The sequence below is a fragment of the Mycolicibacterium austroafricanum genome, from assembly GCF_902705885.1.
GTDB lineage: Bacteria > Actinomycetota > Actinomycetes > Mycobacteriales > Mycobacteriaceae > Mycobacterium > Mycobacterium vanbaalenii_A.
Genome location: NZ_CACSIP010000003.1, coordinates 1 through 56,478, shown reverse-complemented (window position 1 = coordinate 56,478; position 56,478 = coordinate 1). Strand labels below are relative to the sequence as shown.

The following is a 56,478-nucleotide window of genomic DNA, read 5'->3' as shown; positions in this document are numbered from 1 at the left end:
GGTGAGCGGGCACCTAGATCCATCACGGTGACGTAGTGTGCGCCGTCATCCCCGGCCGACCAGGTGTGCTCCAGTTGGAAGACCGGAATCCCCGCGACACGGAGCACAAGCCGAATGCCGGTCTCGTCGAGTTTCTCGACCCGGGCGATCTCGTCGGAAGTGAATTCAGGCTTGGCGCCGAACGCTTCGACTATGTGGAACCGCGCGCCCTCCGCGGCGCCACCGGTGGGCGCCGGGCGGGCCAACTCCCAGCGGATGTGGTCGATCGGGTGCCATGCGAGGTAGCGATCGACGGTCTGCCCGCCGTAGGTCATCGTGCCGCCGAGGTGGGTGAACCAATCGAGCAGCATCCCCGGCGTCACCCCCTGTAGCGGACGGTGATCGATGGTGATTCGTCGACGGCGGTGCGGGAGTTCGTAGTATGCGACCCGCGCGGTGTCGACCGTTCGCAGCGGATGCAGCACGGGCAACGGCATATCAACCTCCAAGATACGATTTAGTTTCTTATATGGTTGACCGTACGTTCCCAACGTAAGATACGCAAGCGTTTCTATTCCGGAGGTGGCTGGTGACTCGACGACGCGGTGCGCAACTCGAGGACGCGATCCGCTCTGCGGTGTTGGAGCTGCTGAGCGACCGTGGCCCCGAGGCGGTGACGATGGAGGCCGTGGCAGCGGCCGCCCGCACCAGCAAGCCCGTGCTGTACCGGCGCTGGCCCGATCGGCGCGCGTTGATTCGGGACACCCTGCTCGGCGTCGCGGTGGCGGCGATTCCGAGCCCGGACACCGGCAGCTTCCGTGGCGACATGCTCGCAGTGCTGCGTGCATGGGCGGCGTTGTTCACCGGCGAACGGGCGACCCTGATGCGGTCGGTCGTCATGGCGGTGACGGCGGACCCGGATCTGGAATCGGCATTCCGTACCGATGTGATGGGCTGGCGCAAGAACCAGATGGACACACTGCTGGCCCGGGCCATCGAGCGTGGCGAGGTCCGGCCCGACTGTCCGGTCGAGGTGGTCCGCGAACTCGGCCAGAGCGTGCTATGGCATCGCCTGTTGATCACTGGAGACCCGATCACCGACGAGTTGGTGGTGCAGCTCGTCGACGAGGTGCTGACCCCGGTGGTGCGCCCCTACTACGGAATGTAGTTCCCGAGGCTCTACCATCGGAGCGTGCCCGTCGGACGTCTGCTGCCCAAGCTGTTCCTCGGGCTCGTCGATGTGCTTCCCGAGCCCAGCCTGCGCGTCCAACGCATCGTCGCGGCGGCAGTGATCCTGACCCAGGGCGGTATCGCCGTGACCGGGGCCATCGTGCGGGTCACCGCCTCTGGTCTCGGCTGCCCGACGTGGCCGCAGTGCTTCCCCGGCAGCTTCACCCCGGTGCCACACGCCGAGGTCCCCGGCCTGCACCAGGCCGTCGAGTTCGGCAACCGGCTGCTGACCTTCCTCGTCGTGCTCACCGCCGCCGCGGCGGTCATCGTGCTCACCCGTGCCCGGCGCCGCCGCGAGGTGCTGGTCTACGCCTGGCTGATGCCGGTGTCGACGGTGGTGCAGGCGGTGATCGGCGGGATCACGGTGTTGACCGGGCTGCTGTGGTGGACGGTGGCCATCCACCTGTTGGCGTCGATGACGATGGTCTGGGTGGCGACTCTGCTGTACGTCAAGGTCGGTCAGCCCGATCGCGGCGTACCGGTGGCCCGGGTGGTGAAACCGCTGCGTCAGTTGACGGTTCTGTCCGCGCTGGCGCTGGCTGCGGTCCTGGTGACGGGCACCATGGTCACCGGGGCGGGTCCGCACGCCGGGGACAAGAGCCTCGACAGGCCCGTGCCCCGGCTGCAGGTGGAGATCACCACCCTGGTGCACATGCACTCGTCCCTGTTGGTGGCGTACCTGTCGCTGCTGGCGGGTCTCGGCTTCGCACTGCTCGCCGTGCGCGCGCCCCGGCCGGTGCTTACCCGGCTGAGCGTGCTGATCGTCCTGGTGGTGGCCCAGGGCACCCTCGGCGCGGTGCAGTTCTTCACCGGCGTCCCCGCCGCGTTGGTGGCGTTGCACGTTGCCGGGGCGGCTGTCTGTACGGCCGCCACCGCCGCGTTATGGGCGTCGATGCGAGAACGGACCGAGTCCGAACTCCGCGAGAGCTGACTCGACCCCGAGGGCGAACTGCCGCTCGCGGCGCCGCCGTTCGGTCTCGTCGAGTTGGCGCCAACCCAGTGACGGTTCGACCAGTTCCAGTTCGAGCACGGTGGGCGCATCCGCACCACCGAGGACGTCGACGCGGGCGTAGAGCAGTTCGGAGGTGTCGATACCCAGATGCGCCGACGCGGCCGCCAGCGCCGCATGACCGAGATCCCAGAGCTCGAAGTCCGGGTCGGCCCGCCCGAGTCGCTCCTCGGCGAAGGTTCCCGACGCATCGAAGTGCGGCACGCTCCCCGGCGGCGGCAGGATCGGCCCCTTGGTGAATGCGTGGGACTGCGCACCGCGAAGGAACACCAGCGCGGTCTCACCGTGGCGGACCCGCGGATCGTAGGGCTGCACCAGGACATCCCGACCGGCGGCATGCAGCGCTGCGGCATGTTCGGCTGCTCGACCCGGATCGGAGAAGCGCAGAGCGCCAACCGAACCCGCACCCACGGCGGGTTTGACGACCACCTCGCCGTCCGGGATGCGCACCTGCTCCCCCAGCGCGAAGAATTCGCCGGGAACCGTGGACACCCCTGCGGCGGCGAGGTCGGCCAGGTAGCGCTTGTCGGTGTTCCACGCGACGACCGCGGGCCCGTTCAGCAGTCGGGGCACCCGCCTGGTCCAGGCCATGAACTCGTCGAGCCGGTCGGTGTAGTCCCACGTGGCGCGCAGGATCACCAGATCGGCTTCCACGGTGGCCGGATCGTCCCAGGACAACCACCGGGCATGCAGGCCGCGATCTCGAAGCGCCCGCACCAGGCCGGCGTCGTCACCGTCCCCCTCGGGCAGTGCCGGACAGCCGGCGAGCACGATCCTGGGGTGGAAGACGTCGGGGCGGGCGGGCTTCATGACCGGACCGACTTTACCGAGCAGGCAAGATGGTGAGCATGTACGCCATTGAAGTCGCCCAGACCGGTGGGCCGGAGGTCTTGTCCTACGTCGAGCGGTCGCGGCCCACACCCGAACCCGGCCAGGTGCTGATCAAGGCCGAGGCGGTCGGTGTCAACTTCATCGACACCTACTTCCGCTCGGGCCTCTACCCGAGGGACGTGCCGTTCATCGTGGGCACCGAGGTGTGCGGGACCATCGAAGCCGTCGGTGACGACGTGGCGGCGCTGACCGTCGGCGACCGGGTGGTGACCGCCCAGGGACTCGGGGCTTACGCCGAATACTGCTTGGCGCCTGCAGATTTTGTTGCCTATGTGCCCGACGGTGTGGCGTCCGACGTGGCGGCGTCGGCGCTGCTCAAGGGCATGACCGCGCACTATCTGATCAAGTCGACGTACCCGGTGCAACAGGGTGACACGGTGCTGATGCATGCCGGCGCCGGCGGCGTCGGGCTCATCCTCACCCAGTGGGCGACCAGTCTCGCCGCCTCGGTGATCACCACGGTGTCGACGCCCGACAAGGCCGAGCTGTCCCGGCAGGCGGGCGCGGTTGAGGTGCTGGACTACCCGGAAGACCCGCGGGAGTTCGGTGACCGGATCCGCGAGCTCACCGACGGCAACGGCGTCGCAGCGGTCTATGACGGGGTGGGCGCCTCGACGTTCGAGGCGAGCCTGGCCAGCCTCGCCGTGCGCGGCACGCTGGCCCTGTTCGGCGCCGCCAGTGGCCCGGTGCCGCCGTTCGACCCGCAGCGGCTCAACGCCGCCGGGTCGGTGTTCCTGACCCGCCCGAACCTGGCACACCACACCCGGACTCCCGACGAGTTCTCCTGGCGGGCCGGCGAACTCCTCACCGCGATCTCCGACGGCACCCTCGCCGTCACCGTCAGCAACCGCTACGACCTGCGCGACGCGGAGCAGGCCCATCGTGATCTGCAGGGCCGCCAGACCGTCGGATCCGTGGTGCTGGTCCCCTGAATCCGCCGGGCCCGAGCGGCTGCGGGGTTCTACCCTTGTCAGGGTGGCCGAGGATCTGATCGTGACGCGCACCCTGGTGGTGCCCGCGTCCGATCTGAGCGAACGCTTCTCCAGGTCCTCGGGCCCCGGCGGACAAGGTGTGAACACCGCCGACAGCCGGGTAGAGCTGTCATTCGACCTCGCCCGCTCGTCCTCGGTGCCGGAGTGGTTACGCGACCGGATGCTCGCGAGGCTGGGTAACCGCCTCATCGACGGCGTGCTGGTCGTGACGGCCAGCGAGCGTCGCGCCCAACTCCAGAACCGCGTCGCCGCCCGCGAGCGCATGGCCCGTGTCCTGCGCGCCGCAACGGCCGCGCCCCCGCCGGTGCGCCGGCCCACCAAACCCACGCGGGGTTCGAAGGAACGACGGATCGCGGAAAAGAAGCGTCGCGGCCGAACCAAAATGGGCCGTCGGGGCGCCTGGGACCGGGACTAGACCGTGAACAGGGTGGGCAACGCCAGCGCGGAATCGACTGCCAGCGCCAGGAACACCACTGCGAGGTAGTTGTTGGACTGCAGGAACAATCTCAACGGCTTGACGGCCTCACCGCGCCGCACGCCGGAGTACAGCTGGTGGGCCATCACCAGGAACCAGGTGCCCGCCACGATCGCCACCGCCGCGTACAACCAGCCGGTGGCAAGGGCGAGCGCCAGCGTCGCGATGACGGTCAGCCAGGTGTAGATGAGGATCTGCTTGGTGACCTGCTGCTCGGTGGCCACCGCGGGCAGCATCGGCACACCGGCCGCCCGGTAGTCCTCCTTGTAGCGCATGGCCAGGGCCCAGGTGTGTGGCGGCGTCCAGAAGAAGATGATGAGGAACATCACCAGGGCGGGCCACTGGATCGTGCCGGTCACCGCGGACCACCCGATCATCACCGGCATGCAGCCGGCCGCTCCACCCCACACCACGTTCTGCGAGGTGCGTCGCTTCAGCAGCAGCGTGTAGACGAGCACGTAGAACGCGATCGTGGCACCGGCGAGGTGAGCCGAGAGCAGGTTCGTCGTCCACCACAACCAGAAGAACGAGGCGACCGACAGCGCGATGCCGAACACGAAAGCGTGGCTGCGCGGCACCGTGGCACGAGCCAACGGCCTGCGCTCGGTGCGCTTCATCATCTTGTCGATGTCGGCGTCGGCAACACAGTTGAGGGTGTTGGCTCCCGCTGCCGCGAGCAGTCCGCCGAACAGCGTGTTCAGGATCAGCAGCGGGTCGACCGTGCCCCGACCGGCCAGCAGCATCGCCGGGATGGTGGTGACGAGGAGCAACTCGATCACCCGCGGCTTCGTCAGCGCGAGGTAGCCGAGCAGCGTGGTGCGGAACCGGTGCGAGGATCCCGCTGCCCCCTCGGTGGAGTCGCTGACGAGGTGGCCTTCGCGAATCCTCACGCAACCAACTCCTCAACAAGACAGCGTGCCACGCCACGGGCGTCTACTACACACGATGGTAGACCGCGGGTGCCGATCCCCGTAATTGCAGGGTCGGTTCACCGAGACCGGGCCGACCCATGCGTCGGCGCGGCGTTCCCCATTAGGGTGGTTGTTGCGGATCGACACGCCCCCGCCTATCCAAGGAGTGCGCCTCGTGACCACCACGGAAGAGATCACTTCCCTCACCCGACCGAACCATCCGGAGGACTGGACCGACCTGGACACCCAGTCGGTCGACACCGTCCGAGTGCTCGCCGCGGACGCCGTCCAGAAGGTCGGCAGTGGCCACCCGGGCACCGCGATGAGCCTGGCCCCGCTGGCCTACACCCTCTTCCAACGCCAGATGCGCCACGACCCGAGCGACGTCCACTGGCTCGGCCGCGACCGGTTCGTCCTGTCGTGCGGCCACTCCAGCCTCACGCTGTACATCCAGCTGTATCTGGGGGGCTTCGGTCTGGAACTGTCCGACATCGAGGCGCTGCGGACGTTCAAGTCGAAGACCCCGGGCCACCCCGAGTTCCGGCACACCAGGGGTGTGGAGATCACCACCGGGCCGCTCGGCCAGGGCCTGGCCTCGGCGGTGGGGATGGCCATGGCGGCGCGCTACGAACGCGGATTGTTCGACCCGGACGCCGCGCCGGGCACCAGCCCGTTCGACCACCACATCTATGTCATCGCCTCTGACGGCGACATCGAAGAAGGCATCACCAGCGAGGCGTCGTCACTGGCGGGCACCCAGCAGCTCGGCAACCTGATCGTCTTCTACGACAAGAACCAGATCTCCATCGAGCACGACACCAACATCGCGCTCTCCGAGGACGTCGCGGCGCGCTACCGGGCCTACGGCTGGCACGTCCAGGAGGTCGAGGGCGGCGAGAACGTCGCTGGAATCGAAGAAGCCATCGAGGCCGCCCGTGCCGTCACCGACAAGCCGTCGTTCATCGCCCTGCGCACGATCATCGGATATCCCGCGCCGACGAAGATGAACACCGGCGGCGTGCACGGCTCTGCGCTCGGCGACGACGAGGTCGCCGCCACCAAGAAGGTTCTCGGGTTCGACCCCGACAAGACGTTCGAGGTGCGCGACGAAGTCATCGAGCACACCCGCAAGCTGGTGGATCGTGGCCGCGAGGCGCACGAGAAGTGGCAGCCCGAGTTCGATGCCTGGGCCGAACGCGAACCGGAGCGCAAGAAGCTGCTCGACCGCCTGCTGGCCCAGGAGCTGCCCGACAGCTGGGACGCCGACCTCACGTACTGGGAGCCGGGCTCGAAGGCCGTCGCGACGCGCGCAGCATTCGGTCAGGTGCTCAATGACGTGGCGCCGAAGCTGCCCGAGTTGTGGGGTGGCTCGGCCGACCTCGCCGGCAGTAACAACACCACCATCAAGGGGGTGAAGTCCTTTGGGCCGCCGTCGATCTCCACCGACGACTTCACCGCGGACTGGTACGGACGGGTGTTGCATTTCGGTATCCGCGAGCACGCCATGGGCGCCATCCTGTCCGGCATCGTGCTGCACGGGCCGACCCGGGCGTTCGGCGGCACCTTCCTGCAGTTCTCCGACTACATGCGACCCGCGGTGCGGTTGGCGTCGCTGATGGACATCGACACCATCTACATCTGGACCCATGACTCGATCGGTCTCGGCGAGGACGGTCCCACCCACCAACCGATCGAGCACCTCGCCGCGCTTCGGGCGATCCCGAATCTGTCGGTGGTGCGCCCGGGCGATCCCAACGAGACGGCCTACGCGTGGCGCAGCATCATCGCCCGCGGCAACGGCAGCGGACCGGTCGGGTTCATTCTCACCAGGCAGGGGGTACCCGTACTCGAGGGCACCAGCGCCGAGGGTGTGGCCCGGGGCGGCTACGTACTCGGCGGTGGCACACCCGCCGAGGACGCCGACGTGATCCTGATCGCAACCGGTTCAGAGGTACAGGTGGCGGTCGAGGCCCGAAAGATACTGGAGGGCAAGAACATCTCGACATACGTCGTCTCGATGCCGTGCATCGAGTGGTTCGAATCGCAGCCCCAGGAGTACCGGGACAGCGTGCTGCCGCCCACCGTGTCCGCGCGGGTGGCCATCGAAGCCGGCGTCGCGCAGAGCTGGTACAAGCTCGTCGGCGACACCGGCGAGATCATCTCCATCGAGCACTACGGCGAGTCCGCCGACGACAAGACTCTGTTCCGCGAGTTCGGTTTCACCCCAGAGGCAGTGGTGGCCGCCGCGGAGCGCACCATCGCCAACTAACTAAGGAAACGACATGACTCAGAACCCGAACCTGGCCGCTCTGGCCGCCGCAGGCGTATCGGTGTGGCTGGACGACCTGTCCCGTGACCGACTCCAGACCGGCAACCTGCAGGAACTGATCGACACCAAGTCGGTCGTCGGCGTGACGACCAACCCGTCGATCTTCCAGGCGGCGCTGTCCAAGGGCAACGCCTACGACGCGCAGGTCAAGCAGCTCGCCGATCGCGGCGCCGACGTCGACGCCACCATCCGGACGGTGACCACCGATGACGTCCGCAACGCCTGCGACGTGCTCGCCAAGCAGTACGAACTGTCCGACGGGGTGGACGGCCGGGTGTCCATCGAGGTCGACCCGCGGCTCGCCCACGACACCGACAAGACGATCCTGCAGGCCGTCGAGCTGTGGAAGATCGTGGACCGGCCCAACCTGCTGATCAAGATCCCCGCTACCGAGGCCGGCCTGCCGGCCATCACCGCGGTGATCGCCGAGGGCATCTCGGTGAACGTGACGCTGATCTTCTCCGTCGAGCGCCACCGTGCCGTGATGGATGCCTACCTGGCCGGGCTTGAGGCCGCCGCAGCCGCCGGTCACGACCTGTCGCGGATCCACTCGGTGGCGTCCTTCTTCGTCTCCCGGGTGGATACCGAGATCGACAAGCGACTCGAGGACATCGGCGGCGAGGAGGCGTTGGCGCTGCGCGGCAAGGCAGGAGTCGCGAACGCGAGACTCGCCTACGCCGCCTACGAGGAGGTCTTCCTCGGCGGTGACCGATTCGAGGCGCTGAAATCGAAGGGAGCCCGGGTCCAGCGGCCGCTGTGGGCATCAACCGGCGTGAAGAATCCGGACTACTCGGACACGCTCTACGTAACCGAGTTGGTCGCCCCCAACACCGTGAACACCATGCCGGAGAAGACCATGGACGCCGTCGCCGACCACGGGGTCGTCACCGGGGACACGATCACCGGGCGCGGGGCCGAATCCCAGAAGGTGTTCGACGAGCTCGCCGCGGTCGGGATCGACCTCACCGACGTGTTCCTCGCCCTCGAGAACGAGGGCGTGGAGAAGTTCGAGAAGTCGTGGCAGGAACTGCTCGACGCCACGCAGGGTCAACTCGACGACAAGAAGTGACTGCGGGCTATGAGCCAGCCGTGGCATAACCCGTTGCGGGACAAGCGCGATAAGCGCATGCCGCGGATCGCCGGCCCGTGCGGGGTGGTGATCTTCGGTGTCACCGGTGATCTCGCGCGCAAGAAGCTGATGCCGGCCATCTACGATCTGGCGAACCGTGGTCTGCTGTCCCCGAGCTTTTCGCTCATCGGCTTCGCGCGCCGCGACTGGGCCGACGAGGACTTCGCAAAAATCGTCTACGACGCGGTCAAACAGCATGCACGCACGCCGTTCCGGCAGGAAGTCTGGGACCGGCTGGCTGAGGGTTTCCGATTCGTCCAGGGCACTTTCGACGACGACAGCGCGTTCGATCAACTCAGCGACACTCTGCACAAGCTGGACGCAGAGCGCGGCACCGGCGGCAATCACGCGTTCTATCTGTCCATCCCGCCGAAGGCGTTCCCCCAGGTGCTCGAACAGCTCTCCCGGTCAGGGCTCGCGGAGAAGCCGGACGGCTGCTGGAGCCGGGTGATCATCGAAAAGCCCTTCGGCCACGACCTGTCCAGCGCCGAAGACCTGAACAGCCTGGTGAACAGCGTCTTTCCCGAGTCGTCGGTGTTCCGCATCGACCACTACCTGGGCAAGGAAACCGTCCAGAACATCCTGGCGCTGCGCTTCGCGAACCAGATGTTCGAGCCGATTTGGAATGCCCACTACGTCGACCACGTGCAGATCACGATGGCCGAGGACATCGGGCTGGGCGGCCGCGGCGGCTATTACGACGGTGTCGGCGCGGCGCGGGACGTGATCCAGAACCACCTCCTGCAGCTGCTGGCGCTCACCGCCATGGAGGAGCCGGTCAGCTTCCATCCGTCGGAGTTGCAGGCGGAGAAGATCAAGGTGCTTTCGGCGACCCAACTGGCCGAGCCGCTGGATCTCAACACCTCGCGGGGCCAGTACGCCGCAGGCTGGCAGGGTGGTGCGAAGGTGGTCGGCCTGCTCGACGAAGAGGGGTTCTCCAAAACCTCGACGACGGAGACGTTCGCGGCGATCACCGTCGACGTGGACACTCGACGCTGGGCGGGAGTCCCTTTCTACCTGCGCACCGGTAAACGGCTGGGCCGCAGGGTGACTGAGATCGCGTTGATCTTCAAGCGCGCACCGCATCTGCCCTTCGACGCCACCATGACCGAAGAACTCGGCAAGAACGCCCTGGTGATCCGGGTGCAGCCCGACGAGGGCATCACCTTGCGATTCGGCTCCAAGATCCCGGGAAACAAGATGGAGGTCCGCGACGTCAGCATGGACTTCTCCTACGGTTCGGCCTTCGCCGAGGACTCCCCCGAGGCATACGAACGCCTGATCCTCGATGTGCTGCTCGGTGAACCATCGTTGTTCCCGGTCAACGCGGAGGTCGAGTTGGCCTGGAAGATCTTGGATCCGGCGCTGGAACATTGGGCATCCCACGGCAAGCCCGACACCTACGAGTCCGGCACCTGGGGTCCTGAATCGGCGTTCGAGATGCTGCAACGGTCTGGCCGGGAATGGAGACGCCCGTAATGATCGTCGACCTACCGGACAGCACCACCGATGTCATCAACAAGAAGATCGTCGCGCTCCGCGAAGAGGGTGGCGCCATCACGCTCGGGCGCGTGTTGACGTTGGTCATCGCACCGGATACCGAAGCGCTGCTGGAGGAGTCGATCGAGGCGGCCAACGCGGCCAGCCGCGAGCATCCTTGTCGCGTCATCGTGGTGACTCCCGGTGACCGACTCGCCGGCGACGCCCGGCTCGATGCACAGTTGCGTGTCGGGCGGGACGCCGGGGCCAACGAGGTCGTCGTGCTGCGGCTGTCCGGCCCACTGGCCCGGCACGCCAGCAGCGTGGTCACACCGTTCCTTCTTCCCGACACCCCCGTGGTGACGTGGTGGCCAGATGTCGCTCCCCCGGTTCCCGCCGAAGATCCGTTGGGCAAGTTGGCGATCCGCCGTATCACGGATGCGACGAACGGTCCCGACCCGTTGGAGGCGATCAAGAGTCGTCTCGACGGTTACACATCGGGAGACACCGACCTGGCGTGGAGTCGGATCACCTACTGGCGGGCGCTGCTCACCGCGGCGCTGGATCAGGCACCGCATGAACCCGTCACCTCGGCGCTGGTGTCGGGGCTGAAGACCGAACCTGCCCTCGACATCCTGGCCGGCTGGCTGGCGAGTCGCATCGACGGGCAGGTGCGTCGTGCCGTGGGCGACCTCAAAGTCGAGTTGGTTCGATCCAGTGAGACCATCACCCTCAGTCGCCCGCAGGATGGAATCACCGCGACAATCACCCGCACGGCCAAGCCGGACACACTGGTTCCGTTGGCCCGCAGAGAGACCCGGGAGTGTCTGGCTGAGGACATGCGCCGACTCGACCCGGACGAGATCTACCACGAAGCGCTGGGAGGAATCGACAAAGTGATCTACGTATGAGTCCGATCATCGAGACCTACTCCGACAGTACGGAGTTGGCAACCGCGGCCGGCGACCGCCTGGTCGACACTATTCTTGTGGCGATCGCGGAGCGCGATCAGGCTGCCGTCGTACTGACCGGGGGCGGCACCGGTATCGCGTTGCTCAAGCGGGTCGGTGAACGCACCGACGAGATCGACTGGGCCAAGGTGCACGTCTACTGGGGTGACGAGCGTTTTGTCCCGGCTGACGACGACGAGCGCAACGATAAGCAGGCTCGGGAGGCACTGCTGGATCACGTCGGTATCCCCGCCACGAACGTGCACGCGATGGCCGCAACGGACGGTGAGTTCGGCGACGACCTCGACGCGGCCGCGCAGGGATACGCGCAATTGCTGGAGGAGAACTTCCAATCGGGCCCCGAGTTCGATGTCCACCTGTTGGGCATGGGAGGGGAGGGCCACATCAACTCGCTGTTCCCCGACACCGCGGCGGTACGGGAGACCGAGCGGCTGGTAGTCGGCGTGCCGGACTCCCCCAAGCCGCCTCCACGCCGAATCACATTGACGTTGCCGGCGGTTCAGCGGTCCAGGGAGGTCTGGTTGGTGGTCTCCGGGGCCGCCAAGGCCGAAGCAGTGGCCGCGGCTGTCGGCGGCGCGGATCCCGTGGACGTGCCTTCGGCGGGCGCGGTAGGCACGGATGCCACGGTGTGGTTGCTCGACGAGGAAGCCGCGTCGAAGCTCTGACTGCGACCCCGGGTAACCGGACGGGTTGAGCCGATTCGCCGATCCATATGCCGGACAATCCAAGGCCCGGCGCTGGTATTCAGTCGCGATGGTAGTGCTCGGTATCCAACAGTCCGAGCAATTCCAGATCGGACAAGTACTTTTCGATGATGCCGAAGTCGATGTGCGGTATGTCGCCTGCCGCGCCCAATCCGAACTGCGCCACGGCGGCCCGGAACCTGTCGGTGGGCGCGAATGCCCCGGCGAGCGCAGGCTGCGGATACCGGAAGCTGGTCAGCAACGGCAGCAATGACGCCTGGCGCTGACGTTCCGGAAGGTTCCGGAGCGCTGTCTCGAAGCGAGAGTGCCATTCCTTGTAGTCGCGAATGCGCTCCACCTGGCGACCTGCTCGAATCATCCAATCGACGTATTGGTCGAGTCCGATACCGTCGTCGTGCGGGTTCACCACGTGGAACGTCCGGAAGCCGACCCGATGGTGTGCCGCGGTCAGTGTCGAGATCGCGTCGGCGACGAAGTCGACCGGCAGCCCGTCGAAGTGAGCGCGAGGGCGGTTACCGTGCTCGTCGAGTTGGTAGAACGAGTACGGCGCGAGCCCGGTCGCCGTGACGCTGAGGATCAACCGCGTCACCATGTCCGGCACGTTGAGCTGTCCGCGATAGTTACCGCCGGCCATGATCATGTCGCAACGAAACACGGTCACCGGCAGACCGCACAGGTCGTGCGCCTCGTGCAGCAAAACTTCACCGGCCCATTTGCTACTGGCATATCCGCTGGCATAGTCATCCCCGAGCGAGCGCCTGGCGCCGACTCGTCGCACGTCGGCGTCCTCGGTGAACTCTCCGAACGGAATGACGGCTCCCACACCGATACTGGAGACGAAGGCAAGCGGCTTCTGGCGGACCGTCAAGGCAAGCCGGATCAGTTCGGCGGTGCCGACCACATTGGGCGCGAACAGTTGCTGATAAGGAAGCATGTGGTTGACCATCGCCGCAGGGTCGACGATCAAGTCGACCTCGCCGGCAAGGCGCTGCCACGTGGTGTGATCCAGCCCGAGGTCCGCCGCGCCCTTGTCCCCTGCGATGACCTCGAGGTGAGGGGCGGCCATCCCTGAGTAGCGCGACAGCAAGTCGGCATCACCGCTGTCGAATACCGAGTCGAGTCTTCTACGGGCCGCCTCGTCGTCCTTGGCGCGGACCAGGCACACGACCTTTCCGTTCACGGCGCTGACCCTGTCGAGCCAGTCGATGAGCAGGAAGCGACCGAGATAGCCCGTTGCGCCGGTCAGCAGGACGGTCGTGACGTCACGCGCGGGGGGTGCCAGCGAGCGTACGCCGTCAAGTATGGATGTCTCGACGAACTTGTCCAGCGTGAGGTCGCTCGCCGCGATTTCGGTGGCGTCGGTCCCGTGCACCGACCCGAAGGTGGGGCGGCTGCTCTGCGATGTCCTCTCGTCCCTGATCAGGTCGGCAATGGCGTGCAGATCGCTTGCCGGGCTGACTATCACGCCGACGGGTACCGCGACATCGAAGATGTCCTCGAGGGCGTTGGCGAAGGTGAGCGCCGACAGCGAGTCTCCGCCGAGGTCATTGAAGCGCGCGGAGGCCGGCGGATCATCGGTGGCAGTGCCGAGCAGGCTGCCCGCAACCCCGCGGACGATATCGATGATCGGGCTGTCCGCGCTACGCTCGCTCAGGGTCCGCAACCGCTGATCGTGGGCATCGGAGAGTTCGACGTACAGCTGTTCGAGCCGAGGTGCGTACTTCGCCTTCAACGCCGGGCGCGAGGGTTTTCTGATGCCGCTCAGGAGCCCGTTGTCGAGGGTGAACGGGTCGGGCTCGACGACGATGTCGCGAGGGATCTCATACGTCTCAAGTTCGGCGTCACGGGCGGCGTTTCGCAAGGAGTCGAGGATCTGTCGCTTGACATCAGGGTCCTGGTGGTGGTTGCGCAGCTCCTCGGTGGGCACCACGACCGCCAGCAAGAAGGATCGCTCGGAGTTCCCGTAGACGTAGATCTGCTCTACCGGAGGGCAATTGACGTACAGAGACTCCAACTTCGACACGGCGACGAATTCACCCTGGGAGAGCTTGAGGACGTTGTTCCGTCGATCGACGTAGTGCACGTCATCTGGGCCCAGCTCGGTCACGATGTCGCCCGTACGGTAGAAACCGTCCTCGTCGAATACCTCGGCGGTCAATGCTTCGCGCTTGTAGTACCCGCGGAACAGCGTGTGAGATTTGACCAGCAGCTCGCCGCGCGGATACGGCTTGTCGGTCTTGAAATAGCCGAGCTCGGGAACGTCGACGAGCTTGTAATCCGACACCGGCGGGCGCTGGATCCGGCCGTCGATGATCAACGATCCAGTCTCGGTCGCACCGAAGGCGTTCATGAGATGCGAGCCGAGCAGCGTCTCCACCCACGCGGCCAGATCTGCGGCGATCGGGGCCGATCCAGTCAACGCAGTGACGTAGCGTCCGCCGAGTACCCGAGTGCGCAAGTCTGCCAGCACGTCTTCTTCGGCCACCTCGGATCCGCTCCGGCGACACTCACCGAGGAACTGACGGTAGAGCATCTCCCACACCCGAGGCACGAAGTTGAGTTGAGTCGGTCGGACGAGCGCAAGATCGTCGAGGATGGTGGACATGTCGCTCTTCGAGGCGAAGGAGGCGACACCGCCGGCGCCCAGCGTCGAATACAGCATGGCGCGGCCCGCGGTGTGACTCATCGGCAGATAGTTCAAGGTGATCGCGGGGAGAGCGAACCCTCGCTCGGCGAGAATTCCCGCGGTCAACGTCCATATCGCTTGGGTGAGGCTCTCGGGCTGCATCGCCCCCTTGGGGCTGCCGCTGCTGCCCGAGGTGTACACGATCGCCGCCAAGCGGTCTGGGTCGGACTCGGGGTCCGGCGGTACCGGTAACGTGCGGCCCCTCTCGATCGTCTGGGCGAGTGTCTCGACGACGACGGGTTGAGCCGATGCGCCGAGCCGACTTTGAGCAGTCCGCAGTGCTACACGGTGAGCGTCCAGCTCAGGATGGTGATCAAAAACGACCATCAATGCCGGTCCCACCGCCTCCGCGAGCACTACACCGACCTCGAGGTACTCTGCGCTGCAGGCGATCACCGTGGGCCTCGTCTCCTGGACCATCGGTAGTAGTTGCCCGGCAGGGGCCCCGGCGTGCAGGGGCACCGATACGCCCGCGAGCAGGGGCACGGCCATATCGACGGTCGTGTAGTCCACACTGCAAAATCCCAGGGTGGCTATGCGATCGCCGGGTTGCACACCCGCCGCCGCGAACACCGCAGCCACGGCGGTCACCCGCTCCCAGAGCTCCCCATAGGTCACGGTGTCGTACCGCTCAAGCACTCCTACCGCGGGGCGACCGTCGACGTCGACGATCTCGGTGGCTCGCTGGCCCAGGGCGGGTCGGTCGGCGTAGCCCTCCGCGATCAGGCGCATGATGCCCACCCAGCCGACATCCGGACTCAGAATGGCTGCGCACACGTCCTTGTCGGGAAGTGTCGCGGCAAACTCGGCGTCGTCGGCAAGCAACGCTCCGACTCGGCGAGCCAGAGCTTCGGTATCGGCGTCAGTGAGCATTCCGTTGGGAACCCTTCGCGGTTGGGGCACGTCGTAGACGAGCGGTACGCCCCACCCCTGCCGCACCGGATAGTGCGCACTGCGGATCGTCGGGAGTCCGAATCACACCGGTCGCCACCGAGCCGTCGGCATCAACCCCTGGTGCCCGTTTCGCCAACGATCCCTTCCAGGGCGTTGATAACCCTCTACATCTTTCTCGTCGAGAACTTACCTCACCGACCGGCGCTGTTGCATCAAACGTCAGGGATTGCCACGGATCGCATCGATGAGGGCAGGTCAGGAAGTGTAGGTACGGTCGTGCGGTCGAGGAAGTAGGGGTTCATGTCCTTGACCCGAGTAAACGAGGACACCCAGGTCGAGATCGGGCCGGTCGATCACTTCACGAATCTGAGCCAAACCGACTGGGCCGGTGGCGCATTGCACCACTCGCATCGTCATGGGGCCATGCGGGGATCGACGAGACCCTCGATAGTCGCGTAGAGCTCGCTTCTGCTCGCATCGGGCAGAACCCTACGCGCGACCAGGAACTCACTACCCACCCAGCCATGGCGGATGTACTTGCCAAACCGTAAACGTGTGCCAGGGGCGCCCGTGGCCGCCGGCAGCATCTTCACCTTCTCCAATGCATCTTTCACTCCGGGACCCGTCAGCGGACGAGCAGTGGCCAAGGCGGTCAGCATCAGACGACCGACGTCGTAGCAGTAGGGCGGAAAGAAGTACTCCGGTCGACGACCGTGACGTGCTTCGAAGGCATCGAGGAAGCCGCGGCACGTCTCATTGCGTTCATCGAACTGGTCCAGCCCGATCCAGCCGGCGAACTGCCCACGCCACCAGTCACTCGTCGCGGCGAACTCGAAGGCAGTCGTGGTGTACCGCTTGGGCATCCACCCGATCGTCTCCAGGGCGGCGTTCATGCCGATCACGCCCAGCCCGAATCCCACGTGCATGACGGCGTCAGGACTCACTGCTGCCAGGGCGGACATCGCGGTGTGCTTCGCGGACTCGACCTGTGGGATCGGCACCTCCGCGAGGATGTTGATACCCGCGGCTGCGCACGCAGCCCGCGTTGTCCGCAGATACTCGCGGCCGATCAGGGAATCTTCGAACGCAATCCCCACGGAGCGGCACCCGTCTAGCGCCGCCACGGTGGCCATGATGATCGGTTCCTCTTCCATCGAGCCCGCGGGCAGGCCGAATACCCATTCCCCGAGCATGCTCTCGGAAGCACCCATCGTGATGATCGGCACCTGCCCGAGGTTTTCGACGTGCGGGCGGAGGGCGACTCCGTTCTCCGATACCCATGGACCGAAGATGACCAGGGCGTCCTCCTCGACCAGCTCGTAGAACGCGTCGCGGACGGCGCGAAAGGAACCGTTCGGAAGGCCCTGCACCGCTCTCACGATGAACTCGACTGGTCGTTCCAGGATGCCGTTGTCGGCGAACTGGTCGGCCACCAGCTGGAGGACCGGGAGGATGTTCTCGTCGTACCCCCCGTCCTCATCGAGGTAGTCCATGAGCAGTCCGATCCGCGCCGGCGTCACCTGAGGCATGCTTCTCCTTCGAGTCGAACTCGATCTCGTAGCCGTTCCGCGGCTACCACTGGGATTCGACGGTTTCGGGCATCCACGTCATGTGCTCAACCGTGATAGCGAGTTCGCCGCACAGCGCGCGCACCCCGATCTTCATCGCGCCGACGGTCCCAGCGACAGAGTCTCGGCCGGTCGTCTCGGTGGCACACTGCACTACCGCGACGGACGCTGTACGCATCTGCACGCGACCACCCTCCGCGTTCGGCTTCTCGGTCTCACTTCCCAAACCTATAGAGGTATACGCTAGATGATCGCAGAACCGCCCAGCTATCGGGCTCGAATGAATGGGATAGATGCGTGAAATCTCCAGGTGAACTCTTCGACCTCACCGGCAAGGTAGCCGTCGTGACCGGCTCCACGCGCGGCCTCGGCAGGGAGATCGCATTCGGCCTCGCCCACGCCGGCGCCGACGTAGTGGTGAGCAGTCGCAAGGCTGCCTCCTGCGAGGCAGTGGCAGCCGAGATCGCCGCCGCCACCGGGGTGAAGGCAATCGGTATCGCATGCCACGTGGCCGAATGGGACTCGATACCGGCGATGGTCGACGAGGTGGTATGCCGGATGGGACGCATCGACGTTCTCGTGAACAACGCCGGAATCAACCCGGCCGCGCAGTACGCCACTGACGTTTCCAAGGAACTGTGGCAGAAGATCTTTTCCGTGAACCTCGAGGGCCCATTGCGTACCAGCCAGTGCGTCGCCCCGGTGATGCGCGATGGCGGCGGAGGCAGCATCGTCAACATCGGATCGATGAGTGGCTACGGTTCCATCGTGCAGTCGGCAGCCTACGGCGCCTCGAAGTCGGCGCTGCGCCATCTGACGATGACGATGGCGCAGGAGTTTGCACCATGGAATGTTCGGGTGAACATCCTGAGCCCCGGCCCCTTCAAGACCGAGATGCTGGCCGCCGCCGAACAAGCGCAACCGGGTGCGCTCGCCATGCTGGCCGCGACCAACTCCCAGAACCGTGTCGCCGACATATCCGAAATCGTCGGCCCCGTACTCTATCTGGCGAGCGACGCATCGTCCTACGTGACCGGTGACGACCTCACCGTCAGCGGCGGCATGCGCAAGTGAGGACGCGCTTGCCCGGCATCATGGCGAGGTCGCTCGCGGCCTATATGTGTGGTGTGAGTGCCACGACCGACGAGGCGTGCTCACCCAAGAGCGATCGGCGCAGTCGTCCCATGTGGCTGTTCCAATGCACTTGCGCAGCGTCCCCTTCGCCGGCCTCGATCAGCTGCACGAGAATCTCGTGCGCGCGCACCGCCCGCCGGCGCGCGTTGACGTCTTGGCGACGGGACTGCTCGATCACATCTTGGACTGCACGTCCGATGACCTCGTTCAACATCTCGGCGATCAAGGTCAATGTTCTATTGCCTGCGAGTGCGACGATTGCCTCGTGAAAGGAAACCTGCGCATTCGTGAATGCCACCGCGTCATCGATGTCACGCTTCTGGACGGTGATGATCCCGCGGAGCTGCTTGGCAGCACGGGTGCGGCCCCGCGAGTAGGCCACCGAACGCGCGGCGGCGGGTTCGATGATCGTGCTTGCTTCGAAGACGTCGGCGAGGTCCACGCTGCGTGATTGCAGCACGAGCGCCGCGGCCCTCGCGGTCACCCGGCGGTCGGGCCGGTGCACGGACACACCGCCCAGAACGCCGCGCACGATCGAGATGAGGCCCTCAGCTTCCAGGATGCGCAGCGCTTCACGTAAACTCGGACGCGATACGCCGAATCGTCCGATCAACTCGGCTTCGGTACCGAGCGAATCACCCTCGGCAAGCTCGCCATCGAGGATCTCGCGCCGCAAGTCGTCGGCGACCTGTTTCGGCTTCTCTCTCGACACGGCTGCAGCGGCGTCCGTGCGCAGCCCGCCATCACTCTTCGCCATGTCGGCAGCCCATCTCTCTCGCACTCATCCGGCGTCGGAAGTCTATAGCGGATTTTTCGGCTCCGCGGACGGGTCCTTGGGCTCAAGGGTCTGCCTGAACCAATCCTCGTCGGCGGATTCCTCGACCTACCGATACCGTTGCGCTTACAGTAGCTACTGCAGGCTCATCGAGTCGCCCTGACGAAATCAGCCTGTTCCCCCCGTTGGCACGGCTGCCGACAACGTCGACAGAGAGGACTTCCTGCGGGTCGGCAGGCCGACCGACTCGGGTTCCAAGGCAACTCAGTCGAGCCAATGAGGAAACCGACTGCGGAAAGGTATACCGTTGTCCCAACAGTTGACAGCTGAACACCTTGCCCCAAGGAGACCGCCATGCCGGGACCTCATCCGCCCTCCTCGAGTGCAGCGCCCGGCACCGACTCGAGAAGCGTTGATTTTCACCAGACTTCGGGTCCGGTGCGGTTCAACCCCTATACCGAGGAGTTCTTCGAATCTCCCTACGCGATCTATCGCAGAATGCGCGACGAAGCGCCCGTGTACTACAGTGAGGAACTCAACTTCTTCGCCCTGACCCGCTACGACGACGTGGCCCCCGCATACCGTGACTTCGCAACATACTCGTCGGCCCGCGGGGTCAGCGTCGACATGGTCAACGCCACCAAGCTGAAGATGCCCAAAGGGCGAGTCCTGATCATGATGGACCCCCCCGAGCACGAACTGATGCGCAAATTGGTCAACCGCGTCTTCACCCCGCGTGCGGTCGCCGGTTTGGAAGCGATGGTGGCCACCAAGATCGACAGCGCGCTCGCCCGTGTCGACCCGAGGCAATTCGATGTCGTCTCGGACTTCTCCGCCCTTTTCCCCATGGAAATCATCGCCGACATGCTCGGTGTCCCCACGGAAGATCGCAACGAGCTGCGCCGCCTACTGGACAAGGGCTTGGAGCGCCAGCCCGGGCAAGCCCTCCCGACACGGGAGAGTATCGACGCGATGATCGCCTCGGGGACGTACTACTTCGAACTCGTCCAGAAGCGCCGAAGACAACCCCAAGACGACATGATCAGTCGGCTGATCGACACGGAGGTGATCGAGTGCGGGGAGGCCAGGCGGCTCGACGACGTCGAGATCGCCGGGTTCGCCAACATGCTCGGCGGTGCCGGCGCAGAGACCGTCACCAAGCTCATCGGAAACGCCATCGTCGTCTTCGCCGAACACCTCGACCAATGGCGGCGGTTGCGCACGGACCGCGACAAGGTTCCCGCTGCCTTCGAGGAGCTTCTCCGGTTCGAAGGCCCCTCCCAGTACAACGTTCGTTACAGCCTCAAGGAAGTGACGTTGCACGGGAGGACGATTCCACAGGGCAGCGCCGTCATGCTCATCAACGGCGCTGCCAACCGCGACGAACGCGCCTTCCCTGACCCCGATCGGTTCGACATCGATCGCGAACGCAAGGTCGGCTTCAACCTCGGTTTCGGCTACGGGATACACAGCTGTTTGGGAGCTGCGCTCGCCCGGATGGAGGGACGCATCGCACTGAACGCGCTGCTGGATCGGCTGCCCGACTTCGAGGTCGACAGCGACGGCCTCAAGCGGGTCAACATGACCAACGTCATCGGGTGGTCGCACGTCCCGGTTCACGCCCTGTGACGCAGTGCCAGACCTCGTCGCTACGTCTGTCCACGCGGGCACTCGTCGGCTGGCGGCGGTGAGTTCCGGGTCGGCTCGGTGTGGTAGGGCCCCGGCCACCAACCTGACAGGTAGGGGCCAGGCTGCCCATTGAGGCGCATCAGTCCGTTCGGGCCGGGTACCGCACTGTCGCAGTACAGGAACGGCTGCGCCGTCCCCGTGGCCAGGCCCGTCTTGTGGATGATCGCGTAGGGCGTCATGAACAACACGTAACCCGTCGTGAGCGCCCCATAGATCAACACGAACGTGCCGGTGCGGCCCCACCGCCGCAACACCGGCAGACGACGCGACAATCTGACCGCGGTGGTGACCCCCTCGTCGTCGCGCCACCACAACAGGGCCGCGAAGACGAACGGGATGGTGGTGGCCACCGACTGCCACAACAACGGAAACTGGTAGCGGGTACCCACCCATACCGAACCGAACGGAACCACCTGCAGGTACATCAACATTCCCGTTCGGATCATGAAGACCTCGACGAGGGCATCGAGAACGAACCCCACCCCGATCGTGACGAGGGTCAAGGAAAGCAGTGGTCGGCGTCGGATGAACGACTCGCTGCCCACGCGCGGCATGATGCGTTCGCGCAACAGCCAGATCGCGGTAAGTGGAATACCCAGGTAGAAACCGAAATAACCAACGAGACCGACCACGGGTTCGATGTTCGGCGCAATCGAAGCCCACGGCCAGCTCACCGGCCAGTGCAGCATCTGCGGGTCGTATACCGCGTAGGGCGCCCAGTTGCCAAAAGGGTCCAGAGAATAAAGTCCCAGACCCGACACGAAGAACATGGCTCCCACCGTGACTTCGCGCTTCTCGATGCAGCTGGTTACCACGAGGGTGGCGGTGATGACGAACATCGCCACGCTGGCAACCTCGAAGAGCCTGCCCCAGTGCGGGAATCCGAACAGCGGCGGACTCGCCCAGGTACCCGATGGCACCCCCGGGACCGCCCGGCTGCCGAGATCCACGGTCAACCACATTGCGGCGATGGCGAGGACGGTCAGCGCCGCTATCGTCGTTCCGACGATGTAGAGAAGCCGCCGATGTGCGGTTCGCTCGTCGAGCTTTCCGCCGGTAGTGGTTTCGTGCAGCACGCTTGACACTCCTCAGATTCGAAAGTCGATCAAGCCGCGGATATTTCGGCCGCAGCGCATGTCCGAGATCGCGACGTTGATGTCACCGAGCGGGTAACCCCGGGTCGCTACCTTGAGCTCGCCACGGGTCAAACACAGCGTCGACTCCACCTTCCCGCCCGCCACTGATCGAGCACCAGCCACTGCCGTGCGACAGGGCGGCCTCGGCCATGTGGATCACACCGACGTCAACGCGCCACTTCGAGTGACCTCGGTCGAGCACCGCCCCATTCTGCAACGGACTGCACGTTTTGGGAAGACTTGTGCAAACAAAAGATCTACACCTATTGCCGAAACATCAGACATATCGGTGGTGGTGATGGTGCGACCAACCTGATACGAACGCCGCGCACCCGCGGCTCGGGGCGGATAGTCTATGGACCCACATCGCCCGGCCGGGCATTCGTCACCGCACGTGAAAGGTTGCCGTGGGGCGCAGAGGGTGGGGTGGCGTGCCACCTGAGGACAATCAGGAGGCGCGACAACGGATCATCGAAGCAGGTGCACGTTGCGCGAAACGCAGTGGTGCGGCGGCGACCACGTTGTCCAGCGTGGCCGATGAACTGGGTGTCACCCGGCACACCGTTTACCGGTACTTCAACAATAGGGAGGATCTGTTCAGCGCCGTGGCCATGGCGGCATTCCGAGAGTGGGGAGCGAACCTGGCGGATCGACTGGCACAGATCGACGACGTCGTCGAGATGCTCATCGAATTAATCATCGCGGTCGTCGATCGACCGCCTGCCGNCTTCACGTTGCTGCTGGACATCGAGCGTGCCGATCTCTTCGGTCGAAGGCTGCTCACGGGCGACCCCTTCCGGATGACGAGAGGATTTCTCGAGCACTCCGGCTTCGATTGGGCTGGAATCGGTTTCGACGACAAGCTCCTCGACTCGCTGACCGAGTTCGTTCTGCGCATGATCCAGTCCCTGATGATTGCGCCGAGCGACCCGCGTCGGACGCCTGAAGAACTGCGCAGCTTCCTACGCATGTGGATCGGGCCCGCCGTAGACCATGTCCGGTGCGGGACGGGATGACTGCATGTTCTTCGCTCGCGAGCCGCTTCAATTGCTGATCGAGGGGAAGTAGTCGCTCGTCCTCGTGCTGTTGCCGTGCGATGTGAGCGGCTATCTGGTCGCGGATCCACGACTCGTATACAGCTGTGGCGCCGGCGCCGGCGGTGACGGCTTCGGTGACGATGCCGGCCAATCCCTCTCTTCATCAGCACACTTCGAAGGAGTTTGTGTGCCATTGCCGACCCGGGCGGCCCGTCGACGATCTCGACCGGCCACCGTCTGGCTGCTCGGCGAGGAAGCCGCGTCGACGCTCTGACGCTCCGATGATCTGACGACCATCCAGGTGCTGAGGCGGGACCCCAAGGGGTGAGGAGCGACCGATGAGGCTGGCGACTACTTGCGGCATGCGGGGCGCGGTGGCAGGAGCAGCGTGTGCTGTCGCACTCGCCGGAATGGCGGTGACGGGCGCGACTGCGTTGGCGAGCGCGGCGCCCGGCTCGGGTTCGGCAGCTGCGCCGGTTCCCCTGCAGAACCCCGACCTCCCGACAAACCCGGATGACCCCCGATGTCCAGCAATGCCCGAGGCGGCCCCCTGCGTGGGAGGACCTTTCGACGTTCCCACCAGCCCGTTCGACCCGGCCTGCATCAGCCAGCCTGCCAACCGGCATGTGCGGGCGGTCCCTACGCGCTGCCGACGCCGCGAGCCGGCGCGGGTATGCCCGGCCAGATTTGAGACCGCGGACCGAAGTCCCGTGCGGACTTGTCGGAGTCAACGCGGTCGGTCGGTTCTGGGCATGATCGAACATATTCGGGGAATCGCAGGCGGCGGCGCGCGGTCGATCGTCGATCGGATCGCGGCGTCGGCGCGGGCCCAGAACCAGGCTTGCCAATCGCGGCATGAGCCAGAAGGTGTACCTCCGGCGTCCCGCCGACGGTGGTCAACACAAGGGCGGATCCATTCGCGTGGTGGACACGAACTCCGGGCTCGCCGCCCTGCATGACGCCGTCGAGGTCGTAGGGCAGCAGCTTCCCCAGCAGTCCCCGGAGTTCGGCGCCAGTGGCCGTTCCTGGTCAAGCTGTCCACGTGGAGCACAGTCGTGCCGCCTGGTCGGATCCGGACGCGCTGCACACCGTAGGGGTGAGGGAAGTAGTCACCCGGATTCAGCGCCGTGAACACCGCTGATTCGAGTTCGCGCTGCGTCGCCTCGGGAGCGTCGGGTATGGAGGCCATGTGATCGATCGACGTGTCGTTGCACAACGCCCGCCACGATTCACCGGTGTACTCGATGCGTTGACGTAGCGCGTCCTGATGGGTGCCCACCATAGATCCTCACCCGCATTAGCCGCCCTAATGCGTCGAGGAGACGAGGAGCAATCCCGTAGTGGCCGAAGACGATCCAGCGAGATCAGAGATCCCTTGATCCGCTTATCGCTGTATCTGGCGGCAACAGCGTGGTCGAATAGGCCGCTCAACGGCCTTGAGCAGGATGCACCATCACGGGCCTGTACGCGAAACGAGTATGCGGTTGATCTGGTTTCGCCATCGCTGGCAGCGTTCCTGCGAACGGAGCGTTGGCGCCGTGGTCTCGTTCCCAGAAAAATGATGGCGCTCAGTGAAACCACATCGTGGCTGTCGACGGACTGTCTAGGAAAGCCGCCGCGGCGATCACGACTTGGGTCACCACCATCGCGGTCATCAGCGGCCATGCCGTCGTCGCGCGCCGGCGAGTCCATCGGTAGGCGAAGATCACGAACGCAACCACAGGTGCCACCATCGCGCCGAGCGTTATGGAATAGAACATGCCGCCCAGCATGAACGTCACCAGCACGCATGCGAGGTAGATGCCCGTAGCTGCCAAGACGCCTAAACACAGCATCCCTGACGTCGATAGGGCGCGCTTCACCGTGGTCATGTTAGTGGCCCCCGATCACTCTCAACGGAAGTGCTTCGTACCCCTTTGACTGGACAACGTGCGTGACGACGTTGTCGATGTATGGCTGCCAGACCAACTGAGCCAGAGCGGTGTAACCGACGCGGGCAGGGGCCGAAAACGGGCTATCGCCGGAACCGGGGCCTTCGGTGATGTAGCCACGGATGTCGAGGTTCGGGGCACCGCCCTGCTCAGTCCATCGGAAGTGGATGGTGCTTCCCGGCCCATCCGCATGTCCAGGCAACGTGGCGAACTCGATGTCGATGGCATCTGCGGCCCTGTTGATCTGTGTAACCTCCACGGGCAAATTGGCCGCTTTAACGCCCGCGAGGTTCATTTCAAGCGGTATCTGGTCTCCGACTTTGGGGAACTCTTTCGGCGCGCCGCCAATGGGGAAATTGCAGTTGAAGCAGCGGTGCAGTTCATTCCAGACATCATCAAGGGAGACAAGGCTTCCCCCGTCGATAATCTCGCCGTCCGGACCGCGTGCGTTCACGGTGGTGGTGTAGTCGTTGTTGTACTCCCATGGGCTTTCAGGGAAAGGGCCGGGCGGTCCTTGCTTGAAGTCGACCGCTCGCACGGCGCTATCCTCAGGCAGTTCAGCGAGGCCGTGATGATCCAGTTGTGCTGTGACGGTGGCGATTTTGGCAGCGATTTCGTTATCGGCGGTGTTCAGTGCAGCGACTCGGACAGCGATCGTCGCCGCATGTTGCCGTGCTAGCCCGACGCGCAACCCGTCGTACCGCCTGGCGTCGGTAACCGAGAGGTGTTCACCCACGGTGAACCCCGCCTCGCGGGCATCGTTGACTGCATCAACGGCTTGGCGTTTGAGATAGTCGAGCTGATCAGCACCGCGGCGAGCAACCGCAGCGGCCTCCTGCAACGCGTCGGACAGGCCGCGGACCGTCACTAGATCACCGAACGAGCGTTCCTGAGCCGCGTCCGCGGCAGCTCCTTCCCATACAGTGCCGCCCGGTGCCAGCGTGCCTCGGTGCACGCTGGTGAAGGTGTCTTCCCAATGCTCGGCGGTGCTCTCCCAATCGGTGGCCGCACCGTAAAGATGTTCGGTGTCCCAATCGAGAATCTGTGAAAGGCTCGGCGCTCCTGCGCCCCCCGCGGCGGGCATCTACACCTGCACCGACGCACCTAGCGCTGACAGGCCTTGCGCAGAGTTCTCGTCAGCGCTCGCATACTGAGCCGCGGAAACAGTCAGTTTGTCGCCCGTGGCCTGGACTCTGCCCGCCAGCACCGCAGCTGCCGCCCCGATCGCGGCATACAGACCGCTGACCGCCGCAGAGGTTGCCTGCACTGGTGGTCCCGCCGGCGCGCCGGGAACCTGGCTGGCTAACCGCGCAGCATCGTCCGCGCACTGCCCAGCCAGTGTCCGCAAGCCTGTATCGAAAACATCTAGAGTCCCCACGCCCATGAGTCTAAGGCGTGCAATCTAGTCGTTCTATCGGCAGCTTTGCGAAGACTGGCCATGACACCATCATTGAGAGTCTCCCTCTGACCGTCTCGAAGCGAGAGCTAATCGTGAGTGAAGCGTTCCCAGGCTGACTGCCGTGTGACGCCCAGCGCCGCGGCGATCCGGGACCACGCAACTCCGCGCTGCCGAAGCTCGTCCACGCGAGCACGTAGGTCTGCCTCGACGTTGGCCGTCGTGGCCGCAACGCGCGGGATCTGGTCGAGCAATTCGTCCATCCGAGTAGTCCTCGCGATCCCGCAGCGGGAGCGTGTCTCGATCAGGTTGATCCTCCACAATTGCAACACATTTGGTGACACAATCGCTGCAGATATACACGGTGTGACCGCTAATCAGCTTCTCGACCTGACGTGATTCACGCCCGCAGAACGAGCAGTACATCACTGCTGACACTGCTTTGCCCATGCCCCGCACCCCTCCTCTGCGTCAGGAGCGTCCTGACACCCATCTCTATCGGGGTACCCCTGACAGAGATGCTATTCAAGCTGCGATTCGCGGCAGTAGAGGGAAGCGGCGCTGCCGCCTTCTTGGCTGCGGCGTCCGGAGAGTCGGCCCGCCATGTAGGTGTAGAGGACCGACCACATCCAGTCTCCAATAGCGATCTCTCATCCTGAGATGAGCTGCTCTGCGACGTGCGGCATGATTGTCAGGCGTGCTGGTCAAACCCGCGAGTTTGGTCGTCGCCCTTTCGGCTCTTGCGTCGGCATACCGTGCGATCGCGACGGTCGCCGATCACACTGTCGAATACCCAGTCGATCAGACGTCGGCGACGCCCGAACAGGTCCACTAGTCGATGACGACGACATGCAGTGTGCGGGGGCCGTGCACACCTTCGACCCGGTCGAGTTCGATGTCGCTGGTGGCACTGGGTCCGCTTATCCACGTCAACGGCCGGGTGTGTAATCCCGATTCGACAAGCCGGGCAACCGCTTTGGGAACATCGTCAACGATCTGCTCGGCAGATACGACACACACGTGGACATCCGGGACCAGGCTCAGCGCCCGCCTGCCCTGACCGTCACCGTGGTCGAGGACGATGGTGCCAGTGTTCGCGATCGCCACCGTCGCGGTGGTGACGACCGCGTCGACCCGGTCGAGGTCGTAGGCGCCGAGTCCGTCGTCAGCGACCCAGTTGGCGCCGGTCGGCCAGGTGCGGCGCACTGCGGGATCAGCAACCGCCCGCCGCGCCCCGGCCGCCTGCAAGGCCGCCGCTATCGCCCCTGCAGCTCCTCCGGGTTCGACCCGATCGATCCGCGCGCGGTAGTCGGCGACGCGTTCGACGAACCGGGCGACAACATCGACATCACCGGTGCCGACGACTCGCCCGTAGACCCACGGCACCTCGGTTGCCGCCGGACGCTCGGACAGTGCCGCCCGGACCCGCCCGAGGATCTCGGCGCGTGCCTCACTCATGGCCACCGCCGGTTCGCTGCCACCAGCTCCGGAAGGACTCCGCCGGGGGGACCGGCGCGTCGCGTGCCTGCGACCAGGCCCTCACCGGCCACGGCAGTCGGCGCAGCACCTGCCTGCTGCCCAACCGCTTGCTGCGCAGTGCTTTACCGACCATCGCCACCGCCCTTCCGGCAGCTGCCCACCGTCGGGGTCCGGCGAATGTCCAGCTCGCCGCCGTCATCGCCACCTGCTCACCGGACGGCACTCCCCCGCGCCGCTCGTCGATCACCCGCGTCCGTAGGTGCACCAGCATCGACGGGATGTCGATCCGCACCGGGCAGACGTCGAAGCAGGCCCCACACAGGCTTGAGGCGAACGGCAGCGACTTGTCGATGTCGCTGCCGGTGCCCCGTAACTGCGGGGTGAGCACCGCCCCGATCGGGCCCGGGTACACCGAGCCGTAGGCATGGCCGCCGGTGCGTTCGTACACCGGACACACGTTCAGACATGCCGAGCAGCGGATGCACCGCAGCGCAGCCCGACCCTCGGGGTCGGCCAGCACCCGGGTGCGGCCGTTGTCCAGCAGGACGATGTGGACGTTCTGCGGTCCGTCGCCGGCAACCGGGCCGGTCCAGACCGACGTGTACGGGTTCTCCCGTTCACCGGTGCTGCTACGCGGCAGCACCTGCAGGAACACCTCCAGATCGCGCCAGGACGGCAGCACCTTCTCGATGCCGACAACCGAGATCAGCGTCTCCGGCAGCGTCAGACACATCCGGCCATTGCCCTCGGATTCGACCACCACCAGGCTGCCGGTGTCGGCGATCGCGAAGTTGGCCCCCGACACCGCGACCCGGGCCCGCAGGAACTTCTCCCGCAGGTGCAGCCTGGCCGCTTCGGCGAGGCGCTTCGGTTCGTCGGTCAGGTCCTCAGCAGCTGGACGCCCGACCCTGCCCATCTCCCGCAGAAAGATCTCGCGCACCTCGGCCCGGTTGCGGTGGATCGCCGGTACCAGGATGTGGCTGGGCCAGTCGCCGCCGAGTTGAACGATCAGCTCGGCCAGGTCGGTCTCCCACGCATCGATCCCGGCGGCGGCGAGCGCCTCGTTGAGCTCGATCTCCTGGGTGGCCATCGACTTGACCTTGACCACCTCGTCAGCGCCCTGCGCCCGCACCAGATCGACGACGATGCCGTTGGCCTCCTCGGCATCGCGGGCCCAGTGCACGGTCGCCCCCGCGGCGGTGGCGTTGGCCTCGAACGCCTCCAGATGCTCGTCGAGACGGTGCAGCGCCGCGTCCTTGATGGCTTCGGCGGCAAGCCGCAGCTCCTCCCAATTGTCGAGCTCACCGACGGCCGCGGCGCGTTTGGCGCGGATGGTGCCGGTGGCGTGGGCGAGGTTGCGGCGCAGCACCGGATCACCCAGTGCTGTCTTCGCCGCTGTCCGGAATGCCGGAAGACCCAGAAACTCGCGGGTGACTCCGACATGCGGCCGGTCGCTCACGTCGCACCCCCGGTGTTGGCCAGTATCTCGGCCAGGTGCATCGTCCGCATTCCGCTGCGCTGCCGCGACAACACCCCGCCGATGTGCGCCAGGCACGAGTTGTCGCCGGCGACAAGGACTTCCGCTCCGGTGTCACGCGCCGCTCTGGCTTTGTCGGTACCCATCGCGACCGAGGTGTCGGCGTTCTTCATCGCGAAGGTACCGCCGAAGCCGCAGCACTGATCGGCACCCGGCAACTCGACGAGGTCGATGCCGCGCACCGCCCGCAGCAGACGCAGCGGCCGGTCACCGACCCGCAGCATCCGCAGCGAATGACAGGTCGGGTGGTAGGTGACCCGGTGCGGGAAGTACGCGCCGACATCGGTCACGCCGAGGACGTCGACCAGGAACTCGGAGAGCTCGTAGACCCGGGGGGACAACGCCGCGACGGCGGCCTGCAACCGCGCGTCACCCGCACGTGCGGCGACGCTGTGGTGCTGATGACGCACCGACCCGACGCAGGAACCCGACGGTGCGACGACGGCGTCGTAGCCGGCGAACGTGGCGGCGAAGTTGCGCACCGCCGGGATGGCCTCCTCGGCGTAGCCGGTGTTGGTGAACATCTGCCCGCAACACGTCTGTCCGGTCGGGAAGTCGACGTCGCAACCCAGTCGGCGCAGCAGCCGCACAACCGCTTTCGGCGTCTCGGGCCACATCACGTCGTTGAAGCAGGTGGCGAACAGCGCAACCCTGCGAGACATCATCATGGGGGAACATATCCGACTCTCCGACAGCACGCGTCATACTGGCCGATATGGCAGACAAAGGTGGCAGACCAGCAGTCCGGACCGGTGGCGAGCGGATCAGGAAGCTCGCCCAGGCGGCGCTGAACGCCGACGTCACCGTCGAGCAGGTCGACACCATCCTGGAAGGTCTGACCGAGACCCTGGAAGACCTCAACAAGTCCACCGGCAACCTCGACGCCACCCTGGAGCGGTTCAACGACACGATCAGCCGCATCAACGAACTGGCGCCCCGGCTGAACGCGGTGGTCGACCGGATGGAAGGCATCGTCGTGCGGGTCGAACGGATCGTCGGTATCGGAGAATCGGTGATCTCCCCGCTGGCAGCCACCGAGCAGGTCGTCCGCGGCGCGGTGAACAAGGTCCGCCGCAGCGCCGGCCTGTGACCGCTACCCGCTGTTGCGCAGCGCTGTGGCCAGCCCGCTCATGGTGAGCAGGATCCCGCGCTGCACGAGCTCGTCCTCGTCACCGGAACGGTAACGACGCAGCAGTTCGACCTGCAGATGGTTCAGCGGTTCCAGGTACGGGAACCGGTTGAACACCGACCGGGCCAGCGCCGGGTTGTCGGCGAGCAGGTCGTCGTGCCCGGTGATCAGCTTGTGCATCCGGATCGTGCGCTCGTGCTCCTCGGCGATCTTGTCGAACACCCGCCGCCGAAGCGATTCGTCCTCCACCAGTTCCGCGTAGTGCGCCGCCAGCCCGAGATCCGATTTGGCCAGCACCTGTGCCATGTTCGACAACACCGTCGCGAAGAACGGCCAACGCCGGTACAGGTCCTGCAGCACCTCCAGCCGGCCTTCGCCTTCGTCGCCGTCGGCGATCCACTCCTCGAAGGCGGTCCCGGTGCCGTACCAGCCGGGCAGCATCACCCGCGACTGGCTCCATGCCAGCACCCACGGGATGGCCCGCAGATCCGAGATCGACGTGGTCGGCTTGCGCGAGGCCGGTCTGCTGCCGATGTTGAGTGCGCCGATCTCGCTGACCGGTGTCGACGCCTTGAAGTACTCGACGAAACCCGGCGTCTCGTGCACCAGCTCGCCGTAGGCCCGTTGTGCGCGCGCCGCCAGGTCGTCGAGCACCTGGTATGCCGGCTCCGACAACTCCCCCAGCCCCTCGGTGTCGAGCAGCGTGGCTTCCAGGGTCGCGGCCAGCAGGGTCTCGAGGTTGCGGCGGGCGATCCTGGGCTCGGCGTACTTGGCGGCGATCACCTCACCCTGCTCGGTGAGCCGCAGCGAGCCCTTCACCGCCCCCGGTGGCTGCGCGAGGATCGCGTCGTAGCTCGGGCCGCCACCGCGTCCGACCGTGCCACCGCGGCCGTGGAACAGCCGCAGCCGGATCCCGGTCTTGCGCGCCGACTCCACCAGGTCGAGCTCGGCGCGGTACAACGCCCAGTTCGCGGCCAGGTAGCCGCCGTCCTTGTTGGAATCCGAATAGCCGAGCATCACCTCCTGGCTGTCACCACGTGCGGCCACGACCGCCCGGTACAACGGAAGGTCAAGTGCGGCTTCCAGAATCGAGGATCCCCGCTGGAGGTCGTCGATGGTCTCGAACAGCGGAACGATCCCGACCGGTGCGTAGGGGCGCTCAGCGGATGCGTCCAGCAGCCCGGTCTCTTTGAGCAGCAGCGCCGCCTCGAGCATGTCCGACACCGACTGGCACATCGAGATGATGTAGTTCGGCACGGCCTGGGATCCGAAGACGTGGACCGCCCGTGCGGCCGCGGCGATGATGTCGAGTTCTTTGCGCGCGAGCTCGGACAGTTCGGCGTCCGGACCGGTCAGCGGCCGACGGGTGGACAACTCACCGACGAGCAACTCGACGCGATCGGGTTCACTCAACGAGGCATAGTCGGCGTGCACGCCGGCCCACGCCAGCAGCTCGGCGACAACCTCCTCGTGCACGTCCGAGTTCTGCCGCAGATCGAGGCCGGACAGATGGAAACCGAAGACCCGCACCGCCTCTCGAAGCCGAGCCAACCGGTCGTCGGCGAGCACGGCGCTGCCGTTGGAGCGAAGTGAGTTGTCGACGGCATCGAGATCGGCCAGCAGCTCTGCGGGCGTGCGGTAGGCCTGCATGCCGAGGTCGAGTTCGTGTTCGGGCTGGCGGTCGAGTATCTGTTGCGCCGTTGCGGTCAGCCGGGCGTGGATCACCCGCAGCGCCCGCCGGTAGGGCTCGTCGGCGCGGGCGGGTTCGTGACACGCCTCGGCGAGTGCGGCCACTGCGTCGCTGATGCGCACCAGCCGCGACGACATCGACAGCTCCTCCTCGAGCGCGGTGAGCTCGACGAAGTAGTGCGCAAGGGCGGTGTAGGCGGCGCGGCCGGTGGCCAGCCGGACGACGTCGGCGGTCACGTTGGGATTGCCGTCGCGGTCCCCGCCGATCCACGATCCCGGACGCAGGATCGGCGCCTCCAACAGTTCGCCGCCCGGCCAGCGGGCCTGGAACGCGGCTCGGACCTCGGCGTTGACCTGCGGTATCACCTCGAAGAAAGCGGCCGGGTAGTAGCGAAGGCCCGTTTCGATCTCGTCCTGGATCTTCAGCCGGGACAGCCTGATCAACGCGGTCTGCCAGAGCGTGAGAATGTGTCGCCGCAGTTCAAGCTCGACATCCCGGCCGTCCTCGGTGGTGACGTGACCGTGCAGGCGCAGCCGCATCAACTCGGTGATGCGGTGCTGGGTGTCGAACACCGTGCGCCGCCGAGTCTCGGTGGGATGGGCGGTGATGACCGGCGAGACCAGCGCACCGACGAGTGCATCGGCGACGGTTCCCGCGTCGAGTTCGGCCGAGTCGAGTTTCAGATAGGTCGCGGCCAGGCTGCTGTTCTGCGGTGGTGCTCCAGCGGCCTCGTGGACCGCCCTGCGGCGCTCGCGGTGGATGTCCTCGGCCACGTTGGCCAGCAGCGCGAAGTGGGTGAACGCGCGGATGACGGGGATGGCCCGATGAACATCAACACCGTCGAACAGCTTGGCCATCTCGGCACGGTCGATCTCGGATCTGCGCACCCGGAAGGATTCGACCCGGGCCCGCTCGACGAGATCAAAAACCTCGTCACCGTTCTGCTCACGCACGGTGTCGCCCAGGATCGCACCGAGCAGCCGGATGTCCTCACGCATCGGCTCGGTGGCCTCCCGGCCCACCTGGGTGCGCTGCACGGCTCCGATCGGTTCCAGGGCAGCGTCGGGCGTCGCGTCAGAAACCTCAGTCATGCGTTCAAGTATTGAGGGCGAGCCGGTGGAGCGCAGGGTGAGGGTGCCTGCCTGCTGCTCACGCGTACAACACCAGCATCATCAGCACGAGGGTGATGACCAGGACCACGAGCGCGACAGCGACGATCACCGCGACGCCGCTATAGCGCTGCGGCGGCGGCCCCAGGGACCCACGACTGAACACCCACAGCGGCATCTTGTACTCGAGCTCGACGAACTGGCCCGGGTGCACCACCACGGTGTAGTCAGCCACGCCGACCCGAGGCGGAATCAGGTAGGGAACGAAGACCTGCACGTCGTAGCGACCCGGCCAGGTCGGATAGTGGGCGCGCCCCCAACTCGCCGCCGGCATTTCGTAGCCGTTGAGCAGAACCTTCGGCTTGAACAGCAGAAAGCCCCACGACAGCGGGAAGTACGCCGTCGTGAGGCTGATGCCCTGAGCGGGCGGCGTGTTGTGGTTCAGCCGTACTTGATCTGCAGAGCCGTACCGACGATGGACACCACCCAGATACCGGTGACGAACAGCGTCAACCGGTCCAGGTTCTTTTCGACCACGGTGGAGCCGGACAGGCTGGACTGCACGCCGCCGCCGAACAGGCTGGACAGACCGCCACCTTTGGCGCGGTGCAGCAGTACCAGGAGCACAACCAGCACACTGGTCACGACCAGGATGATCTGCAGGGCCAATTCCATGGCCGCCAGACTACAGGGCGCGGGATGTGCCCCAGGGCTGCGGGTTAGGGAAGGGGTCCGCCCGCTGCGATGGCCGACAGGGTCGCGAACTGCTCTCCGTCCAGCGACGCTCCACCGACCAGGGCACCGTCGACGTCCGCCTGACCGACGATCTCACCGACGTTCTTCACGTTGACCGATCCGCCGTAGAGGATTCGCACCCCGGCGGCGACGTCGACCGACGCCAACGCCCCGATTTCCTTGCGGATGGCCTCACACACCTCCTGCGCGTCGGCGGCGCTGGCGACCCGGCCGGTGCCGATCGCCCACACCGGTTCGTAAGCGATGACGGCCTGAGCGATCTGTTCGGCCGACAACCCGGCCAGCGAACCGCGCAACTGACCGAGGTTGTACTCGACGTGGTTGCCGGCCTCGCGGATGTCGAGGTGCTCACCGATGCAGATGATCGGGGTCAGCCCGTGCTTGAACGCGGCCGCTGCCTTCGCCGCGACCAGCACGTCGTCCTCGTTGTGGTAGGTGCGCCGCTCCGAGTGGCCGACGACGGCGAACGTGCAGCCGAGCTTGGCCAGAAAGGCGCCGCTGATCTCACCGGTGTAGGCGCCCGAGTCGTGCTGGGACAGGTCCTGCGCGCCGTAGGTGAGGCGCAGTTTGTCGCCGTCGACGAGCGTCTGGACGCTGCGCAGATCGGTGAACGGCGGGATCACGGTGACATCGACTTTGTCGAAGTACTTGTCCGGCAACGAGAATGCGATCTTCTGCACCAGCGCGATCGCCTCGAAATGGTTGAGGTTCATCTTCCAGTTGCCGGCGATCAACGGCTTACGCGACACGTGAGTCTCCTAGTTTTCCTGGGACAGGATCTGGATACCGGGCAGCTCTTTGCCCTCAAGGTATTCCAGCGACGCGCCGCCACCGGTGGAAATGTGGGAAAAGCCGTCGTCGGGCAGGCCCAGTTGACGCACGGCGGCTGCCGAGTCTCCACCGCCGACGACGCTGAAGGCGCCTTTGCCGGTGGCGGCGATGATCGCTTCGGCCACCCCCTTGGTACCGGCCGCGAAGGCGGGGAACTCGAAGACCCCCATCGGGCCGTTCCAGAAGATCGTCTTGGCGTTGGACAGCAGCGCGGCGAACCGCTTCACCGACTCCGGCCCGACGTCGAGACCCATCTTGCCGTCCGGAATCTGGTCTGCGGCGACGGTCTCCGCCGGGGAGTCGGCCGCGAACTTCTCCGCCACCACGATGTCGACCGGCAGATGCAGGACGTCCCCGTAGGTGTCCAGCAGCTTGCGACAGGTGTCGATCATACTTTCTTCGAGCAGCGAGCCGCCAACCGAAAGTCCTTGTGCGGCAAGAAATGTAAAGCACATACCGCCACCGATCACCAGGCTGTCGGCCTTGGTGGCCAGGTTCTCGATGACGGCGAGCTTGTCGGACACCTTGGATCCGCCGAGCACCACCGCGTACGGCTTCTCGGTGGAACTGGTCAGCTGCTCGAGGACCTTGACCTCGGTCGCGACCAGCGTGCCCGCGTAGTGCGGCAGCAACGTGGCGACGTCGTACACCGAGGCCTGTTTGCGGTGCACGACACCGAAACCGTCGGAGACGAACGCACCGTCCTCGCCCACCAGCTCGACGAGCGCCTTGGCCAGCGAGAGGCGTTCGGCGTCGTCCTTGCTGGTCTCCCGTCCGTCGAACCGGATGTTCTCCAGCAGCAGGATGTCGCCGTCGGTGAGCCCCTCGGCGCGAGCCAGCGCGTCGGATCCCACGACGTCACCGGCGAGCTGGACGTGCCGGCCCAGCCTCTCGCCCAGCGCCGCCGCGACCGGGGCCAGGGAGAACTTCGGGTCGGGCTCGCCCTTCGGCCTTCCCAGATGCGCGGTGACCACCACTTTCGCGCCGGCGTCACTGAGCGCCTTCAGCGTCGGCACCGAGGCGATGATGCGACCGGGGTCGGTGATCCTGCCGTCGTCGAGCGGGACGTTCAGGTCGGAGCGCACCAGCACGCCCCGCCCTGTCACACCCTCTGCCAGAAGGTCGTCGAGCGACTTGATGCCCATCGGCGTCTACCTATTTCCCCGTCGCATCGCTCGCCCTCAAAGCGACTTGCCGACCAGGCCGACCAGGTCGACCAGCCGGTTGGAGTAGCCCCACTCGTTGTCGTACCAGGAGACGACCTTGGCCTGGTCGTCGATGACCTTGGTCAGGCCCGAGTCGAAGATCGAGCTGTGCGGATCGGTGACGATATCGCTGGACACGATCGGAGCGTCGTAGTACTTGAGGATGCCCTTGAGCCTGCCATCGGCGGCCGCCTTCATCGCCGCATTGATCTCGTCGGCGGAGGCGGACTTCGCCAGCTCGACGGTCAGGTCGGTGACCGAACCGGTGGGGATCGGCACCCGCAGCGCGTATCCGTCCAGCTTGCCCTTGAGCTCCGGCATCACCAGACCGATCGCCTTGGCCGCGCCGGTGGAGGTGGGCACGATGTTGAGCGCCGCGGCGCGGGCCCGGCGCAGATCCTTGTGCGGACCGTCCTGCAGGTTCTGATCCTGGGTGTAGGCGTGGATCGTCGTCATCAGGCCCTTGACGATGCCGAACTCGTCCTGGAGCACCTTGGCCATCGGACCCAGGCAGTTCGTGGTGCATGAGGCGTTGGAGATGATGTTCTGGCTGCCGTCGTACTTCTCGTCGTTGACGCCGAGCACGATCGTGATGTCCTCGTCGCTGGCGGGCGCGGAGATGATGACCTTCTTGGCCCCCGCGTCGAGGTGGCCCTGTGCCTTGGCGCGGGCGGTGAAGATGCCGGTCGACTCGACGACGACGTCGACTCCCAGGTCACCCCAGGGAAGAGCGGACGGGCCTTCCTTGACCTCGAGCGCCTTGATCTTGGTGTCGCCGACGACGATGGTGTCCTCGCCTTCGAGGCTGACGTCATAGGGCAGCCGGCCCAGGATCGAGTCGAACTTCAGCAGGTGGGCGAGCGTGGCGTTGTCGGTGAGGTCGTTGACGGCCACGATCTCGATGTCGCTGTTCTTGCCTTCGGCCTTCTGCGCATCCAATGCGCGGAAGAAGTTGCGTCCGATGCGGCCGAAGCCGTTCACGCCTACCCGGATCGTCACGTCTGTCTCCTCATGTTTTCGTCACTGAGTCTTCGGCAGTCTTCGGCACCGCTCGGCATTCAGCCTAGTCGGTGACCTTCCCTCTGTGCGCGGGCTGCCCCCGACGTCTCAGAGCGAACCCAGGATCTGGTCGACATAGGGGTTTCCCAACCATTTGCGCCGGATCCGCTGCAGGGTGCCGTCCTCTTCGAGTTCGGCCTGGGCGACCCGCAGTCTGCCCGCCAGCGCCTGATCGGCGGGCGCCACCGCGATGGCGATGTCCTCCACCGAGAGCCCCCGCTGCACGACCTCGACCCCAGGCAGCGGCTTGACCAGCTCGCTCAGCACCGGAGCGAGCTTGAGCACCGCATCACAGTCACCGGCGCCCAGGCCACGCACCGCCGCCTCGACGTCGCCGACGTCATAGACCCGCACCTGCGCGGCCCTGCCCTCGGCGACGAGACGTTGGGCCACCGGCTCGCCGGCCTCGCCGCGTTGCACGCCGACCGTCAGGCCCTCGAGGTCGTCGATCGAGTGCACCTGCGGCAGCCGGCCGGTGTCGACGGCCAGCGCCTGACCGGATATCAGATACGGCGGAAGGAACACCACCCTGGCTTCGCGGGCGGGTGTCACGGTGATGCCGGCGGCGACGCAGTCGTAGTCGCCGGCTTCCAGGCGCGTGAAGATGCCGTCGAGATCCGCACCGTCGTAGGCGATGAACTCCACGGACTCACCGAGCGCGTCGGCGAGCTCCGTCATCAGCTCAATGTCGAGTCCGGCGCCTCCCGCCATCGCGTTGAACGGCGGGTCCGGATAGGCCAGACCCACTCGCAAACCGGCGCGCACCACTCAGGCGTCTTCCAACAGGTCCGGGGTCACAGCTGACTCGGTGTCGGGGATTCCGTCCTGCTTGGCCTTTCGGTCGGCCATCGACAACAGCCGTCGAATCCGGCCTGCCACAGCGTCTTTGGTCATCGGCGGCTCGGCGAGGCGACCGAGTTCCTCCAGCGACGCCTGCCGGTGCGCCACGCGCAGGCTGCCCGCGGCGGCAAGATGGTCGGGCACCGTATCGCCCAGGATCTCCAGCGCCCGTTCCACCCGCGCCGCCGCGGCCACCGCGGCCCGCGCCGACCGCCGCAGGTTGGCGTCGTCGAAGTTCGCCAGCCTGTTCGCCGTCGCCCGCACCTCGCGACGCATCCGGCGCTCTTCCCAGGTGAGCCGGGTGTCCTGGGCTCCCATCCGGGTGAGCAGCGCACCGATGGCCTCGCCGTCGCGGACCACGACGCGGTCGCTGCCGCGCACCTCGCGGGCCTTCGCGCCAACCCCCAGCCGCCGGGCCGCTCCGACAAGTGCCAGCGCGGCCTCCGGACCGGGGCAGCTGACCTCCAGCGCCGAGGACCGTCCTGGCTCGGTCAGCGACCCGTGCGCCAAAAATGCGCCCCGCCAAGCGGCTTCGGCGTCGGCGACGCTTCCGCCGACGACCTGGGCGGGCAACCCACGCACCGGCCGGCCGCGCAGGTCGAGCAGACCGGTTTGTCTGGCCAGCGCTTCCCCGTCCTTCGCGACCCGGACCACATACCGGGTGCTCTTGCGGATACCGCTCGCGGACAGCACGTGCACCACGGCGTTGTAGCCGTACAGGTCGTAGATGTCCTTGCGCAGCCTGCGGGCGATGATCCCCAGGTCGACCTCGGCCTCGACGACGACCCGCCCGGACACGATGTGCAGCCCGCCGGCGAACCGCAGCAGTGAGGCCACCTCGGCGCGACGTGCACTCACCGAATTGACCACCAACCGGCTGAGCTCATCCTTGACCTCGGCTGTCATCGCCACGGGTCGTCACCTCTCGGTCCGTTCACTGTCGGTGCGGGCACAGTCGGCTGCTGGGTCGCCTGGGCTGTGTCGGTTGGTGCCATGCCGCGCCTGCGTACCCCCTCCAGCGCCGCGGCCAACCTCGCCGGGTCATGTAAAGGTGTACCAGGTCTGGAAACGGCAGCAAACTCAACGTGGGCATCGAGGATGGTGGCGGTGCGGCGCAACTGGTCCCTCTCGCGGTCGCTGGGCACGCTGGCCGAATCGACGATGATGTCGTGCACGGTGAAGTCCGGCGCGTGCTGGGCCAGCACGTGGATGTGACGCTCGACCGAGAAGCCCGCCGTCTCCCCCGGTTCGGCCACCAGGTTGAGCACCAGAGCGCGACGGGCGGCCGTCGCCCTCAGCGCCGCCGCCAACTGCGGCACCAGGACGTGCGGGATCACGCTGGTGAACCAGGAACCCGGCCCGAGCACCACCAGGTCGGCGTGCATGATCGCATCGACCGCCTGCCTGGTCGCCGGCGGATCGCCGGGCAGCAGCCGGACCCGGCGGACCTTGCCCACGGTGGTGGCGATCGCGACCTGACCACGGATCGTGCGGCCGATCCGGGGGTCGGACTCCAGACCCACCACGTCGGCCTCGATCTCGAGGCCCACCGGGCACATCGGCAGCACCCGCCCCTTGACGCCGAGCACCCGGCCCAGTTCGTCGAGTGCCGCCACCGGATCGGCGAGCACCTCGTGCAGTCCGGCCAGGATCAGGTTGCCGATCGGGTGGCCGGCCAGGGCGCCGCTGCCGCCGAACCGGTGCTGGATGATCGTCGCCCACAAGGTGCCCTGCGGACTGTCGGAAGCCAACGCCGCCAACGCCATTCGCAGATCGCCCGGCGGCACCACACCTAGTTCGTTCCGCAGCCGGCCAGATGAACCGCCATCGTCGGCAACGGTGACCACAGCGGTGACGTGCGGGCTGATCCGGCGTGCCGCCGACAGCGTGGCGTAGAGCCCGTGTCCACCGCCCAGAGCGACGATGCGGGGACTCACCTGTCCTCCTCGCGTGCGGGGAAACTCATTCGCGCCCCAGATCCCGGTGCAACACCCGCACCGTCAGCGCCGCGCCGTGCTCCAGCCGGGCCGCCAACGCCTCGGCCATCGCCACGCTGCGATGCTTACCGCCGGTGCAGCCGATGGCGACGGTCATGTAGCGCTTCCCCTCCCGCCGGTATCCGTCGATCACGACGTCCAACAGCTGATGGTAGGAGTCGAGGAACTCCACGGCGCCGGGTTGGCCAAGTACGTAGTCGCGGACGTCTGGATGCTGACCGGAGTGCGGGCGCAAATTGTCGACCCAGTGCGGGTTGGGCAGGAACCGGACGTCCATCACGGTGTCTGCGTCCATGGGCAGGCCGTACTTGTAGCCGAAGGACTCCACGGTGACGTTGGTGTGGTCGACGGTCTCGCCGCCGAAGGCCCGCTCGATGCTCTCCCGCAGCGCGGGAACCGACAGGGCCGAGGTGTCGATCACCAGATCGGCGGCCGCGCGCACCGGGGCCAGCATCGCCCGTTCCGCGGCGATGCCCTCTGCGAGGGTCTGGTTTCCCTGCAGCGGATGACTGCGGCGGTTCTGCTCGTAGCGGCGCACCAGGATGTCGTCGGAGGAATCCAGGAACAGCACCCGCGGGGTGATGTTGCGCGTGGCCAGATCGGAGCGCACCCAGTCGAGATCGCCGGTGAAGCCCCGCGATCGAACATCCATCACCACGGCGAGCTGGGTGATGCGTGATCCCGCGGCCAGCCCCAACTCGACCATCCGCGCGATCAGTTCGGGCGGCAGATTGTCGGCGACGTACCAGCCCAGGTCTTCGAGCACCTTTGCCGCGGTGCCCCGACCGGCGCCCGAGAGCCCCGTGACGAGCACCACGTCGATACCCGGCTCGATATCCTCCGGGTTGCCTTCGCCATGGAGTTCCTCGTGCATTCCCTGCTCTGTCATCCCGATGCTCTGCTGTCCTGATCATTGCCGATATCCGCGGCGGGCGCCTCCGAAACGGTTTCCGGGTCGGCCACGCCCAGCGCCTCGAGCACCGCCCGCGCCGTGGTGGCGCCGATGCCGGGGACCGCGGTGATCTCCTCGACGCTGGCTTGTTTCAACCTGGCGAGCGAGCCGAAGTGGGTGACGAGCGCCTTTCGGCGGTGCTGACCCAGGCCGCGCACCGAATCCAGCGCCGAGGCGGTCATCCGCTTGGACCGCTTGCTGCGATGGTAGGTGATCGCGAACCGGTGGGCTTCGTCACGCACCCGCTGCAACAGATACAGCCCGTCACTGTTGCGGGAGAAGATGACGGGCTCCGGCGGTGTTCCGTCGTAGGACGGCACCCACACCTCCTCCAGTCGCTTCGCCAACCCGATCACCGCGACGTCGGTGATGCCCAACTCTTCGAGAACCGCCGCCGCCGCGTTCACCTGGGGCGCTCCGCCGTCCACCACGAACAGATTGGGTGGGTAGGCGAACCTGTGCGGACGAGCGCTCGCGCGAGGACCGTCTTCCTGCTGATCGTCGACCCGCTCCTGGGCATCGCGCAGGTGGCGGTGAAACCGCCGCCGGGTCACCTCCGCGATCGAGGCCACATCGTCGGACCGGCCGTCACCTGCGGCGTCGCGGATCGCGTAATGCCGGTAGTCGGATTTGCGGGGCAGCCCGTCCTCGAACACCACCAGCGACGCGACCACGTCGGTGCCCTGCACATGGCTGATGTCGACACACTCGATCCGCAGCGGTGCATCCTCCAGACCGAGGGTCTCCTGAATACTCTGCAGCGCAGCACTTCTGGCGGTGAAGTCGCCGGCACGCTTGAGTTTGTGCTGAGCCAGCGCGTCCTGCGCGTTGCGCCGGACCGTCTCGGCCAGGGCCCGCTTGTCCCCGCGCTGCGGCACCCGCAACGACACCCGCGACCCCCGCAGCCGGCACAGCCAGGTCTCCAGTTCCTCGGAGTTACCCGGCAGCACCGGGACCAGGACCTGGCGCGGCACCGGATTGGTCGCCTCATCCATTCCGGCGGCGCCCGCAGCAGTCAGCTCGGCCTGGTCTCCGTAGAACTGTGTGACGAACTGTTCGACCAGATACTCGGGAGTGGATTCGCCCGGTTCCCCGGACTTTTCGATGATCCACCCGCGTTGCCCGCGGACGCGCCCACCCCGCACGTGGAATACCTGAACGGCCGCCTCCAACGCATCGTCAGCGAAGGCGACGACGTCGGCATCGGTGCCGTCCCCCAACACCACCGCCTGCTTCTCGAGCGCCCGCCGCAACGCGGAGATGTCGTCGCGCAGCCTGGCGGCCCGCTCGAAGTCCAGATCCGCGGCCGCAGCGCTCATCTGCTGTTCCATCTCACGGACGAGCCGGTCGGTCTTGCCCGCGAGGAAGTCGCAGAAGTCCAGGACGATCCGCCGGTGCTCCTGCGCACTGACGCGGCCGATGCACGGCGCAGAACACTTGTCGATGTAGCCGAGAAGACATGGGCGATCAATCTGCGTGTGCCGCTTGAACACTCCCGCCGAGCAGGTTCGGGCGGGAAACACCCGGGTCAGCAGGTCGAGGGTTTCGCGGATCGCCCAGGCATGCGAGTACGGGCCGAAGTAGCGCACGCCCTTGCGGCGCGGACCGCGATAGACCATCAGCCGGGGATACTCCTCGTTGAGAGTCACCGCCAGCACCGGATAGGACTTGTCGTCGCGGTAGCGGATGTTGAATCGCGGGTCGAACTCCTTGATCCAGTTGTACTCGAGTTGCAGCGCCTCCACTTCGGTGTTGACGACCGTCCACTCGACCGCTGCCGCGGTGCTGACCATCTGCCGGGTCCGCGGCGCCAGGCCGCCGATGTCGGCGAAATAGGAGTTGAGCCGGCTGCGCAGGCTCTTGGCCTTGCCCACGTAGATGACCCGGCCGTGCGGATCCCGGAACCGGTAGACGCCGGGTTGGACGGGAATCGATCCAGGAGCGGGTCGGTACGTCGCTGGATCGGGCACGCAACCCAGGTTACTGCGGTGTACCGACGCGGCTGGTCGACTACCGCCGAATGATGCGGTTCTGGTCCACGAGACAGGTGGACCTCGGCGATCAGTCCAGCGGCTTGTCCGCCATCGTCCGCGTCGCGTCGGGCTGGGTCGGTGGCGCCGACCCACGCCGAGAAGGGGTGGTCATGGGTGGTGCGAGTTGATGTCGGGTCGGTAGCGCTGCAATGCGGTACGCACCCGGTCCATCGATTCGACGGCTCTGCCCTTGTCGACAGCCTGAATGGCCATCACCGCCATGTACTCGTCGTCGGGAAGATCGAGGCGGGCCCAGCGCGCACCAGGGTGAAATGACAACCCTCTGACCTCACTCCAGGGAAACAGCTTGTAGCCGAACAGGTTCCGTACCGCGACGCCGGACGGCCCGATCCGCAGCCGCGGCCGCGCGAACAGACACACGAAGGCCGCGATGACCGCCCCCACCATCGCGATGGCGACCTGGTCGGCAGTGCGGAAGATCACCCCGGTCGACGACGCTGTGAGTAGCACGCCGACCACGACATGGGCGGCGAGGATGACCAGCGCCGCGCCGTAGGCGAAGATCGGTGTCAGGTACGGCTTGACCTGGACATCCCAGATGTCTCCGCCATCAGCGCTCATGAGCTCAGCCGGCGCAGCGTCAGCGCCGTCGACAGTGCGGCGGCTGCGGCCTGGGCGCCCTTGTCCTCGGCTGACGTCGGCAGCCCGGCGCGGTCGAGAGCCTGGTGTTCGGTGTTGGTGGTGAGCACTCCGTTGGCGACGGGGGTGGACGCGTCCAGCGACACCCGTGTCAGCCCGGTCGTGACGGCGTCGCAGACATAGTCGAAATGTGGTGTCTCCCCGCGGATCACCACGCCCAGTGCCACCACGGCGTCGTGCGTCGCGGCCAACGCCTGTGCCACCACCGGGATCTCGATGGCTCCGAGCACCCGCACGATCGTCGGGTCGGCGATCCCCGCGTCTGTCGCCGTCCTTCTCGCACCCTCGAGAAGCGCGTCGCAGATCGTCTCGTGCCACGTGCTCGCCACGATGCCCAACGTGATGTCAGAGGCGTCCAGCTCGGGCAGGTCGGGGACGCCGGCTGCAGGGCTCATTGCGCCGCTCCGCCCGAGGCCGTCATACCGCGCCGCCGAACTCGCCGGGAAGTGCCTCGTCGAAGTCTTCGAGACCGACCAGGTCATGGCCCATCCGGTCGCGCTTGGTCATCAGATATCGGATGTTCTCGGCGTTGGCCCGCACCGGCAGCGGCACCCGCTCGATGATGTGTAGCCCGTACCCGTCCAGCCCGACCCGCTTGGCGGGGTTGTTGGTCAGCAGGCGCATCGACCGCACGCCGAGGTCGACGAGGATCTGTGCGCCGATCCCGTAATCGCGGGCGTCGGCCGGCAGACCCAGCTTGAGATTGGCGTCGACGGTGTCGTCACCGGCGTCCTGGAGCTGATAGGCCTGCAGCTTGTGCATCAGGCCGATCCCCCGCCCCTCGTGGCCGCGCATGTACAGCACCACGCCGCGGCCTTCGCGGGCCACCATCGCCAGCGCGGCGTCGAGCTGTGGCCCGCAGTCGCATCGGCGGGAGCCGAACACATCGCCGGTCAGGCACTCGGAGTGCACCCGCACCAGCACGTCGTGGCCGTCACCGTGTGGGCCGGCGATGTCGCCCCGGACCAGCGCGACGTGCTCGACCTCGTCGTAGATGCTGGTGTAGCCGACAGCTCGGAACTCCCCGTGGCGGGTCGGGATGCGGGCCTCGGCGACTCGCTCGATGTGCTTTTCGTGCTTGCGCCGCCACTCGATCAGGTCGGCGATCGAGATCAGGGCCAGGTCGTGCTCGTCGGCGAAGATGCGCAGCTCATCGGTCTGCGCCATGTCACCTTCGTCCTTCTGGCTGACGATCTCGCAGATCGCTCCTGCGGGCTGCAGACCGGCCAACCGGGCCAGGTCCACGGCGGCCTCGGTGTGGCCGGGACGACGCAGCACGCCGCCGTCCTTGGCGCGCAGCGGCACCACGTGGCCCGGCTTGGTGAAGTCGTCGGCGACGCTGGTCGGATCGGCCAGCAGCCGCATGGTGGTGGCCCGGTCCGAAGCCGAGATGCCGGTTCCCACACCGAGTTTCGCGTCCACGGTGACGGTGTAGGCGGTGCCGTGCTTGTCCTGGTTGACCGCGTACATCGGCAGCAGGCCGAGCCGGTCACAGACGTCACCGTGGAGCGGCACGCACAGGTACCCGGACGTGTAGCGCACCATGAAGGCCACGAGTTCGGGAGTGGCCTTCTCGGCGGCGAAGATCAGGTCGCCCTCGTTCTCCCGGTCCTCGTCGTCGATGACGACGACGGCCTTACCTGCGGCGATATCTGCCACCGCACGCTCGACCGAATCGAGCCTCGTCATCTCCACCACCCTTGCCGGTCCCGGTGCGGAACCCTGTCGTCAGTGCCTCTCAGTATGAACCACGAGTGGAGATCGGTTATTGCCTGGCGGTTCGATGAGAATGTGCAGGCGACAACCGACCCTCAGACCGGGTAGGACAGCGTGAACGTCGTCGACAGCCCCTTCGAGTCGGTGACCGTGATGTGAATCGTGTCGGAGGGGCCATTGGAGGGCAGCTGCGGCGGAATGACGCTGCCGTCACTGCCGCCGTTCGACTTGTAGGTCACGGTCCGACTGCTGGTCCTGGCACCGCTCAACGGGTCGGTGATGTCGACCGGTGTGGAGAACGACACTGTCCCGTTCGACGCGCTGCCACTCCAGGTGACGGTGTCGCCGTCTGCGTCCCTGACGATCACCGGCGTCCAGGTCTCCGTTTTCCCGGGTAGCGGGTTGCCGAGGCCTTTGGATTCCACCGTGGGCGCGCGGTTCGGGGTGACTGTGACGTTGGCCACCGGCAGCGACGCGCCGTACGCGTTGGTCCCGACGATCGAGAAGCTCGCCGGAGAGGTGCCGCTGTAGGCATAGGTGCCGTCTGCGTTGACGGTGACGCCTGCGGGGGCGCCGTCGCCCAAGCTGTAGGTGAGCAGACCGGACATCGCGGACGGGATCGCCAGCGCACCCGTCACTCCTCCGCTGACAGCCGTGTTGTCGTAGTCGATCGCGAGCTCGTGGGTGATTAGGCCGATGAGAGTGGATGCTTGTCCGCCGCGGCCGTCGGTGACGTAGATCCTGAAGCTGTCGTCGATGATCCCCAGGAGTGGATCGCCACCGTCCAGCGACGGGATGTAGGTCCACCTCCCATCGGCATCAACGACGACCATGCTGCCGCTGCCGAGAATCGCCGACGGGCCTCCTCCGTACCCCGTGACGCTGTATTGCAGCGTGTCGCCGTCGGGATCGGTGCCGAGCACGGAACCGGTGGCGACTCCGCTGATGAGATCCGGGATCGTCGTCCCGACCGGGACGACCAGGGGTGGGCTGTTGGGGGGCACGAGGTGAACGGTGACCGTGCTGATCGCGAAGCCACCGTTGGCATCGGTTGCGGTGATCGTGATCAGGTCACCGATGCCGAGAATGTCGAGCGCCGCAGCCTGGATGGCTTCATCCGACGGCGTGTAGGTGAAGGTGCCATTGCCGTCCTCGTCGTAGCTGACCTGGACGGTTGTCCCCAGTAGCGACGACACGGCGAACCCGGTGAACGTCAGCGGCGTGCCGTCCGGATCGGTGGCTGCGAAGGTGCCCTGCATCTGCTGGGTCTCGGGGTCGGTGCTGACGATGGTCGCCTGCTGGGTGAAGACCGGAAAGCTGTTGATCACAGCGCCGGATGTGACGTCGATCGTCATCGACACCGCGTGCATGCCGAGCGGATGGTTCCGCCAGCCACCGCGGTCGTCGATCGTGATGGTGAACGAGTCGTTGATCTCGCCGAGGGTCAGCGGATTGTTCGCCGTGTAGATGTACTGGAAGCCACCCAGCAACGGGCTGCCGATGATCTCCACGTTGCCGTTCGCCGGCCCGTTCTCCAGGGTGATGTTGACCGGGTCGCCGTCCTCGTCGTTGCCGATCAGCGTGCCGGTCACCACACCGAGAGCCCGAATCGTGTTCGTCACTTGGGCGGTGGGGGCGTGATGGTTGGTCCCGAGCTCCTCGAACCGTGTCCAGGCGGCAACGGTGACGAGCAGCAGCGGGATCGTCAGGAGCGGAGCCGTCGGGATGGAGACCACCGTCGCGGCCGCCGCGGCGACGAACACCACCGCGGCCACCTCGGTCTTGGTGACGCCCGCGATCTCCGGATACTCGGGCAGGAAGTCCCACGGCGACTTCTCGTTTTCGTCTGCCGGCGCATCCGCAGTGGTGACCATCAGCGTGCTCGGCGCTTCCGCCGCAGGCTCATCTATCTCAGCCGTCTGCGCTTCCGGCTCGACGTCGACGGACGTCGGCGCCGATTGCTCGTCGCCGACCGGGTCGGGGTCATTGCTTCTCAGAGCGGCCGGCTGTGCGGCATTCTCCGGCTCCGGCGTAGGCCCGGGATCGGTGTCGTCGTCGACCTCATCGGTGTCGGGATCTTCGTCCACCTCATCGGTGTCGGGTCCTTCGTCGACCTCATCGGTGTCGGGATCTTCATCGGCCTCATCGGTGTCGGGGTCCTCGTCGACCTCATCGGTGTCGGGATCTTCATCGGCCTCATCGGTGTCGGGGTCCTCGTCGACGCCACCGGTGTCGGGGCCCTCGTCGACGCCACCGGCGTCGTCGCCTTCAGTGCCCGGATCGGCCTTCCGGCCCGCATCGGGCTTCGCGCCGGAATCGGCGCCGGACGACGCGGACGCACCTTCGGTGGCCTCGGCGGACGCGACCGCGAGCCCGGGCGAGGCGACCACCAGCCCCAGAAACGCAACTACCGCTAAGCGCTTAGCCTGGTTGGTTTGCTTAGCTGAGACCTTCCGATGCTTGGCCACAACAATCTCCTCGCCTGGTCACCCCTACCGATGGTGGAGATTACGTCACCGTCAATTGTTGAGCCAGAGGTTTCGGCATGTTGCTGCAATCGGCGTGTCGCGGATGTAGCAAAGTTTCGTTCGAACAAAGCGGCGGTTACCCGCTTCCCGGGCCGTCCCTGTCGGCCAGCAACCGCTCGACATACTTCGCGATGACGTCGACCTCGAGGTTGACCGGGGCGCCGACATCCGCGCGACCCAGCGTCGTCAGGTCGAGCGTGGTCGGGATCAGCGACACCTCGAACCAGCTGTCTCCAAGCCCGGACACCGTCAGCGACACGCCGTCCACGGTGATCGACCCCTTGTGCACGACGTAGCGGGACAGCTCGGCGGGCAACGCGATCCGCACCACGGTCCAGTGCTCCGACGGCGAACGCGACAGGACGTGACCTGCCCCATCGACGTGACCTTGCACGATGTGCCCGCCCAGCCTGCTGCTGATGGCCGCGGCCCGCTCCAGATTCACCCGGGAGCCGACATCGATGCCGCGCAGGCTCGACCGGTTCAGCGTCTCATCCATCACGTCGGCCGAGAACGAACCGTCGGCCAGAACGTCGACGACGGTGAGGCACACGCCGTTGACCGCGATCGAGTCCCCGTGCCCGGCGTCTGATGTCACGATCGGACCACGGATGACCAGCCGCGCGGAGTCGCCGAGATTCTCCCTGCCGACGACTTCACCCAACTCTTCGACGATTCCGGTGAACACGTTGCCAGCCTAGAGCCTCCTCCGGCGAACGCTCCATCAAGATGTGCCGAAAGTGCAGCTCGGAAGCCATGATTGCACTCACACCCCAGGGCCGGGGAGCACGTCCATGCGCCGGCACCCACTACGATGCTGGCATGCAGACCCGCCTTCTGGCGATACTCGCCGCGCTCGTGGCCGTCATCGCCCTCGTTGCCGGGTGCTCCGGCTCATCGTCGGAGGATTCCGCCGCCGAACTGCCCGACCCCGTGACCCTGCTGCAGGAGTCCAGCGAGACGACCAAGGGCCAGACCAGCGCCCACCTCGAGCTCTCGGTGCAGGGCCAGATCGCCGAACTGCCGGTCGAATCCCTGGTGGGTGATCTCACGCAGACGCCGGCGGTCGCCGCCAAGGGCACCGCCGACATCATCTTCCTGGGCCAGCGCCTCGAGGGTGTCCAGTTCGTGGTGTCCGACGGTGACCTGTATGCCGCGATCACCTCGGGGGGCAGCCTGTCGAATTTCGGACCCGCGTCCGACATCTACGACGTCGCGGCGATCCTCAGCCCCGACGCGGGGTTGGCCAATGTGCTGGCCAACTTCTCTGAGGCCAGGGCCGACGGCCGCGAGACCATCGAGGGCGTCGAGACGGTGCGCATCACGGGCAACGTCACCGCCGATGCCGTGAACAAGATCGCTCCGCAGATCGCGGCGACGGGCCCGGTACCCGGTACGGCCTGGATCGCCGAGGACGGCGACCATGAGTTGATGCAGGCGAGGCTGGAACCGAGCCCGGGTAACAGCGTCACGATGACGCTGTCGAAGTGGGGCGAGCCGGTCACCGTCGACAAACCAGCGGTGTGATGCACGCTTCGCCCCCGGGGACCGGGCCGGCCGTGAAGTCGGGCCAGACCAGCCGTCGCATCGCGATCAGCGCGGGCAGCCTCGCGGTGGTGCTCGGTGCCCTCGACACCTATGTCGTCGTCACGATCATGACCGACATCATGCGCGACGTCGGCATCGGCGTGAATCAGATCCAGCGGGTCACCCCGATCATCACCGGCTACCTGCTCGGTTACATCGCCGCGATGCCGCTGTTGGGCCGGGCGTCGGACCGCTTCGGCCGCAAGACGCTGATCCAGGTCAGCCTCGTCGGTTTTGCTCTCGGATCGGTGATCACCGCACTGTCCACCGATCTGACGATCCTGGTTCTGGGCCGCATCGTCCAGGGCACCGCCAGCGGCGCGCTTCTGCCCGTGACCCTGGCGTTGGCGGCCGACTTGTGGGCGGCGCGCAACCGCGCGGCCGTTCTCGGTGGCGTCGGTGCCGCCCAGGAACTGGGTAGCGTGCTCGGCCCGATCTACGGCATCACCCTGGTGTGGCTGTTCGGCCATTGGCAGTCCGTTTTCTGGGTCAACGTGCCGTTGGCCGCCATCGCGATGGTGATGATCCACTTCAGCCTGCCCGGCCGCCAGAAGACCGAGGACCCGCAGAAGGTCGACGTGGTCGGGGGCCTCCTGCTGGCCGTCGCCCTGGGCCTGGCGGTGATCGGGCTGTACAACCCGGCACCCGACGGCAGGAATGTGCTACCCGAGTGGGGCCCGCCGTTGCTGATCGCCGCGGCGGTGGCGACCGTCGCGTTCTTCGTCTGGGAGAAGTTCGCCCGCACCCGCCTGCTGGAGCCCGCCGGGGTGCACTTCCGGCCGTTCCTGGCCGCGCTCGGCGCGTCGTTGACGGCCGGTGCGGCGCTGATGGTCACGCTGGTCAACGTCGAACTGTTCGGTCAGGGAGTCCTCGGACAGGACCAGAACGAGGCCGCATTCCTGCTGCTGCGGTTCCTGGTCGCGCTGCCCGTCGGCGCCCTGCTCGGTGGCTGGCTGGCCACTCGGGTCGGCGACCGGATCATCGCGTTCTGCGGGCTGCTGATCGCCGCCGGGGGCTACCTGCTGATCTCGAAGTGGCCGGTTGATCTGCTCACGGCGCGTCATGACCTGGGATTCGTCACGCTGCCCACGCTCGACACCGACCTGGCGATCGCCGGCTTCGGGCTGGGCCTGGTGATCGGCCCGCTGACCTCGGCGACGCTGCGGGTGGTGCCCGCCGCCCAGCACGGCATCGCTTCGGCGGCGGTGGTGGTCGCCCGGATGATCGGCATGCTGATCGGCATCGCGGCGCTGAGCGCCTGGGGCCTGTACCGGTTCAACCAGCACCTGGCCAGCCTGCCCGCCAGCACCGGCGGAAACACCCTCGCCGAACGGCTGAGCGCCGAGGCCGCCCGCGTGCGCGAGGCTTACGTGCTGCAATACGCCGAGATCTTCTCGATCACCGCGATCGTCTGTGTGGTGGGCGCAGTGCTGGGGCTACTGATCAGCGCCCGCAACGAGCACGCCGAGGAGTCCGACCCCGAACCCGAGGTCACGGGCGACCCTCAGCAGCGCTCCAGCCCGCGACCCATCAGCTGAGGCTCGTCGGCCGGCCCGGACTCCCCTGACGTCAGATGCCGCCAGGCGTCGCTCAGCACTGCCTTGATGTCACGGGGGGCGACCGGGCTGAGGTTCAGCCAGTCCTGCAGTGCAGTCATGGTCGTTGTCCTTTGTTCGTGCTCACCTTGCGCAACTCATCGGTGAAAGCGCGATATTCCCGCCCCGCCTCGACGGGGTTGTCACCAGTTTACGAGTGGATCGCCGCGATTGACCGTCCACCGCCCCGGGTATCGCATGTGAAACCGAACACTGACGAGCAAGGATGAACATGACACAACCATCAGGGAAACGATTGGATAACAAGCGGATTGCGTTCCTGGTCGCCACCGAGGGCGTCGAGCAGGTGGAGTTGACCGACCCGTGGAAGGCCGTCGAGCAGGCCGGAGGCCGACCCGTGCTGATCTCCACCGAAGCGGGAAAGATCCAGGCATTCAACCATCTGACAGCTGCGGACACCTTCGAAGCGGACAAGGCCGCGCAGGACGCAGCCGTCGGCGACTACGCCGGACTGGTGCTGCCCGGCGGGGTGGCCAACCCGGACAACCTGCGTATGGACACCGCGTCGATGAATCTGATCAAGGGTTTCCTCGGGGCCGGCAAACCGATCGCGGTCATCTGCCATGGCCCGTGGACCCTGATCGAGGCCGACGCGGTCCGCGACAGGTCGATCACCTCGTGGCCCAGCCTGCAGACCGACCTGCGCAACGCCGGCGCCCACTGGGTGGACGAGCAGGTGGTCACTTGCACCAACGGCCCCAGCACGCTGGTGTCGAGCCGCAATCCCGACGATCTGCCGGCTTTCTGCGACGCCCTGGTGGACGTCTTCGCCGCCTCGTAGCGGCGCTAGGCAGGGGTCAGGCTGAGCAGCACGTCGGGCCCCAGGGGTTGCATCCCGTCGAAGCGCCACCGCTGGGCGTGCGCGATGCTGAGCACCCCGACATCGTCGACGGCGGCGATGGGCCCGCCCAGTAGGATCGGCGCCACATAGGCGAGGATGCGATCGATCACACCGGCACGCAGAAAGGCACCCGCCAACGTGGGGCCACCTTCGAGCAGGACGTCGGTGCGGTCCGACAACGCCTTGAGAACCTCGTGCGGGTCCCGGGTGCGGATCACCATCGTCCGAGTGTCGTCGTTGAGAACCTGTGCATCCGGCGAGATCTCGCGCATACCGACCACTACACGCAGCGGCTGGTCGTCGGCGAGGCGGCCGTCGGGAAGCCGGGCGGTCAGCTTGGGGTCGTCGACGAACACGGTGCCGGTGCCGACCAGGATGGCGTCGGCAGCGGCCCGCCGGCGGTGCACGTCGGCACGGGCGGCCTCACTGGTGATCCACTGGCTGGTCCCGTCGGCGGCGGCGCTTCGGCCGTCGACACTGGTGGCGAATTTCCATGTCACATGCGGCAATCCGGTACGTTGCTTGTGCAGCCATTCCCGCAGCGGGCCGCCCGCGACGGCCTCGGACAGCACTCCGGCGGTGACATCAATACCGGCCTCGGCCAGCCGGCCCGCGCCACCCGCCGCGACCGGGTTCGGGTCGGGCAAAGCGTATACCACTGACGAAACCTGGGCCTCGACAAGGGATTCCACACAGGGCGGGGTGCGCCCGTAGTGGTTGCACGGCTCCAGCGTGACCACCGCGGTGCCGCCGACAGCACGCCGGCCGGCCCGGCGCAGGGCCAGCACCTCGGCGTGGGGACCACCGACCGGTGAGGTGGCCCCGACACCGGCCACTTCTCCTTCGCGGTCCAGGATGACCGCGCCCACAGGCGGATTCGGGTAGGTGCGCCCCTTGACGCGGTCAGCCTGTTCGATGGCCGCCCGCATCGCGGCGTCGAGGTTCATAGCGTCAGATGTTTGGACGCGGCCGCCGCCCGCCGACGCAGGGCCGCCACCGCGGCAGCGGGGTCCTCGGCGCTGTAAACCGCCGAGCCCGCGACGAAGCAGTCGACTCCCGCCTCGGCCGCCTCCTCGATGGTGTCATCGTTGATGCCACCGTCGATCTCGACGATCACGGTCAGCTCACCGGCGTCGACGAGGCGGCGCAGTGTTCCGACCTTGGGCAGCACCTCGGAGATGAACTTCTGTCCGCCGAAACCTGGTTCCACCGACATGATCAGCGCGGTGTCGAAGTCCCGCAGTATCTCCAGATACGGCTCGACCGGGGTGCCCGGTTTGATCGCCAACCCGGCCTTGGCACCGGCTGCACGGATATCTCGGGCGACGCCCACGGGGTCGTCGGTGGCCTCGGCGTGAAAGGTCACGTTGTAGGCGCCGGCCTCCGCATAGGGCGGCGCCCACCGCTCGGGGCTGTCGATCATCAGGTGGCAGTCCATCGGAATGTCGGTGACCTTCAACAGCGACTCCACCACTGGAAGACCCAGCGTCAGGTTCGGCACGAAATGGTTGTCCATGACATCCACGTGCAGCCAGTCCGCGCCGTGCACCGCGGCGGTCTCCTCGGCCAGCCTGGCGAAGTCGGCGGCGAGAATCGACGGGGCGATCAGCGGGGCTGACGGCACGGCAGACATGGGTGTCAGCCTACTTGCAGCGCAGCCGTGAACATCGCGTCGGTGCCGTGCCGGTGGGGCCAGAGCTGAACGTAGGGGCCGGCCCCCAGCTGTTCAGCCGGGTCGAACAGCGGTCGGGCGTCGAGCGCGCGCACCGGGTGTCGGCGCAGGGCATCGGCGACCACCCCCACCGTTTCGGCCAGGTGCGGCGAACACGTCGCATAGAGCACCACCCCGCCGGGCCGGGTCAGTCGGATCGCCGATCCCAGCAGTTCCCGCTGCAGCCGGCCCAACGCGGGGACATCGCCGGGTTTCCGGCGCCAGCGGGCTTCGGGACGCCGCCGCAACGCGCCCAGCCCGGTGCAGGGCGCATCGACGAGCACCCGGTCGAAACCCGGCTCGAAGCCAGGGTCGCGGCCGTCGACGCGGATCACGTCGACGGGTAGACCTCGGGTGTTCTCCTCGACGAGATCGGCGCGCCGGGGCGCCGGTTCCACCGCGGTGACCCGGACACCCTCGACACCGGCCGCCTGCCCCATCGCGGCCAGCAACGCCGTCTTGCCGCCCGGTCCCGCGCACAGGTCCAGCCAGCGGCCACCGTCGGCACCGTCCAGCGGTGCCAGCGTCAGCGCCCGAGCCACCAATTGACTGCCCTCGTCCTGCACCAGCGCCACCCCGTCGCGCACCGCGGCGAGCAACCCCGGGTCCCCACCGGCGAGATACACCGCGTAGGGCGAATACCGACCGACCGTGCCGTGCACCTGCGCTGCCAGCTCTGCTGCGGTCAGCGCCGTCGGCCTGGCCGCGAGATGCACCTCGGGACGCGCGTCGTCGCTGGCCAGCAGGTCGGCCAGCTCTCCCGCGTCCGCGCCGAGAGCGTCCGCGAACGCCTGTGCGATCCAGCGCGGGTGGGCGTGGACGAACGCCAGATGGCCCACCGGATCGGTCGACATCGACGGAGCCAGCTCGTCAACCCAGCTGCGCTCGTCTCTGCGGGCGATCGTCCGCAACACCCCGTTGACGAAACCTGCTCGCGCGGTGTCGAATTCGATGCCGGCCTGCTCGACGGTCGTCGACACCGCGGCGTGCTGTTCGACTCGGGTGCGCAGCAACTGGTAGGTGCCCAACCGGAGCAGATCGAGCAGCACCGGATCGATCCTGTCGATGGGCCGGCCCGCCGCGTCGGCGATCACCGCATCCAACAGACCCCTGGTGCGGCAGGTGCCGTAGGTCAGCTCGGTCGCGAACGCCGCGTCCCGGCCGTGGAGGCCGCGTTCCCGCAGCATGGCCGGCAGCGCCAGGTTGGCGTAGGCGTCCTGCTCGGCGACGGCGCGCAGCACGTCGAACGCGGCCCGACGGGCTGGGTCGAGCTCTTGGCGCCGGGCGGGGCGGCGCTTGGCCGGCCGGGTCATCGAGCGCGTTCGCTCTCGTCGAGGCGGGCACCGCGGGCCCAGTCCGCGGCGATCATCGGCTTCTTGCCGGGTGGCTGGATCCGTTCCAGCCGCACCGATGTCGACCCGGTGCCCACCCACACGCCGTCGCGCGTTACCCGAATCTCCCCCGGCTGCAACCCTTCCGGCGCCTCGGCCGAAACGGAAACCCGCCCCACCTTGACCCGCAGATCACCGATCATGGTCCAGGCGCCCGGCTGGGGAGTGACCGCGCGGATCCGGCGCTCGATCACGTGGGCCGGCAACTCCCAGCGGATCCGCGCCTCGTCCACGGTGATCTTGGGTGCGGCGGTGACGCCGTCCGAGGGCTGCGGCACGGCGGTGAGGATGCCGTCGGTGATGCCGTCCAGAGTCGACTCCAGCAGGGCCGCACCCGAGACCGACAACCGATCCAATAGGTCACCGGCAGTGTCGGTGGGCCGGATCGTCTCGGTGACCACCCCGTACACCGGCCCGGAGTCCAGACTGCGTTCGATCTGGAACGTCGTGGCGCCGGTCACCGAGTCTCCGGCGGCGATGGCCGCCTGCACCGGAGCGGCGCCGCGCCATGCAGGCAGCAGCGAGAAATGCAGGTTGATCCAGCCATGGGGGGGCACCGCGAGCAGGTCGTCACCGAGCAGCGCGCCGTAGGCGACGACCGCGCAGCAGTCCGGCGCCAACTCGGCCAGTTCGGCGACGAACTCCACGCTGTTGGGGCGCGCGGGCCGCAGCACCGCGATGCCGGTGTCCAGCGCGAGTTGCGCGACCGGCGACGGCGCCGGGCGTCCGCGCCGTCCGGCGGCGGCATCCGGGCGGGTCAGCACGGCGACCACCTCGTGCCGGGTCGAGTCGATGAGCCGACGTAGGGACGGTAGAGCCGGCTCGGGGGTGCCGGCGAAGACAACACGCACCGAGCCAGTGTAGGGACGACGTCGCCGCGCTATCGAGGCGTCTGGTAGTACTCCCGCTCGGCGACCCCGGTCAGTGGGGCGACGAACATCCACGGGATGGTGCTCAGTGAGCGGTTCAACGTGGCGACCGCATCGTTGTAGTACTGCCGGGCGAAGGCCAGCTTGTTCTCGGTGTCCGCGAGGTTCTGCTGCAGATCGAGGAAGTTCTGCGACGAGTTGAGTTGCGGATAGCTCTGTCCCAGCGCCAGCAGCGGCACCAGGGCGGTGTCGAGCTCCTTCTCTGCGGCGCTGCGCTGCGCGACGGATCCGCCCGTGGTCGCCGCAGCCACCGCTGCGCGGGCGTTGGTCACATGCTCCAACAGGCCCTTCTCGTGGGCCGCGAACGTCTGCACCGTGTGCACCAGGCCGGGGATCAGCGAGGCCCGTCGGGTGAGCTCGACGTCGATACCGGACAGCGCCTCGGCGACCCGGACGTCCGCGCCACGAATCTTGTTGTAGCCGAGCACAAATCCGATGAGGACGAGCACCGCCACGATCAGCGCCACGACCAACAGGAACGTCACCACNATCCACCGCCTCCGCCGCCACCACCGCCGCCCCCGCCGCCGCTGGAGC

General features: G+C 66.7%; 52 protein-coding genes and 1 pseudogene (1 of these 53 only partly in view). 16 read left to right on the top strand and 37 right to left on the bottom strand.

Translation table 11 applies throughout. The features are described 5' to 3' along the window. A protein-coding gene (locus BEMPMBAN_RS03735; RefSeq protein ID WP_159229044.1) for a hypothetical protein crosses the window boundary here: on the bottom strand, nucleotides 1-476 show its 5' portion. 211 nt of this gene lie to the left of the window's left edge; the window shows 476 of its 687 coding nt (coding positions 1-476); its start codon is at nucleotides 474-476; its stop codon lies beyond the left edge, outside the window. A gap of 92 nt (nucleotides 477-568) precedes the next feature. Between BEMPMBAN_RS03735 and BEMPMBAN_RS03730 the strand changes: the two genes are divergently transcribed. After that, entirely contained in the window at nucleotides 569-1,147 is a 579-nt protein-coding gene (locus tag BEMPMBAN_RS03730; RefSeq protein ID WP_200845861.1) for a TetR/AcrR family transcriptional regulator, read from the top strand. Between the two features lie 24 nt (nucleotides 1,148-1,171). Further along, nucleotides 1,172-2,140 (top strand): COX15/CtaA family protein, encoded by a 969-nt coding sequence (locus BEMPMBAN_RS03725; protein WP_159229043.1) that lies wholly within the window; start codon nucleotides 1,172-1,174, stop codon nucleotides 2,138-2,140. On the opposite strand, the gene BEMPMBAN_RS03720 is transcribed toward BEMPMBAN_RS03725, so the two are convergent. After that, a complete protein-coding gene (locus BEMPMBAN_RS03720; RefSeq protein ID WP_159229042.1) occupies nucleotides 2,090-3,028 on the bottom strand; it encodes an ATP-grasp domain-containing protein in 939 nt (312 codons plus the stop codon). The genes BEMPMBAN_RS03725 and BEMPMBAN_RS03720 overlap by 51 nt on opposite strands. Before the next feature lie 38 nt (nucleotides 3,029-3,066). On the opposite strand from BEMPMBAN_RS03720, the gene BEMPMBAN_RS03715 reads away from it, so the two are divergent. Together BEMPMBAN_RS03715 and arfB are read left to right on the top strand one after the other, a co-directional pair. After that, entirely contained in the window at nucleotides 3,067-4,041 is a 975-nt protein-coding gene (locus BEMPMBAN_RS03715) for a quinone oxidoreductase family protein (protein ID WP_200845860.1), read from the top strand. A gap of 43 nt (nucleotides 4,042-4,084) precedes the next feature. Further along, complete coding sequence (gene arfB, locus BEMPMBAN_RS03710) at nucleotides 4,085-4,516, top strand: alternative ribosome rescue aminoacyl-tRNA hydrolase ArfB (protein ID WP_234897278.1); 432 nt, start codon at nucleotides 4,085-4,087, stop codon at nucleotides 4,514-4,516. Here the strand turns inward: arfB and BEMPMBAN_RS03705 are convergent. Then, a complete protein-coding gene (locus tag BEMPMBAN_RS03705) occupies nucleotides 4,513-5,466 on the bottom strand; it encodes a heme o synthase (RefSeq protein ID WP_159229040.1) in 954 nt (317 codons plus the stop codon). The genes arfB and BEMPMBAN_RS03705 overlap by 4 nt on opposite strands. A gap of 196 nt (nucleotides 5,467-5,662) precedes the next feature. Here BEMPMBAN_RS03705 and tkt point away from each other — a divergent pair, with 196 nt between their 5' ends. The 5 genes from tkt to pgl are packed head-to-tail and all read left to right on the top strand — an operon-like array spanning nucleotide 5,663 to nucleotide 12,060. Continuing rightward, nucleotides 5,663-7,756, top strand: coding sequence for a transketolase (gene tkt, locus BEMPMBAN_RS03700; protein WP_159229039.1), 2,094 nt, complete (start codon nucleotides 5,663-5,665; stop codon nucleotides 7,754-7,756). 13 nt (nucleotides 7,757-7,769) lie between these two features. After that, complete coding sequence (gene tal, locus BEMPMBAN_RS03695) at nucleotides 7,770-8,885, top strand: transaldolase (RefSeq protein WP_159229038.1); 1,116 nt, start codon at nucleotides 7,770-7,772, stop codon at nucleotides 8,883-8,885. A 9-nt stretch (nucleotides 8,886-8,894) separates the two neighbouring features. Next, nucleotides 8,895-10,424 carry a glucose-6-phosphate dehydrogenase gene (zwf, locus tag BEMPMBAN_RS03690; RefSeq protein ID WP_159229037.1) on the top strand — a complete coding sequence of 510 codons (1,530 nt, stop codon included), beginning with the start codon at nucleotides 8,895-8,897 and terminating at the stop codon, nucleotides 10,422-10,424. Further along, nucleotides 10,424-11,335, top strand: a complete 912-nt coding sequence (opcA, locus tag BEMPMBAN_RS03685) for a glucose-6-phosphate dehydrogenase assembly protein OpcA (RefSeq protein ID WP_159229141.1) — start codon at nucleotides 10,424-10,426, stop codon at nucleotides 11,333-11,335. Before zwf ends, opcA begins: the two co-directional genes overlap by 1 nt. Further along, the gene (pgl, locus tag BEMPMBAN_RS03680; RefSeq protein WP_159229036.1) at nucleotides 11,332-12,060 is read left to right on the top strand and encodes a 6-phosphogluconolactonase; all 729 of its coding nucleotides are present in this window, start codon (nucleotides 11,332-11,334) and stop codon (nucleotides 12,058-12,060) included. The genes opcA and pgl overlap by 4 nt, the downstream gene beginning before the upstream one ends. 79 nt (nucleotides 12,061-12,139) lie before the next feature. Here pgl and car read toward each other — a convergent pair whose 3' ends face one another. From car to BEMPMBAN_RS03665, 3 genes are all read right to left on the bottom strand, one after another. Further along, nucleotides 12,140-15,658, bottom strand: a complete 3,519-nt coding sequence (gene car / locus BEMPMBAN_RS03675; RefSeq protein ID WP_159229035.1) for a carboxylic acid reductase — start codon at nucleotides 15,656-15,658, stop codon at nucleotides 12,140-12,142. A gap of 434 nt (nucleotides 15,659-16,092) precedes the next feature. Beyond that, complete coding sequence (locus tag BEMPMBAN_RS03670; RefSeq protein ID WP_159229034.1) at nucleotides 16,093-17,208, bottom strand: ABC transporter substrate-binding protein; 1,116 nt, start codon at nucleotides 17,206-17,208, stop codon at nucleotides 16,093-16,095. 43 nt (nucleotides 17,209-17,251) lie between these two features. Next, the gene (locus BEMPMBAN_RS03665) at nucleotides 17,252-17,425 is read right to left on the bottom strand and encodes a hypothetical protein (RefSeq protein WP_159229033.1); all 174 of its coding nucleotides are present in this window, start codon (nucleotides 17,423-17,425) and stop codon (nucleotides 17,252-17,254) included. A gap of 119 nt (nucleotides 17,426-17,544) precedes the next feature. On the opposite strand from BEMPMBAN_RS03665, the gene BEMPMBAN_RS03660 reads away from it, so the two are divergent. After that, on the top strand, nucleotides 17,545-18,321 hold the full coding sequence (locus tag BEMPMBAN_RS03660; RefSeq protein ID WP_159229032.1) for an SDR family NAD(P)-dependent oxidoreductase: 777 nt from the start codon (nucleotides 17,545-17,547) through the stop codon (nucleotides 18,319-18,321). Between the two features lie 40 nt (nucleotides 18,322-18,361). Here the strand turns inward: BEMPMBAN_RS03660 and BEMPMBAN_RS03655 are convergent, their stop codons facing one another. Beyond that, entirely contained in the window at nucleotides 18,362-19,138 is a 777-nt protein-coding gene (locus BEMPMBAN_RS03655) for a FadR/GntR family transcriptional regulator (protein WP_159229031.1), read from the bottom strand. Between the two features lie 372 nt (nucleotides 19,139-19,510). On the opposite strand from BEMPMBAN_RS03655, the gene BEMPMBAN_RS03650 reads away from it, so the two are divergent. Continuing rightward, a complete protein-coding gene (locus BEMPMBAN_RS03650) occupies nucleotides 19,511-20,785 on the top strand; it encodes a cytochrome P450 (protein ID WP_159229030.1) in 1,275 nt (424 codons plus the stop codon). 20 nt (nucleotides 20,786-20,805) lie between these two features. Here BEMPMBAN_RS03650 and BEMPMBAN_RS03645 read toward each other — a convergent pair whose 3' ends face one another. Next, the gene (locus BEMPMBAN_RS03645) at nucleotides 20,806-21,921 is read right to left on the bottom strand and encodes a spirocyclase AveC family protein (RefSeq protein WP_159229029.1); all 1,116 of its coding nucleotides are present in this window, start codon (nucleotides 21,919-21,921) and stop codon (nucleotides 20,806-20,808) included. 467 nt (nucleotides 21,922-22,388) lie between these two features. Here BEMPMBAN_RS03645 and BEMPMBAN_RS03640 point away from each other — a divergent pair, with 467 nt between their 5' ends. Then, nucleotides 22,389-22,997 (top strand): TetR/AcrR family transcriptional regulator, encoded by a 609-nt coding sequence (locus BEMPMBAN_RS03640; RefSeq protein WP_425294924.1) that lies wholly within the window; start codon nucleotides 22,389-22,391, stop codon nucleotides 22,995-22,997. 1,589 nt (nucleotides 22,998-24,586) lie between these two features. On the opposite strand, the gene BEMPMBAN_RS03635 is transcribed toward BEMPMBAN_RS03640, so the two are convergent. The 7 genes and pseudogenes from BEMPMBAN_RS03635 to BEMPMBAN_RS03610 form a co-directional block, all read right to left on the bottom strand. Beyond that, nucleotides 24,587-24,889, bottom strand: coding sequence for a hypothetical protein (locus BEMPMBAN_RS03635; RefSeq protein ID WP_159229027.1), 303 nt, complete (start codon nucleotides 24,887-24,889; stop codon nucleotides 24,587-24,589). Nucleotide 24,890: 1 nt separating this feature from the next. Then, nucleotides 24,891-26,033 (bottom strand): WXG100 family type VII secretion target, encoded by a 1,143-nt coding sequence (locus BEMPMBAN_RS03630; protein ID WP_159229026.1) that lies wholly within the window; start codon nucleotides 26,031-26,033, stop codon nucleotides 24,891-24,893. Between the two features lie 401 nt (nucleotides 26,034-26,434). Beyond that, nucleotides 26,435-26,608: a hypothetical protein gene (locus tag BEMPMBAN_RS32450; protein WP_234897285.1), complete on the bottom strand. Its 174-nt coding sequence runs from the start codon at nucleotides 26,606-26,608 to the stop codon at nucleotides 26,435-26,437. A gap of 103 nt (nucleotides 26,609-26,711) precedes the next feature. Next, nucleotides 26,712-26,771: pseudogene (locus tag BEMPMBAN_RS32445) on the bottom strand (ClpX C4-type zinc finger protein); the annotation flags it as partial. 405 nt (nucleotides 26,772-27,176) lie between these two features. Beyond that, nucleotides 27,177-27,803, bottom strand: coding sequence for a LutC/YkgG family protein (locus BEMPMBAN_RS03620; protein ID WP_159229025.1), 627 nt, complete (start codon nucleotides 27,801-27,803; stop codon nucleotides 27,177-27,179). Next, a complete protein-coding gene (locus BEMPMBAN_RS03615) occupies nucleotides 27,796-29,283 on the bottom strand; it encodes a lactate utilization protein B (RefSeq protein ID WP_159229024.1) in 1,488 nt (495 codons plus the stop codon). Before BEMPMBAN_RS03615 ends, BEMPMBAN_RS03620 begins: the two co-directional genes overlap by 8 nt. Then, a complete protein-coding gene (locus tag BEMPMBAN_RS03610; protein ID WP_159229140.1) occupies nucleotides 29,280-30,023 on the bottom strand; it encodes a (Fe-S)-binding protein in 744 nt (247 codons plus the stop codon). Before BEMPMBAN_RS03610 ends, BEMPMBAN_RS03615 begins: the two co-directional genes overlap by 4 nt. A gap of 53 nt (nucleotides 30,024-30,076) precedes the next feature. Here BEMPMBAN_RS03610 and BEMPMBAN_RS03605 point away from each other — a divergent pair, with 53 nt between their 5' ends. Next, nucleotides 30,077-30,451: an ATPase gene (locus BEMPMBAN_RS03605; RefSeq protein ID WP_159229023.1), complete on the top strand. Its 375-nt coding sequence runs from the start codon at nucleotides 30,077-30,079 to the stop codon at nucleotides 30,449-30,451. A gap of 3 nt (nucleotides 30,452-30,454) precedes the next feature. Here the strand turns inward: BEMPMBAN_RS03605 and ppc are convergent, their stop codons facing one another. The 16 genes from ppc to BEMPMBAN_RS03525 all read right to left on the bottom strand — a co-directional run bounded on the left by ppc (nucleotide 30,455) and on the right by BEMPMBAN_RS03525 (nucleotide 48,554). Then, a complete protein-coding gene (gene ppc / locus BEMPMBAN_RS03600) occupies nucleotides 30,455-33,271 on the bottom strand; it encodes a phosphoenolpyruvate carboxylase (protein ID WP_159229022.1) in 2,817 nt (938 codons plus the stop codon). A 58-nt stretch (nucleotides 33,272-33,329) separates the two neighbouring features. After that, nucleotides 33,330-33,623 carry a hypothetical protein gene (locus BEMPMBAN_RS03595; RefSeq protein ID WP_159229021.1) on the bottom strand — a complete coding sequence of 98 codons (294 nt, stop codon included), beginning with the start codon at nucleotides 33,621-33,623 and terminating at the stop codon, nucleotides 33,330-33,332. Between the two features lie 107 nt (nucleotides 33,624-33,730). After that, nucleotides 33,731-33,964, bottom strand: coding sequence for a preprotein translocase subunit SecG (gene secG, locus BEMPMBAN_RS03590; RefSeq protein ID WP_159229020.1), 234 nt, complete (start codon nucleotides 33,962-33,964; stop codon nucleotides 33,731-33,733). A gap of 44 nt (nucleotides 33,965-34,008) precedes the next feature. Then, nucleotides 34,009-34,794, bottom strand: coding sequence for a triose-phosphate isomerase (gene tpiA / locus BEMPMBAN_RS03585; protein ID WP_159229019.1), 786 nt, complete (start codon nucleotides 34,792-34,794; stop codon nucleotides 34,009-34,011). Between the two features lie 9 nt (nucleotides 34,795-34,803). After that, nucleotides 34,804-36,021 (bottom strand): phosphoglycerate kinase, encoded by a 1,218-nt coding sequence (locus BEMPMBAN_RS03580; protein ID WP_159229018.1) that lies wholly within the window; start codon nucleotides 36,019-36,021, stop codon nucleotides 34,804-34,806. 36 nt (nucleotides 36,022-36,057) lie between these two features. After that, nucleotides 36,058-37,080, bottom strand: a complete 1,023-nt coding sequence (gene gap, locus BEMPMBAN_RS03575; RefSeq protein WP_159229017.1) for a type I glyceraldehyde-3-phosphate dehydrogenase — start codon at nucleotides 37,078-37,080, stop codon at nucleotides 36,058-36,060. A gap of 108 nt (nucleotides 37,081-37,188) precedes the next feature. Continuing rightward, nucleotides 37,189-37,905 (bottom strand): ABC transporter substrate-binding protein, encoded by a 717-nt coding sequence (locus BEMPMBAN_RS03570; RefSeq protein ID WP_159229139.1) that lies wholly within the window; start codon nucleotides 37,903-37,905, stop codon nucleotides 37,189-37,191. A 3-nt stretch (nucleotides 37,906-37,908) separates the two neighbouring features. After that, nucleotides 37,909-38,886, bottom strand: a complete 978-nt coding sequence (gene whiA / locus BEMPMBAN_RS03565; RefSeq protein ID WP_159229138.1) for a DNA-binding protein WhiA — start codon at nucleotides 38,884-38,886, stop codon at nucleotides 37,909-37,911. Next, nucleotides 38,883-39,917 (bottom strand): gluconeogenesis factor YvcK family protein, encoded by a 1,035-nt coding sequence (locus tag BEMPMBAN_RS03560; RefSeq protein ID WP_159229016.1) that lies wholly within the window; start codon nucleotides 39,915-39,917, stop codon nucleotides 38,883-38,885. The genes whiA and BEMPMBAN_RS03560 overlap by 4 nt, the downstream gene beginning before the upstream one ends. A gap of 25 nt (nucleotides 39,918-39,942) precedes the next feature. After that, a complete protein-coding gene (gene rapZ / locus BEMPMBAN_RS03555; RefSeq protein ID WP_200845859.1) occupies nucleotides 39,943-40,866 on the bottom strand; it encodes an RNase adapter RapZ in 924 nt (307 codons plus the stop codon). Beyond that, nucleotides 40,863-42,899 carry an excinuclease ABC subunit UvrC gene (gene uvrC / locus BEMPMBAN_RS03550; protein ID WP_159229015.1) on the bottom strand — a complete coding sequence of 679 codons (2,037 nt, stop codon included), beginning with the start codon at nucleotides 42,897-42,899 and terminating at the stop codon, nucleotides 40,863-40,865. Before uvrC ends, rapZ begins: the two co-directional genes overlap by 4 nt. 171 nt (nucleotides 42,900-43,070) lie before the next feature. Continuing rightward, nucleotides 43,071-43,544 carry a PH domain-containing protein gene (locus BEMPMBAN_RS03545; RefSeq protein WP_159229013.1) on the bottom strand — a complete coding sequence of 158 codons (474 nt, stop codon included), beginning with the start codon at nucleotides 43,542-43,544 and terminating at the stop codon, nucleotides 43,071-43,073. Beyond that, nucleotides 43,541-44,017: a 6,7-dimethyl-8-ribityllumazine synthase gene (ribH, locus tag BEMPMBAN_RS03540; RefSeq protein WP_159229012.1), complete on the bottom strand. Its 477-nt coding sequence runs from the start codon at nucleotides 44,015-44,017 to the stop codon at nucleotides 43,541-43,543. The genes BEMPMBAN_RS03545 and ribH overlap by 4 nt, the downstream gene beginning before the upstream one ends. Nucleotides 44,018-44,039: 22 nt before the next feature. Continuing rightward, on the bottom strand, nucleotides 44,040-45,311 hold the full coding sequence (locus BEMPMBAN_RS03535; RefSeq protein ID WP_159229011.1) for a bifunctional 3,4-dihydroxy-2-butanone-4-phosphate synthase/GTP cyclohydrolase II: 1,272 nt from the start codon (nucleotides 45,309-45,311) through the stop codon (nucleotides 44,040-44,042). 122 nt (nucleotides 45,312-45,433) lie between these two features. After that, nucleotides 45,434-47,806, bottom strand: a complete 2,373-nt coding sequence (locus BEMPMBAN_RS03530; protein ID WP_159229010.1) for an Ig-like domain-containing protein — start codon at nucleotides 47,804-47,806, stop codon at nucleotides 45,434-45,436. A 136-nt stretch (nucleotides 47,807-47,942) separates the two neighbouring features. Next, nucleotides 47,943-48,554 carry a riboflavin synthase gene (locus BEMPMBAN_RS03525; protein WP_159229009.1) on the bottom strand — a complete coding sequence of 204 codons (612 nt, stop codon included), beginning with the start codon at nucleotides 48,552-48,554 and terminating at the stop codon, nucleotides 47,943-47,945. Between the two features lie 134 nt (nucleotides 48,555-48,688). On the opposite strand from BEMPMBAN_RS03525, the gene BEMPMBAN_RS03520 reads away from it, so the two are divergent. Both BEMPMBAN_RS03520 and BEMPMBAN_RS03515 read left to right on the top strand, forming a co-directional pair. Further along, a complete protein-coding gene (locus BEMPMBAN_RS03520; protein WP_159229008.1) occupies nucleotides 48,689-49,393 on the top strand; it encodes an LppX_LprAFG lipoprotein in 705 nt (234 codons plus the stop codon). After that, nucleotides 49,393-50,991, top strand: a complete 1,599-nt coding sequence (locus tag BEMPMBAN_RS03515) for an MFS transporter (RefSeq protein ID WP_159229007.1) — start codon at nucleotides 49,393-49,395, stop codon at nucleotides 50,989-50,991. Before BEMPMBAN_RS03520 ends, BEMPMBAN_RS03515 begins: the two co-directional genes overlap by 1 nt. Here the strand turns inward: BEMPMBAN_RS03515 and BEMPMBAN_RS03510 are convergent. Further along, nucleotides 50,958-51,110 (bottom strand): hypothetical protein, encoded by a 153-nt coding sequence (locus BEMPMBAN_RS03510; RefSeq protein WP_200845858.1) that lies wholly within the window; start codon nucleotides 51,108-51,110, stop codon nucleotides 50,958-50,960. The genes BEMPMBAN_RS03515 and BEMPMBAN_RS03510 overlap by 34 nt on opposite strands. 170 nt (nucleotides 51,111-51,280) lie before the next feature. Here BEMPMBAN_RS03510 and BEMPMBAN_RS03505 point away from each other — a divergent pair, with 170 nt between their 5' ends. Further along, nucleotides 51,281-51,850 (top strand): type 1 glutamine amidotransferase domain-containing protein, encoded by a 570-nt coding sequence (locus tag BEMPMBAN_RS03505; RefSeq protein ID WP_200845857.1) that lies wholly within the window; start codon nucleotides 51,281-51,283, stop codon nucleotides 51,848-51,850. 5 nt (nucleotides 51,851-51,855) lie between these two features. On the opposite strand, the gene ribD is transcribed toward BEMPMBAN_RS03505, so the two are convergent. Genes ribD through BEMPMBAN_RS03480 form a run of 5 tightly spaced genes read right to left on the bottom strand, consistent with a single transcriptional unit; the run spans nucleotide 51,856 to nucleotide 56,429 of the window. Continuing rightward, nucleotides 51,856-52,857, bottom strand: a complete 1,002-nt coding sequence (ribD, locus tag BEMPMBAN_RS03500; RefSeq protein ID WP_159229006.1) for a bifunctional diaminohydroxyphosphoribosylaminopyrimidine deaminase/5-amino-6-(5-phosphoribosylamino)uracil reductase RibD — start codon at nucleotides 52,855-52,857, stop codon at nucleotides 51,856-51,858. Next, nucleotides 52,854-53,543, bottom strand: coding sequence for a ribulose-phosphate 3-epimerase (gene rpe, locus BEMPMBAN_RS03495; RefSeq protein WP_200845856.1), 690 nt, complete (start codon nucleotides 53,541-53,543; stop codon nucleotides 52,854-52,856). The genes ribD and rpe overlap by 4 nt, the downstream gene beginning before the upstream one ends. Before the next feature lie 5 nt (nucleotides 53,544-53,548). Continuing rightward, a complete protein-coding gene (locus BEMPMBAN_RS03490; protein ID WP_159229005.1) occupies nucleotides 53,549-54,934 on the bottom strand; it encodes an RsmB/NOP family class I SAM-dependent RNA methyltransferase in 1,386 nt (461 codons plus the stop codon). After that, a complete protein-coding gene (fmt, locus tag BEMPMBAN_RS03485) occupies nucleotides 54,931-55,863 on the bottom strand; it encodes a methionyl-tRNA formyltransferase (RefSeq protein ID WP_159229004.1) in 933 nt (310 codons plus the stop codon). The genes BEMPMBAN_RS03490 and fmt overlap by 4 nt, the downstream gene beginning before the upstream one ends. Nucleotides 55,864-55,892: 29 nt before the next feature. Continuing rightward, nucleotides 55,893-56,429, bottom strand: coding sequence for a LemA family protein (locus BEMPMBAN_RS03480; RefSeq protein WP_159229003.1), 537 nt, complete (start codon nucleotides 56,427-56,429; stop codon nucleotides 55,893-55,895). Nucleotides 56,430-56,478 lie beyond the last annotated feature (49 nt).

What these genes read in the sequence shown, in the direction of transcription:
- BEMPMBAN_RS03720 (WP_159229042.1), bottom strand. Translation starts at nt 3,028, where the DNA reads ATGAAGCCCGCCCGCCCCGACGTCTTCCACCCCAGGATCGTGCTCGCC.
- BEMPMBAN_RS03715 (WP_200845860.1), top strand. Translation starts at nt 3,067, where the DNA reads ATGTACGCCATTGAAGTCGCCCAGACCGGTGGGCCGGAGGTCTTGTCC.
- tal (WP_159229038.1), top strand. Translation starts at nt 7,770, where the DNA reads ATGACTCAGAACCCGAACCTGGCCGCTCTGGCCGCCGCAGGCGTATCG.
- zwf (WP_159229037.1), top strand. Translation starts at nt 8,895, where the DNA reads ATGAGCCAGCCGTGGCATAACCCGTTGCGGGACAAGCGCGATAAGCGC.
- opcA (WP_159229141.1), top strand. Translation starts at nt 10,424, where the DNA reads ATGATCGTCGACCTACCGGACAGCACCACCGATGTCATCAACAAGAAG.
- pgl (WP_159229036.1), top strand. Translation starts at nt 11,332, where the DNA reads ATGAGTCCGATCATCGAGACCTACTCCGACAGTACGGAGTTGGCAACC.
- car (WP_159229035.1), bottom strand. Translation starts at nt 15,658, where the DNA reads ATGCTCACTGACGCCGATACCGAAGCTCTGGCTCGCCGAGTCGGAGCG.
- BEMPMBAN_RS03670 (WP_159229034.1), bottom strand. Translation starts at nt 17,208, where the DNA reads ATGCCTCAGGTGACGCCGGCGCGGATCGGACTGCTCATGGACTACCTC.
- BEMPMBAN_RS03665 (WP_159229033.1), bottom strand. Translation starts at nt 17,425, where the DNA reads ATGCGTACAGCGTCCGTCGCGGTAGTGCAGTGTGCCACCGAGACGACC.
- BEMPMBAN_RS03655 (WP_159229031.1), bottom strand. Translation starts at nt 19,138, where the DNA reads ATGGCGAAGAGTGATGGCGGGCTGCGCACGGACGCCGCTGCAGCCGTG.
- BEMPMBAN_RS03650 (WP_159229030.1), top strand. Translation starts at nt 19,511, where the DNA reads ATGCCGGGACCTCATCCGCCCTCCTCGAGTGCAGCGCCCGGCACCGAC.
- BEMPMBAN_RS03635 (WP_159229027.1), bottom strand. Translation starts at nt 24,889, where the DNA reads ATGACCACGGTGAAGCGCGCCCTATCGACGTCAGGGATGCTGTGTTTA.
- BEMPMBAN_RS03630 (WP_159229026.1), bottom strand. Translation starts at nt 26,033, where the DNA reads ATGCCCGCCGCGGGGGGCGCAGGAGCGCCGAGCCTTTCACAGATTCTC.
- BEMPMBAN_RS32450 (WP_234897285.1), bottom strand. Translation starts at nt 26,608, where the DNA reads ATGGACGAATTGCTCGACCAGATCCCGCGCGTTGCGGCCACGACGGCC.
- BEMPMBAN_RS03620 (WP_159229025.1), bottom strand. Translation starts at nt 27,803, where the DNA reads ATGAGTGAGGCACGCGCCGAGATCCTCGGGCGGGTCCGGGCGGCACTG.
- BEMPMBAN_RS03610 (WP_159229140.1), bottom strand. Translation starts at nt 30,023, where the DNA reads ATGTCTCGCAGGGTTGCGCTGTTCGCCACCTGCTTCAACGACGTGATG.
- BEMPMBAN_RS03605 (WP_159229023.1), top strand. Translation starts at nt 30,077, where the DNA reads ATGGCAGACAAAGGTGGCAGACCAGCAGTCCGGACCGGTGGCGAGCGG.
- ppc (WP_159229022.1), bottom strand. Translation starts at nt 33,271, where the DNA reads ATGACTGAGGTTTCTGACGCGACGCCCGACGCTGCCCTGGAACCGATC.
- BEMPMBAN_RS03595 (WP_159229021.1), bottom strand. Translation starts at nt 33,623, where the DNA reads ATGCCGGCGGCGAGTTGGGGGCGCGCCCACTATCCGACCTGGCCGGGT.
- secG (WP_159229020.1), bottom strand. Translation starts at nt 33,964, where the DNA reads ATGGAATTGGCCCTGCAGATCATCCTGGTCGTGACCAGTGTGCTGGTT.
- BEMPMBAN_RS03580 (WP_159229018.1), bottom strand. Translation starts at nt 36,021, where the DNA reads ATGGGCATCAAGTCGCTCGACGACCTTCTGGCAGAGGGTGTGACAGGG.
- whiA (WP_159229138.1), bottom strand. Translation starts at nt 38,886, where the DNA reads ATGACAGCCGAGGTCAAGGATGAGCTCAGCCGGTTGGTGGTCAATTCG.
- rapZ (WP_200845859.1), bottom strand. Translation starts at nt 40,866, where the DNA reads ATGACAGAGCAGGGAATGCACGAGGAACTCCATGGCGAAGGCAACCCG.
- BEMPMBAN_RS03545 (WP_159229013.1), bottom strand. Translation starts at nt 43,544, where the DNA reads ATGAGCGCTGATGGCGGAGACATCTGGGATGTCCAGGTCAAGCCGTAC.
- ribH (WP_159229012.1), bottom strand. Translation starts at nt 44,017, where the DNA reads ATGAGCCCTGCAGCCGGCGTCCCCGACCTGCCCGAGCTGGACGCCTCT.
- BEMPMBAN_RS03535 (WP_159229011.1), bottom strand. Translation starts at nt 45,311, where the DNA reads ATGACGAGGCTCGATTCGGTCGAGCGTGCGGTGGCAGATATCGCCGCA.
- BEMPMBAN_RS03520 (WP_159229008.1), top strand. Translation starts at nt 48,689, where the DNA reads ATGCAGACCCGCCTTCTGGCGATACTCGCCGCGCTCGTGGCCGTCATC.
- BEMPMBAN_RS03515 (WP_159229007.1), top strand. Translation starts at nt 49,393, where the DNA reads ATGCACGCTTCGCCCCCGGGGACCGGGCCGGCCGTGAAGTCGGGCCAG.
- BEMPMBAN_RS03510 (WP_200845858.1), bottom strand. Translation starts at nt 51,110, where the DNA reads ATGACTGCACTGCAGGACTGGCTGAACCTCAGCCCGGTCGCCCCCCGT.
- BEMPMBAN_RS03505 (WP_200845857.1), top strand. Translation starts at nt 51,281, where the DNA reads ATGACACAACCATCAGGGAAACGATTGGATAACAAGCGGATTGCGTTC.
- ribD (WP_159229006.1), bottom strand. Translation starts at nt 52,857, where the DNA reads ATGAACCTCGACGCCGCGATGCGGGCGGCCATCGAACAGGCTGACCGC.
- rpe (WP_200845856.1), bottom strand. Translation starts at nt 53,543, where the DNA reads ATGTCTGCCGTGCCGTCAGCCCCGCTGATCGCCCCGTCGATTCTCGCC.
- BEMPMBAN_RS03490 (WP_159229005.1), bottom strand. Translation starts at nt 54,934, where the DNA reads ATGACCCGGCCGGCCAAGCGCCGCCCCGCCCGGCGCCAAGAGCTCGAC.